The sequence below is a fragment of the Achromobacter sp. 1012554356 genome, assembly GCF_059760815.1.
The window spans coordinates 57138-111040 of record NZ_JCBANC010000017.1 but is presented as its reverse complement, the minus strand read 5'-3'; the positions used below and the strand labels follow the sequence as shown (position 1 = coordinate 111040).

The window sequence follows — 53903 nt, the reverse complement described above, 5'->3', positions numbered from 1 at the left end:
CGCGCGGACGGCGCCGTTACCCGATAGTCCAGATCCAGCGTGATGTCGGCTGCAAACATGTAGCCCCATCCGTGGACCGCGCGTATCGGCAGCGTCATCTGATTGGCCGCGGCCTTGCGGCGCAGGCGGCTGATCATCACGTCCACGAAGCGGCGGCGCGTGATGCCGCTGTCGGCTTCGTCCGCGCCATCGGCCAGAAAGGCGTCGCGGCTGATCTTGCGGTCGGGCGACTTCACCAGCCGCGACAGGAAGTCGCGTTCACCGGTTGTCAGACCCAGCGTCCTGCCCTTGGGGCTGATGAGCGTCCATCCCTTGTTCGCCAGCCGCCAGCCTTCCTGGGCCGGTTCTTCCGATGCGCCCGAATCCGCGCCCGCTCCCGGGTCCATCCCGTCCAGACCGACCGCGCGCCTTACCAGCGCCTGCAGCACCGCCGCAAGCTCCAGGCCGGTCACGTCCGGCGGCAGACAGGCGTCAGCGCCGCAGAGCAACGTGCGGATGCGGCTTTCCGAATCGGTGAATGGGGCGATGGCTACGAGGCCCAGGCTGCGGTCGATGGCGCGCAGGCGCACGGCGGCGTTATGCACATCGGGAAGCGGGGCTTCCAGAACGACCAGCGGACTGGGCCGGCGGGAGTATCGGTCGTAGACATCCACGAGATCGTGGCAGCGGCGGACGTTGAATCCCAGATGTGAAAGGGACTCGACGAGTCTGGCATGCCTGGCGTCGTCGCGGCCAAGAAAAATGACATCCAGCGTGTTGTTCATTGATGCTTCCAATGAGGCGTCGCGGTAGGGCGCTGGCGCCTTGAAAAAGCCGGACGTCTGGCAGAGCCATGCCGTTGCCGGCCGTTGCGGCGCTTTTCTTTCCAGAGCACGCCTGTGTTGCATTTAAACACGGGCGTGTTTTTTTGTGAAGATACGTTTCTATGGTTTCGGACGGTAACAGTCATCCACGAGGAAATGACCTCGTATCGATTGAAACAGCGTTTGATACCCGATTTGCGTCAGAAAAATATTATGTATTACCGATACATTATTTTCTCTTTCGGCCGATTCGATGCCCATAAACTCATGCGGCTTTTTTTGCTGTCGGTTTTGCTGCAGCGCCGCGTGACGGCGGCGGGCGAAACGCGGGGCAATACGCTGCAAACCGATGAAAGATATGACTTTTATGGGGCGGTTTGTGGCGGTAAGCGACGGCGCGCAGCAGCACGCGTGCAAGGCCAGGGGGGCCATGCGGCGATTTAAGGATTAGCCCGGAAATTGGGGGCTAATCCCTTTGTTTGGCCGTGGATTTGAAATGCTTTAATCAAATAAAACCATACAAATTAATGTCTCGAGTTGATCGATTGGACACGTTTAGCCATCGTCTGCGCAACGCAAGAGTGCTTCAGGGGTGGACTCAAAAGGACTTGGCGGTCGCAAGCAACCTGTCGCAAAGCGCCATCGGCAACTACGAAAGCGGCCAGCGCCAGCAGCCTTCGAGCGAGGCGCTCATCAAGCTGACGCGCGCCCTGCGCGTCAATCCCCTGTGGCTCAGTACGGGCGAAGGTCCCATGCTCGACACGCCGTCCGGCCATGTTGCTGCGGGCAGGCTGGGCGAAATCCCCGACCCGCCCGCCTGGCCCTTCGAAACCATCTCCTACGCGGCCTACGCCCGTCTCACCCACCAGGAAAAGCGGCAGATCGAGCTGGTGCTGGGCGCCTACATCAAGGCACGCGGCGAATAGTTCCCATCGGTTGCGCGGGAACCTGCGGGCGCAGCCGGACATCGGCGGGGACGTTGGCCCCGGTGCCGCGGGGATCGGTGCGCAGGCGGCTGCGCAGGCGCTCCACCGGATCCGCGATCAGGTAGTTCAGCACCGCCGAGACCCCGATGCAGCCGGTGATCGCCATGGCGGCGAACAGCATGGGCTGGTGCTCCTGCACGTCGTGCATGAGCCAGCTGAACGCCATGATCACCAGCATGTGGCAGATGTACAGCGGATAGCTGAGTTCACCAATTGCCTTGTCCAGCTTGTGGCGTGACTGGAACAGGAACGCCAGCGGCAGCAGCGCGGCGAACAAGAGGACGGCCAGGCCATCGCGCACGGTGGGATTGATGCCGATCGAGAAGTGCGCAACCGCATACAGGAACAGGATGCCGGTGCCCAGCTCGGGCAGGCGCTTGACGCGCTGCGTCCAGGCCTTCATGCGCGGCAGCAGCACCTGGTGCGACAGCGAGCCGATCAGGAACAGCGCCAACTCTGTCGGGAAGAAGCGGTAGGTCCAGGGATCCGAGCGGCCGACGCCGGTCCAGATCAGGATCGCGCGCAGGGCAAGCGAGGCGGCCAGCAACGCCAGCAGACGGCGCGGCGAGCGCAGGACGAAGGGCGCCACCAGGTAGAAGCTCATCTCGACGCCGAGGGTCCAGGCTTGCGGCACCAGCAGGCCCTTGTACAGCGGCACGTCGCTGTTGGCGAAGCTGCCGGTGAAGGCGAGGGCCGAATCGCGGATGCCGAAGAACATCAGCCAGTCCTGGCCGAAGATGAAGAGGTTGGAGAGGAACAGGAAGACTTCGGCGCTGAAGGGCAGCGCTTCGTAGATGCGGAAGAACGAGCCGCCGCTCACGATGTGGGCCGTCAGCGTCAGCGCCGCCACCGCCAGATAGATCGGGAACAGCCGCAGGAAGCGGTTGGCGTAGAACTTGCCGGTGGCGCCCTGGTAGTTGTCCGTCGCCGTCAGCACGTATGAAATGAGGAAGCCGGAAATCACGTAGAAAAGCTGCACGGCAAGCCTGCCGCCGACAAGCTGATCGGCATAGCCTCCGCCCAGGTGGTCCAGCACCACTGACAACGCCAGTAAGGTTCTTAAGAAGCCCATCGCGCATCTCCCCGGTCGATATTGTTCTCAGGCCCGATGGGCCGGACACTGCGCATGCGGTTGTCGCGGGCTCCGCTCCTCTTTCCCTGTATTACTTTTTAGGCCGGAGTCATCAACTGTCATTGATTCTGCTCGCGGCGACTTACCCCCGCCATGCGGCATTCGATGCAGAACCCGAGATCATCGGAGCTAGAACCTCCGGCTCAATCGTGCATCTTTTGGATACGGCTGACGGACGGAGAAAATCGCGTGACGCGCCACAGGCCGGTTACATTACGACGATACGCATCAATTGGAGGCTCGCTCATGCCCAACTTCCTGTCCACGCCCAGCAGGGTGCTCTGCCTGGGACTGTTGACCGCGGCGCTGGCCGGATGCGCCGGCATGACCGGCGGGGCGCGTCCCGAAGGCGCCGCTGCCGCCAGCGCCGCCACCAGCAAGGACTCGCTGGCGCAGACGAGCTGGGAACTGGTCCGCTGGTCGCAACCCGGCGGCGCGCTGCGCGACATTCCGCACGGCGACAACGGCGAACCCATCCGCCTGACCTTCCTCGCGCAGGGCAAGCAATACCAGGTCAACGGATTCTCCGGCTGCAACCGTTACACGGGCACGTACAAGCTTGAGCGCAACAAGCTTGTCATCGACGCGCCCGCCACCACGCGCATGGCCTGCGTGCCGCCCGAGCGTGCAAAGCTGGAAGCCGATTACCTGCGCGCGCTGCGCGCCATCGACACGTTCACGCTGGATAGCGGCGGCGCGCCGCGTCACCTGACGTTCAATCTGCGTGGCGGCGACGTGCTGGAGTTCGAGCGTCGCCAGGATCCCCCGACACCCTGAATTCGCTTGGCTGAACGTTTCAAGGACCCGCATGCGCTTACCCCTTTTCCTGCGCCGCCTGGCGCCCGGCCTGCTGTGCGCCGGTCTCGTTGCCTGCTCGTCGCCGCCGACCGCGGCCGATGGCCAGGATCCGCGGTACCAGCCGACCTCCGCCTCCGACATTCTGGTGCAGACGAACTGGGATCTGGTGCGCTGGGTGCTGCCGGGCGGTGCGCTGCGCCCCGTGCCGCATCCGTCGGCATCGCAGCGCGCCATCTCAGTGACCTTCATCCATGACCAGGGCTCACCGCGCATGCTGGGGTTTTCCGGCTGCAATTCATTCAACACGCCGTACACCTTTGCCAACGGGATCCTGATCGTGCGCGGCAATCCGGTGTCGACCGAGATCGCCTGCGCGCCGCAAGCCATGGCGATCGAGCGCGAGTTCCTGGCGGCGCTTACCGGCATCACCGCCAGTTCGCTCGACTACGCCAACAATCCGCAGCGCATGGCCTGGAAGCTCAGCACGGGCGACACCCTGGAATTCACGCGCAGGCCGGACTCGCTGGCGGGCGGCCAAGGCGGAACCAAGCTGATCTACGTCGATGCGACGCGTGTGCCGTGCGACACCGGCGCGGGCCGCGCCCTGTGCTTCCTGGTGCGCGACGACCCCTACCAGCCCTGGCAGGTTTGGCATGGCCAGATCACCGGCTTCAATTACCAGTCCGGTGTGCGCTACCGGCTGCGCGTGGTCGAGATTGACGATCCGAATCCCGTCGCCGCCGCGCCGCGGCACTGGGTGCTGGACGCGGTGGTCGAACAGCAGGTCGTCGTCACCCGCTGAGGGTGGCGGCACGCAGGCTGGGGGCGGCGCTGGACGCCCTGCAATGGCCTCTGCGCCGGCGCCCACCGCCCAGCGATTATGATTACGGGCTTCGCCGCCCGTTTTTATTGCTTTGCCATGACTTCCGTCGTCAATATCGCCGCTTACAAATTCGTTTCGCTGGATGCCCTGCCCGAGCTGCGCGAGCGCCTGCTCGCCGAGGCCGGCGCCGCCGGGCTCAAGGGCACGATCCTGCTGGCCGGTGAAGGCATCAACCTGTTTCTCGCGGGGGCGGCCGGCGGCATCGACACCTTCCTGCTGGGCCTGCGCGCCGATGCGCGGTTCGCGGACCTGGAGGTCAAGTTCAGCCACAGCAACGACGTGCCGTTCCGCAAGCTGCTGGTCAAGATCAAGCGCGAGATCATCCGCATGAACCACCCCGCCATCCGGCCGGCGGCAGGCCGTGCGCCCGGGGTCGACGCGCACACGCTGGCGCGCTGGCTTGATGCGGGCGTCGACGACGATGGCCGGCCCGTGGTCATGCTGGACACGCGCAATGCCTTCGAGGTGGACGAGGGTACGTTCAAGAACGCCATCGACTGGCGCATCGACCGCTTCACGCAGTTTCCCGCCGCGGTGGAAGCGAACCGCGCGCAGCTCGCGGGCAAGACTGTCGTCAGCTTCTGTACGGGCGGCATCCGCTGCGAGAAGGCCGCCATCTTCATGAACGAGGCCGGCATCGAAAACGTCTACCAGCTCGACGGCGGCATTCTCAAATATTTCGAGGAAACGGGCGGGCCCGGCTACGAAGGCAAGTGCTTCGTGTTCGACGAGCGCGTCTCGCTGGATCCGGCGCTGGCGCCCAGCCACGCCTGACCGGATTCATCGCTGCAACAAAAAAAGCCCGCATTCGCGGGCGCTTTGCATTGGCAACGACGCGGATCAGCGTACGCGCATGCCGGGCTTGGCGCCGGGGAACGGCTCCAGCACGTAGATGCCGGCGTCGACGGCTTCGTCCGCATGGCTGGCGGCCAGCACCATGCCTTCGGACACGCCGAACTTCATCTTGCGCGGCGCCAGGTTGGCGACCATGACGGTCAGCTTGCCGACCAGGTCTTCCGGCTTGTAGGCCGACTTGATGCCCGAGAACACGTTGCGGTGGCGGCCTTCGCCCACGTCCAGCGTCAGGCGCAGCAGCTTGGTCGAGCCTTCGACGTGCTCGCAGTTGACGATCTGCGCGATGCGCAGGTCGACGCGCGCGAAGTCGTCGATGGAGATGGTCTCGGCCAGCGGCTCGCCGCCGGGCACCACGACGGGCGCGGCGGGCGGCTCGAACAGGTCTTCCAGCATCTGCGGTTCCACGCGCTGCATCAGGTGCTTGAACGGCGCCACGCGCTGCGGCAGGACCGAGGCGTCGGCCCAGGTGAAGGGCGCCTGCGCGCCGAACAATTCCAGGGCGACGCGTTCGGCGAGCTGGGGCAGCACCGGCGCCAGCATCACCGACAGGGCCTTGAAGCCAGCCAGCGAGCGCGAGCAGATGTCCTGCAGCGCGGCTTTCTGCGCGTCGTCGGCGGTGGCGATGCCCTTGGCCAGCACCCACGGCTGCGCGGTGTCGAACGCCTGGTTGATGCGGTCGGCGTAAGCCATGATCTCGCGGATGGCGCGGTTGTACTCGCGGGCCTCGAACGCGGCGCGGATGGACTCGGCCTGCTCGGCGTATTCCGCGGACAACGCGCTGGTGTCGCCCGAATAGCCGAGGACGCCGTCGAAGTGCTTGGTGATGAAGCTGGCGGCGCGGCTGGCGATGTTGACGTACTTGCCGACCAGGTCGCTGTTCACGCGGGCAATGAAGTCCTCGGGGTTGAAGTCCATGTCTTCGACGCGCGCGTTCAGCTTGGCGGCGATGTAGTAGCGCATCCATTCGGCATTCATGCCGAGCTCCAGGTAGCGCAGCGGCGAAATGCCGGTGCCGCGGCTCTTGGACATCTTTTCGCCGCTGACGGTGATGAAGCCGTGCACGTTGACCGCGTCCGGCGTCTTGCGGCCGGCGAATTTCAGCATGGCGGGCCAGAACAGGGCGTGGAAGTAAACGATGTCCTTGCCGATGAAGTGGACCTGTTCCGTGTCGCCGTTGGGGTCGAGCAGGGCGTTGAAGTCCATGCCCTTGACCTCGCAATACGACTTGAGCGAGGCCAGGTAGCCGACCGGCGCGTCCAGCCAGACGTAGAAATACTTGCCCGGGGCGTCCGGGATCTCGATGCCGAAATACGGCGCGTCGCGGGAGATGTCCCAGTCACCCAGCTTGGCCTCGCCGTCTTCGCCGCCCAGCCACTCGCGCGTCTTGGCAAGCATTTCGGGTTGCAGGTGCTTGACGCCTGCCTTGTTGGAACCCGTGGTCCACTGCTGCAGGAATTCCACGCAGCGCGGGTCGGACAGCTTGAAGAAGAAGTGGTCGGACGACTTCAGGACGGGCGTCGCGCCCGTCAGCGCGGAGTACGGATTGATCAGCTCGGTGGGCGCGTAGACGGCGCCGCAAACCTCGCAGGAATCGCCGTACTGGTCCTTGGCATGGCACTTGGGGCACTCGCCCTTGATGTAGCGGTCGGCCAGGAACATGCCCTTGACCGGATCGTAGAACTGCTCGATGGAGCGCGTTTCGATCAGGTCCTGCGCCTTCAGCGCGCGGTAGATGTCCTGCGACAGTGCGACGTTTTCCGCCGAATCGGTGGAATGCCAGTGGTCGAAACGGATGTGAAAGCCGTTCAGGTATTGCGGACGCTCGGCCGCGTAGCGCGCAACCAGCGCCTGCGGCGTGATGCCTTCCTTTTCGGCCTTCAGCATGATCGGCGCGCCGTGCGCGTCGTCGGCGCCCACAAAGTGCACCGTGTGGCCCGCCATTCGCATCGAACGAACCCAGATATCGGCCTGGATGTACTCCATGATGTGGCCGATGTGGAAGGATCCGTTGGCGTAGGGCAGCGCAGTGGTGACAAAGAGGGTGCGAGACATGGTTGTCGACTGAGGTTGAGGGGAAAAGGAGAGTTGGCGGCCATTTTAGGGCAAGCGCGAGCGCCTGCCCCTGACGTGGCGCCGGAAAGCGCACAACCCGCCCATCGCATTGATGCGAATCAGGCGGGTTGAGAGGGGAGCGGCCGGGGCGTTTGGTGCGATTTCAGCGCAACACGCATCGGCCGGCTTGCGCGGGATTTACGCGCAAGCCAGGTTGAAAGCCGCCGTCAGCGGATTTCGCGGGCCTCGACGTCAATCACGTCGCCACGCGGTTGCGTGGCGAACGGGGCAGTGGCGGACTGGAAGGGTCCAGGGCGGGCGCCTTGGCGCTGGCTCCAATAGGCGCGAACGCCGAAGGGCTTGCCGCGGACCTTGGCGACCACATAAAGGATCGCCACGGCGAATGCCGTGGAAAGCATGAACACCAGCGCCATCGCCATGCCGATCAAGGCCAGGGCGGCGAATAGGACGGCACGAAAGAAGCGGATAAGTGTGTTGGTCATGAATGTCGGATGCAAAACGCAGCGAAAGGTTCCCGTGTATCCGCTATCCTTTAGGGGATGGCGGCCCGCAGACGCCGCGCTGCCTACGGAACCATAGTGACATGAGTATAACGATAGAAAACATCCGCGCCGCACTGCGCGCCGCGCAAGACCCGAATACCGGTTTGGATTTGGGTGTTTCTGTAAAAGATCGTGACATTCAACTGGCCGGCGGCCGCGTCGCGTTGACGCTGGAGCTGGGCTATCCCGCCGACGCCGTCCGCGAGCAGATCCGCGACATCGCCGTACGCGCGCTTGCGCAAGCCGGCGCGCCCGATGCGCAAGTCACCGTCACCTGGAAGGTTGCCGCGCACGCGGTGCAGAAAGGCCTGAAGCCGCTGCCCAACGTGCGCAACATTATTGCGGTCGCTTCCGGCAAGGGCGGCGTGGGCAAGAGCACCACCGCCGTGAACCTGGCCCTGGCGCTGGCCGCCGAAGGCGCAACGGTCGGCCTGCTGGACGCCGACATCTACGGCCCCAGCGTGCCGACCATGCTGGGCATCTCCGGCCGTCCCGAAAGCCGGGACAACAAAAGCATGGAGCCGCTGACCGGCCACGGCCTGCAGGCCAATTCCATCGGCTTTCTGATCGACGCCGATTCGCCCGCCATCTGGCGCGGCCCGATGGTGACGCAGGCGCTGGAACAACTGCTGCGCCAGACCAATTGGCGCGATCTGGATTACCTGATCGTCGACATGCCGCCCGGCACGGGCGACGTGGCGCTGACGCTGGCACAGAAGGTGCCGGTTGTCGGTGCGGTCATCGTTACCACGCCGCAGGACGTGGCGCTGCTGGATGCGCGCAAAGGCCTGCGAATGTTCCAGAAGGTGGACGTGCCGATTCTGGGCGTGGTCGAGAACATGGCCATCCACATCTGCTCGCAGTGCGGTCACGCCGAGCACATCTTCGGTGAAGGCGGGGGCCAGCGCATGGCCGAGCAATACCAGACGCCGTGGCTGGGCAGCCTGCCGCTGACCCTTGCGATTCGCGAGCAGACCGACGCCGGCACGCCGACGGTCGTGTCGGACGCGGGCAGCGAAGCCGCGTCGCTGTACCGCGCGATCGCTCGAAAGCTGGCCGCGGGCGTTGCGGCGCTTCCGCGCGACATGGCCGGAAAGTTTCCCTCCATCGTCGTTCAACAACCGACCTGACGCATGCGGTGGGCTGCCCGAGCCTTATTGGCAGGACTTTGCATGATGGCGGGCGAGGCGTTGGCCAAGCGCCCGGAGGTCATTGTCGACCCCGGGGGCGTGCCCCCGGCCGCGCTCCAGGCGATCACCCAGGCGGTCGATGCGATCGCGCGTCTGGCCGAAGACCAGGACGGCGGTGAAATCAACCGCCTGCGCCGGCGCGCGCGCGACGCGACGCTGGCGGCGCTGGCCACGCAGGGGTATTTCTCACCCAAGGTCACGCTCGAGGCCGGCACCGATATCGGCGGGGAAACCTGGGACATCGCGATCGTCCCGGGCAAGCGTACTACCGTCGAAACCGTGAACCTGGAATTCTCGGGCCGCATCACGCGCCCGGAGTACGCGCAGCGTGTGCAGAGGCTGCGCGACAACTGGAGCCTGAGAAAGGGGCAGCCCTTCATCAACAGCGACTGGAACCGCGCCAAGGCCACGCTGCTGGACGACGTCTCCACGCGCGATTTTCTGCTGGCGCGCATGACGTCCTCGCGCGCGGACATCGACGCCGACAACGCGGCCGCGCATCTGCACGTCACCATCGACAGCGGACCGCAGGTGCGCATGGGCGAGCTCAACACGCAGGGTTTGAAGCGCGTGCCGGAAACCTTGATCGACCGCTACGTGCGCTACAACGTGGGCGCCGCGTTCGACCAGAACCGGCTGGACCAGTGGCAGCAGGACCTGCAATCGACCGCATTTTTCCGTGGTGCGTTCGTTTCGCTGCAGGAGCCGCCCAGCGCGAACGATCAGCCCACCGATCCCATTTCTGACCGCGCCCGCGGACCCGGATCCGAGGACGCCGCGGCAGCGGCGCCAGCGGGCGATCCCACCGTGTCGGGCGGCATGCCCCCGCCGCCGGCGCAGTTCGATTCGGACGGCGAGATCACGCTGCCGGTGCAGGTGCGCGTGGTCGAGGCGCCGCCCAAGCGGTTTTCCGCGTCGATCGGCGTGGACGACGAGGCCGGCGTGCGGGTGGAATCCGTGTATCGCCAGAACGTGGTGTTCGGCCAGCCGGTCACCATGGAAACCGGCTTCGGCGTGGACCGGCTGCGTCAGCGTGCCTTCATGGACATCCTTCTGCCTCCCTCCGAGCGCGGCTACCGCGATTCCGTCGGTATCCTGGCGGATCGCTCCGACATCCAGGGGCTGGAAGTGACCCGCTACGCGCTGGGCGCCACGCGCACGCAAGAGCGCAAGGGCGCGGGCGACAGCCGCGTCGAATACGAAACGCGCTATGGCGTGCTGCTGGCGCAAGACCACGTCAAGATCGACGGCGGCGACAGCTACACGCTGCCCACCATCACCACCACGGCCGAATGGCTGCGGCGCGACGTGGACAACAAATACGATCCGCGCGAGGGCAACCTGATTTCGGTGGGCGGCGGTGTCGGCGTGACGCTGGACACCGGCGAGCCCTACACGCGTCTGCGGCTGCGCGGCCAGAAATGGTGGCCGGTCGGCAAGTGGGACGTGCTGACGATCCGTGGCGAGGTCGGCCGCGTCTGGTCCAACGGCGACGTGCAGGTCCCGGACGACTTCGGCTTCCGGACGGGCGGCGCGCGGTCGATCCGCGGCTATCGCTACCAAAGTATCGGCGTGCACCGCGACAACGCCGTGGTGGGCGCGCCCACGCTGCTCGTGGGCAGCATCGAGTACGACCATTATTTTGACGAGCGCTGGGGCATGGGCGTATTCGTGGACGCGGGCGATGCCGCCGAATCCTTCGGCGACATGAAGATGTCCGTGGGCTACGGTGTCGGCGCGCGCGTGCGCACGCCCGCCGGGCCGCTGTTCCTGGACGTGGCTTACGGCCAGCGCGAACGCGACCTGCGCCTGCATTTCTCGCTGGGGATCGCGTTTTGAAGTTCGTGCGTAAATTCCTGCGCCATGTGCTGGTGTGGTGGCTGCCTGGGCTTGCCATGCTGGCCGCGTTGGCGGCCGGTTTCATCTTCTGGCTGGTGGCCTCGCAGAGCGGCACCCGCCTGTTGCTCACCACCGCCGCGCAGCAGCTCGAGGGCCAGGCGCTGGACGTGAACGGCTCGCTGCTGCGCGGCGTGACCGTGGGGCGGCTGGAGCTGACGGCCGGCGGCACGCACGTCGACATCCACGACCTGGACCTGTCCGTGCGCTGGAGCGCCCTCGGCGATCGGCTGCTGCACGTGCGCAACCTGTCGGCCGGCGCGGTCCGCGTGGACATGGCGTCCTCGCCCGAGACGCCGCCCGCCGAGGAAAGCAGCGAACCCTTCACGCTCCCCGAGCTGCCGGTGGCCATCGCCGTGGACCGGCTGGCGCTGGGCGACTTCCAGTTCACCCAGGACGGCGAGCCTCTGCCCGTCACGTTGAATGATCTGAACGCCACCTTTGCCGCCAGCCAGCAGGGCGCGCAACTGCGCATCGCCAGCCTGCGCGTCGGGCACGCGGTGGGCGAGGCCGACGTGACCGGCCAGGCCGATCTGCAGGGGCTGGCCGACCCCTGGCCCTTCGCGGCGCGTCTGGACGTGACGGCGCGGGGCGCGGGGCCAGATTCCCCGCTTTGCCAGGCCGACCGGCTGAGCGGCGTGTTCGGTCCAGTGGCGGGGCAGGCGCCCGTCAAGGACAAGGCTGAAGAATCGGCCAAGCAACCCGCTGCGTCCAAGGCACAGGAAGCGGCCAATCGCGCCGACCGGCGCAAGATCGAAGCCGCCGGCAAGGGCGCAAATACCTCCAAGCCAGCGGAGGCGGCCAAGGGCCGCGCCGACGCCGCGGTGGCCTCCAAGGGGAAGGCAGAGCCTGCCCCCAGCGCGGCCGCGCCGATGGGGCCGCCCGTGCCCGCGTGCCTGGTCGTGCTGCACGCCGACGCCGCGGGATCGCTTGACGGCATCCAGGCCAAGATCGACGGCACCGGATCCAATCTCGTGCTCGACGTGGTGGCCGATCTGGCGCCGCGCACGGCGCTGGTGCTGCGCAGCGCCCGGGCGCGCGCACAGTTGCCGGACAAGTCCACGCTGGCCGCGCAGTTCGACCTGCAGCCAGGCGACGCACCCGGCCGCGACCGCATCGTCGGCTCGCTGGACGCGCAGCGCCTGGACCTGGCGCCCTGGACGGGCAACGCCATTCCGCCAGCACTGCTGACCGTGCGCGCCGACGTGCAGGCCGATATCGAAAACCTGAGCGCGCTGCGGCATGCCGCCGTCAACCTGCGCTTTGAAGAGGGCAGCCGCTGGAACCGCCAGCCGCTGAGCGGGAATCTGAAGGCGCAGGTGGATGTGGCTGCGGCAGCCGGTGCTGCGGCAGCCGATGCCGCGGCGCCGGCCGGGACGGCTGCGGCTGACCCAATGGCGGACCCGCTTGCCGGCTTGCGCATCCACGGCCTGGACGTGGACCTGCGGTTGGGCCGCAACCGCGTTCGCGCGACGGGCGAACTGGGCGCCGCGAGCGGCGCCATCACGCTCGATGCCCAGGCGCCGCAACTGGATGCCTTCTGGCCCGACGTGCCCGGCGGCGCCGACGTGAAAGCCCGCATCGACGGCACGGTGGCGGCGCATCGCGGCGAGATCTCCGGCAGTTACACGCCGCCCCGGCCCCGGCCGGGGATCATCGGGCAGTCCCGCGCGCAGGCCAATCTGACCTTCAACGGCGGGTGGGGCAGGGGACCTGCGGGCCAGCCGGACGCGACGCTGGTGGGCTGGCGCGGCACGTTCTCGCGGCTGAGCGCTGACACAGCCGGATTTGCCGTCTCCCTGGATCGCCCGGTCACGCTGTCCTTCCTGCCTTCTGCGGTTGCGCCGCAATGGCAATGGCAAGTCGGCCAGACCGCCGTGAGCCTGATCCTGCCGGGCAAGGAGCGCCTTTCCGTGGCGCACCAGGGCTCGCGCGGCGGCGGCAAGCGCTGGGAAACCGCTGGGCAGTCGGACAATCTGGTCATCACGGCCGCCGTGGCGCGCCAGGTGGTCGGCGCGTTCGATCCGGAAGCCGCGGCCAAGCTGGGCCGCAACGCCGGCCGCGTGAACGCGATGGTGCCGGACGGCCAGCGCCGCATCGCGCTGGACCTGCTGTGGGACTTGAAATTCGATGGACGCCTGGCCGGCCGGGCCCGGATCGCGCGCCGGGCGGGCGACCTGCTGATTCCGGGCGATCCGCCGGTCCCGCTGGGCGTGAAGGCGCTGGTCGTCGACGTGACCGCCACGCCCACGTCGGCCAACGCCAGCCGGCTGGACGCCCGCCTGGACCTGGCGACGGAAAAGATGGGGTCGATCAACGGCACCGGCACGGCGGTCTTGCTGGTCGACGCACAAGGCGGCATGTCGCTGGATTCGCGTCAGCCGCTTCGGGCGCGACTCAATGCGGACATCGCCGACCTGGCGTGGGTCGGCCTGTTCGTGGGCGACGCCATGGAAGTGGGCGGCACGCTCAAGGCCAATATCGACGTCCAGGGCACGCTCGCCGGCCAATGGGGCGCCACCGGCGCGATCCAGGGCGACAAACTGCGGCTGGTGCGCATCGACGATGGCGTGCGGCTGATCGACGGCACGCTGTCCGCCCGCCTGGACGGCCAGCGGCTGATTCTGGACAGCCTTCGCTTTCCGGCGTCGCTGCGCGTCATGCCCGCCGAATGGCGCACCAAGGAATGGATCACGACCAACGCGGGCGCCAAGGGCGGTTTCGCCGAAGCCAAGGGCGACTGGAACATCGTGGACGGCGGCGGCGCGATCAAGCTGACGCTGTTCCGCTTTCCCGCCCTGCAGCGCTCGGACCGCTACGCCATGGTGTCCGGCACGGTCGAGGTGCGGGCAGCCATGCCGCGCCTGGAAATCGTGGGCAACCTGAGCGCCGACGCCGGCTGGTTCAGCCTGGAGATCCTGCAGGGCGTGCCGACGCTGGATGACGACGTGCGCGTGATCCGCGCGGGCGACGATCCCAACAAGGTCTCGACGCCGCTGCAGACCAGCATGGACCTGAGATTCGACATGGGACCGCGCTTCTACATTACGGGCATGGGGCTGGACGCGGGCCTGCTCGGCGCCATCCAGATCCGCCTGAACGACGGCCGGCTGACGGGCTGGGGCCAGTTGCGCACGCGCGGCGGCGGCATCGAGGCCTATGGCCAGCGGCTGCGCCTGAGCCGCGGGACCCTGACCTTCCAGGGCCGGCTGGACAATCCCATCCTGGACATCGAGGCGCTGCGCACGGGCGAACTGGTCGAGGCCGGCGTGCGGGTAGTGGGCACGGCCCAGCGTCCGCGCATTGACCTGGTGTCCTATCCGGAAGTCAGCGACGTCGAAAAGCTGTCGTGGCTGCTGCTGGGCCGCGGGCCGGACGAAAGCGGCGGCGACGCGGCCCTGCTCGTGTCGATCGGCACCGCGCTGCTGGGCGGCGGGCAGCCGTTCTACAAGCAGTTCGGCCTGGACGATGTGGCGGTGCGCACCGGCAACATGGGCAGCTCGGGCAGCATCCTGCCTGACCGCACGGTGGCCGGTAACGTCAACCGTGATATCGGCAGCGACCTGTCCACGCAGTTCCTGGTGGCCAGCAAGAACTTCGCCAATGGCATCACGCTGAGCGTCGAGCAGGCGCTCTCCGGCAGCGATACCGTTGGCCGCGCCAGTTACCGGCTGGCCCGTGGTCTGTCCCTGGATTTGAAGGGCGGGTCGGTCAACGGGATCTCGCTGGTGTACCGCACCCTCTTTGGCAATTGAGCCGGCGCCCGGCTTGAGGCGGGACAAGTGTGTCTCGCCGGGCCGGGGGGCGGGTCCGGCGCGCTCGGGATAAAATGACGCCCATTCAAATCCCTAGCACCACACCCACCATGAGCATCAAAAGCGACCGCTGGATCCGCCGCCAGGCCGAAGCCGGCATGATCGAACCCTTCGAACCGGGGCAGGTCCGTACGGCCAATGGCGGGCGCATCGTCAGCTACGGCACCAGCAGCTACGGCTACGACGTGCGTTGCGCCGACGAATTCAAGATCTTCACCAACATCAATTCGACGATCGTCGATCCCAAGAACTTCGACGAAGGCTCGTTCGTGGATTTCAAGGGCGACGTCTGCATCATTCCGCCGAATTCCTTCGCCCTGGCGCGCACGGTCGAATACTTCCGCATCCCGCGCAGCGTGCTGACGGTCTGCCTGGGCAAGAGCACGTACGCGCGCTGCGGCATCATCGTCAACGTGACTCCGCTGGAACCCGAATGGGAAGGCCACGTCACGCTGGAATTCTCCAACACCACGCCGCTGCCCGCCAAGATCTACGCCGGCGAAGGCTGCGCGCAGATGCTGTTCCTGGAAAGCGACGAGGTCTGCGAGACCTCGTACCGCGACCGTGGCGGCAAGTACCAGGGCCAACGCGGCGTCACGCTACCGCGCACCTGATTCCTCAGCCGGCTTGCGCTGGACGCGGGTCGTCGTGCAGGTCGACGGGCACGTAGTCGCGCACGTAGTCAATATCCCACTCGCCTTCGCCGGTCGGCACAAAGCCGTGCCGGCGATAGAAGCGGTTCGAATCGCTGCCGCGCAACGCGCTCAATGTCACCTTCGCGCGGCGGCGGTCGGCGTCCCGCAAGATCCGGCGCAGCACCTGGCCGCCCAAGCCTCGCCCCTGCGCAGAGGGATGCACGTACAGATGATCCAGCCGCAACCCGTCGCCGTCCGGCCGCAAGCAATAGAACCCGACGCGCTCGCCGCATGCTTCGATATGCCAGGTGCACTCGGGACGGAAGGTGCCGCGCAGCCGCTCGCGCGCCCGGTCCGGGTCAAAGCGGCCCAGCCGTTCCAGGCTGTCGCGCATGGCGGCGATCCGCAGTGCCAAAAGCGCTTCGAAATCGGACTCGGCCGCAGGCGTGAAACGCAGCGGTGCAGCATCTTTCGAGGCGTCGCTGGCGGCCTCTTTGGCGATATCGTTGGCCGTTTCAGCAGCGGCTCCACGGGCAGTTCCAGGCGCCAGCTCGTCATAACCCCGGCCAAGAAACTGCAGGATGCAGATGCCGTGCCCGTACGGATCGGCCAGGTGCGCAATGCGGCCCCAGTCGTGCGTGGCGGGCGGGTCCTCCAGACGCGCGCCGGCGGCGACCGCCCTGGCCACCGCCTGGTCCACGTCGTCCACCACCACGTCCAGATGCACCGGGGTCCAATGCCGCGCGTAGTCGCGGGGCTGGCGCACGGCGCCAGCAGCCGGGGTGCCGGACGCCTTTTCGAGCAGATAGATGGGGGCGTCGGCGCCCAGCAGTTCGGCCCCTGTCGAACCCAGGCGGCGGTTCAGCGTCAGACCAAAGGCCGACTGGTAGAAACCGATAGCGTGTTCGAGATCGGGGACATCGATATTGACCAGGATTCTCATGGGGGCATTTTGATGGTGGAGCGCCAGCGGACAGAGGGGCGAACCCCGTTGTTATGCGGCCTGCGCTAAAGAACCTCATGCCGCGTCCGTAAAAAGATTACATGTGTTTGCCGATTTGGCGACGTCATTTCTGCAAGCGTTAGCAAGGCCCAATCCGTGCGTTACCCCCATATTCCCTGGCTGCCCCTGTTGTTCTATCCCGCGTTGCCGGTGGCCGCCGCGGTCGGGCTGCTGTTCTGGCGGGAATGGCCGCCCGCGCTCAGCCTGATCGTGCCGTTTGTGCCGTGGGTGATGGCGCTGATTGGATCGGCCATCTGCCTGATGTATCAACGCTCGCAAACGATGGCGCTGATGCTGTGCGTGCTGGCCGTCACGGCGGCGTGGCCGACGCTGGCGCGTGAGGTGCCGTGGGCCATGGGCCCCGTGCTGGCCTGGTGGTCGCTCGTGTACACCATCAATGCCTTGTGGTCCGAACGATCCAGCATGCTGATCGACGTGGTGCTGCGCATCGGCTTGATGGCTGCGGGCGTGGCGGTGATCGCGCTAGTCGGCAAGGACGGCGTGGGCGACATCTTCAGCACCATCGCGCTGCAGGGCATGCTGGCGCGCCTGGGCGTGGCGGCCGAGGCGCTGATCGCGCTGCTGGGCACGGGCCTGACGTTGACGCTACTGCTGTTGCGCTACGGACGCCCGCAGCAGGCGGGCCAGTGGCTGGGCTTTGTGTGCATGGCGTGGGCGCTGCCGCGCGGCGCGGCGCATCCGCTTGAATTGGCGCTGATGTCCGCCGCGGCGCTGACGGCCCTGTGCATCTCGTTGGCGCATGAAGGCTTTCACATGGCATTCCGTGACGAGCTCACGGGTCTGCCCGGCCGCCGCGCGCTGAACGAACGGCTGCAGCGCATGGGCCGCGTCTATACGCTGGCGATGGCCGACGTGGACCATTTCAAGGCATTCAACGACACGCACGGCCATGACGTGGGCGACCAGGTGCTGCGCATGGTCGCCTCGCAGTTGCGGCGCGTGCCGGGCGGCGGCCAAGCCTACCGCTATGGCGGCGAGGAATTCACGCTGGTGTTTCCGGGCAAGACCGCGGCCGAGGCCATGCCGCACCTGGAAACGGTGCGGCGCGCGATCGAGGCCTACCAGATGCGCCTGCGCGACAAACCGGCCCGGCCCAAGGCGGACCAGATCGGCCAGCGCCGCCGTGGCGGACGGGGCGCGCGTGGCGCCCGGCCCCTGCGCGTGACGGTCAGCATTGGCGTGGCCGAACGCAGCGATTCCCTGCGCGCTCCGGACGCCGTCATCAAGGCGGCCGACCAGGCGCTCTACAAGGCCAAGGACGGCGGACGCAATCAGGTGTGGGCTTTTGGTGCGCGCCGCCGCGCGGGCGCTGCCTGACGCCAGGGCCTACCGGTCGGGCAGCGTCATCGCCATCAGCGCTTCGTCGTACAGCTTGCCGTTGACGAGCAGCGCCTCGCGCTCGTGGCCATACACGGTGAATCCCAGGCTGGCGTAAAGCGCCGACGCCGCGACGTTGTTGGCGGTTACGCTCAACTGCACCTGCCGGATCCCTCGCATCGTCCGCGCGTGGTCGATCGCCGCGCGCATCAGCAGCCGGCCCAAGCCCCGGCCGCGCTCGGCGGGCGCCACATACATGCTCCAGATGTGAGCCTTGTGCCGTACCTTCAGTTTGCGCTGGCGCCCCACGCCCACGATGCCGGCCAGCGCGTCGCCCAAAAACACGCCATACATCGCGCCGTCGTTAGCCGGCGAAATCCATTCTCGGATGTCCGCCAATGTCAGCGTGTGTTCCTCTTCGTAACTCGATCCGAAGGACTCCGGCGTTTCCACCAGCGCGTTCAAGCGCAATTGCCGCAGGGGCGCGGCGTCGGCAGCGATCAGTCGTCGGACGACAGGCTCGTTCATGGCGGCTTTGAGAGTGTTGGGATTAGGTAACGTTTGAGGAGTATAGGGGGATGGCCTTGCCTATAATGGCCCCAACGCCGCTTGCGGTTTTCAACAAGGAGCCACTGATGTTCGGTTTCCTCAAGACAAACCAGGATGCGACGCGCCACGAAGTACAGGAAGAATTCGTGGCTCGTGTCGCGGGTGCCGCGCAGGACTTCGTGGAGGCGGCCGGTTCAACCGGCGCCGTACTGGACTACTCCCCGTCCAGCGTCCATGCGCTTGATGATGCACTGGAGGCCGCCCATCTGGGCACGCTGCCTCTGACCCCCATGCAAACCGTCGGTGCTGCCGCCTATCTCTATGAAGTGGGCCGGCGCGCGCACGGCGGCCTGTACGAGGTCTGCGACGACGAAGACCCCGTGGTCCTCGTCTGCGGAGAACCCGGGTCCGAAGTGTGTTTTGGCGCGATCGCCAAGGTCGAACGGCGCATCCGCTACGGGGCCGCCGAGGCCATCCCCGCCTACTTTGACCTCTTCATGACAGCCCTGCAGACGGGCGAAGCCCAGACCATCCGCTAGGCCGATCTGAGGCTTCTGGGGATTTCCCTTAGGGCTGTACGAAAAACAGCCCTACAATTCCGCAATTCCCGCCGGCCGGCGGGTGCTCGTGCCGTCTGTCATCAGACGGTTTTTTACTCGCAGTACATTCGCGCCGCGATACGCGTCCGATCCGCCATGCCCCCAGGAGCGCCTGCATGAAATTCCGCTTCCCCATCTTCATCATCGACGAGGACTACCGTTCCGAGAACGCGTCCGGTTTGGGTATCCGTGCCTTGTCCGCAGCAATCGAGGCCGAGGGCGTCGAGGTGATCGGGGTAACCAGTTACGGCGACCTGAGCTCGTTCGCGCAGCAGCAAAGCCGCGCCAGCGCCTTCATCCTGTCGATCGACGATGAAGAGTTCGACGTGGACTCGCCCGAGGACGTGGCCGGCGCGATCAAGAACCTGCGCGCCTTCATCGGCGAGCTGCGCTTCCGCAACGCGGACATCCCGATCTACCTGTACGGCGAAACGCGCACGTCGGAACACATTCCGAACGACATCCTGCGCGAGCTGCACGGCTTCATCCACATGTTCGAGGACACGCCGGAGTTCGTGGCGCGCCACATCATCCGCGAGGCCCGCAGCTACGTCGACAGCCTGCCGCCGCCGTTCTTCCGCGAGCTGGTGAAGTACGCGCAGGACGGTTCGTATTCGTGGCACTGCCCGGGACACTCGGGCGGCGTGGCGTTCCTGAAAAGCCCGGTCGGCCGGATGTTCCACCAGTTCTTCGGTGAAAACATGCTGCGCGCCGACGTCTGCAACGCCGTGGACGAACTGGGCCAGCTGCTGGACCACACCGGCCCGGTCGCCGAATCCGAACTGAACGCCGCGCGCATCTTCCACGCGGACCATTGCTTTTTCGTGACCAACGGCACGTCGACCTCGAACAAGGTCGTGTGGCACGCCAACGTCGCCGCCGGCGACGTCGTGGTGGTGGACCGCAACTGTCACAAGTCGATCCTGCACGCCATCACGATGACGGGCGCGATTCCCGTGTTCCTGCGCCCCACGCGCAACCACCTGGGCATCATCGGTCCGATCCCGCTGGAAGAGTTCCACCCGGACAACATCCGCAAGAAGATCGAAGCCAACCCCTTCGCGCGCGAAGCAGTGAACAAGAATCCGCGCATCCTGACGCTGACGCAGAGCACGTACGACGGCGTCATCTACAACGTCGAAATGATCAAGCAGCAGCTCGGCAGCTATGTCGACACGCTGCACTTTGACGAAGCCTGGCTGCCGCACGCGTCGTTCCACGAGTTCTACCAGGACATGCACGCAATCGGCCAGGACCGCCCGCGCAGCCAGGACGCCATGGTGTTTGCCACGCACTCCACGCACAAGCTGCTGGCCGGCATTTCGCAGGCCTCGCAGATCATCGTGCAAGAGTCCGAGACCCGCAAACTCGACCGCAATGTCTTCAACGAGGCGTATCTGATGCACACGTCCACGTCGCCGCAGTACGCGATCATCGCGTCCTGCGACGTGGCCGCGGCCATGATGGAGCCCCCGGGGGGCACCGCGCTGGTCGAGGAAAGCATCCGCGAAGCCCTGGACTTCCGCCGCGCCATGCGCAAGGTGGAATCCGAGTTCGGCAAGAACGACTGGTGGTTCAAGGTCTGGGGTCCGAACCGCCTGGTGTCCGAAGGCATCGGCAATCGCGACGAATGGATCCTCGAGGCCAACGACCACTGGCACGGCTTCGGCGAAATGGCCGAAGGCTTCAACATGCTGGACCCCATCAAGGCCACGGTCATCACGCCGGGGCTGGACATGTCGGGCAGCTTCGGTGAAACCGGCATTCCCGCCGCGCTGGTCTCCAAGTACCTGACCGAGCACGGCGTGGTGGTCGAGAAGACCGGCCTGTACTCGTTCTTCATCCTGTTCACCATCGGCATCACCAAGGGCCGCTGGAACACGCTGTTGACCGCCCTGCAGCAGTTCAAGGACGACTACGACCGCAATCAGCCGCTGTGGCGCATCCTGCCGGAGTTCTGCCGCGACCATCGCCGCTACGAGCGCATGGGCCTGCGCGACCTCTGCCAGCAAATCCACGAGGCCTACCGCGAGCGCGACGTCGCCCGCCTGACGACCGAGATGTACCTGAGCGACATGGTGCCCGCGCTGAAGCCGTCGGACGCCTTTGCCCGCATGGCGCACCGCGAAGTCGAGCGTGTCGACATCGACAAGCTGGAAGGCCGCGTCACGGGTGTGCTGCTGACGCCGTATCCTCCGGGCATTCCGCTGCTGATCCCGGGCGAACGCTTCAACCGCACCATCGTGCAGTACCTGCAATTCGCGCGCGAGTTCAACGAACGCTTCCCGGGCTTTGAAACCTACATCCACGGCCTGGCCGACGAAGTGGGTCCGGATGGCGAGAAGCGTTACTACGTTGATTGCCTGATCGAAGAGTAAGCACGGGCGGGCCGGAAATCTTGATGTTCGATGTTGCAGTGCTTGGCGCGGGCGCCGCCGGAATGATGTGTGCGGCGGTCGCCGGCCAGCGCGGCCTGCGCGTGGTGCTGGTCGACCACGCGCAGCGCCTGGCCGAGAAGATCCGCATCTCGGGCGGCGGGCGCTGCAACTTCACGAACATCGGCGCCGGGCCCGCCAATTTTCTGTCCGACAATCCCCATTTCTGCCGGTCGGCACTGTCGGCCTACACGCCGCAGGACTTCCTGGCGCTCATGAAGCGCCACCGCATCGCCTGGCACGAGAAGCATCGCGGCCAGCTGTTCTGCGATGACTCCAGCGAAAACATCATCGACATGCTGCGCGCCGAGTGCGACGCGGGCAATGTGCAATGGCGCATGGGCTGTTCGGTGGCCGAGGTCGCGCACGGGGCCGAAGGTTTCGAACTGCGCACCAGCCAGGGCGTCATCCGGGCCGCCAAGCTGGTCATCGCGACCGGCGGCATGGCGATTCCGCAACTGGGCGCCACCGACTTCGGCCTGAAGATCGCCCGCCAGTTCGGCCTGAAGGTCGTCGAGCCGCGCCCCGCGCTGGTGCCGCTGACCTTCGACCCGGCGCAGTGGCAGCCGCTGTCTGAGCTGTCTGGCGTGGCGCTGGAAGTGAACCTGCAGACCGGGCAGGGCAAGGCGCGCGGCGAATTCCTGGAAGACCTGCTGTTCACGCATCGCGGGCTGTCAGGGCCGGCGATCCTGCAAATCTCCAGCTACTGGAAGCCGGGCGAGCCCATCGTGATCGACCTGGCGCCGGGCCGCGACCTGGCGCAGGAACTGCTGGCGTCCAAGTCCGGCAATCGCCAGCAGTTGCACACCGTGCTGGGCGGGCTATGGCCCAAGCGGCTGGCCGACCGCTGGCTGCAGCTGGCCGAGCAGGGCGGAAAGCCGGGCCTGGCCGCGCTGCGCCTGGCCGACGCGCCGGACAAGACGCTGCGCGGGCTGGCGCAGGACATCCATCAGTGGACGCTCGTGCCCAGCGGCACGGCGGGCTACAAGAAGGCCGAAGTCATGCGTGGCGGCGTGGATACGCGCGGCCTGGATCAGAAGTCCATGCAGGCCAAGGCCGCGCCGGGCCTGTACTTCATCGGCGAGGCCGTTGACGTCACGGGGTGGCTGGGCGGCTACAACTTCCAGTGGGCGTGGGCCTCGGGCGTGGCCTGCGGGCAAGCGCTGTAGGCCGCCGGCCGTTTTCGTCCGCACATCCGCAATGTCCTGAAGTCGTCCGCCTGGGCACATTTCGGCCAATCCGGCATTGTGATATCAAATAAAAATACATATCATTTATGTTTTGATCTTTATCAAGCCTGTCCCGCCAGGGACGGATCAGCCGGAGACTCGCATGGCCTACACCCTTCCGCCCCTGCCGTACGCCTATGACGCGCTGGAACCCCACATCGACGCGATGACGATGGAGATCCACTACACCAAGCATCACCAGACCTACGTCAACGGCCTGAACACCGCGCTGGAAGGCGCCGGCATCGCGACGGACGAACCCGTGGAAGCGCTCGTCTCCCGCATCAAGGAGTTGCCCGAAGCCGTGCGCGGCGCCGTGCGCAACCACGGCGGCGGCCACGCCAATCACAGCCTGTTCTGGTCCGTCATGTCGCCGCAGGGCGGCGGCGAGCCGGATGGCGCGCTGGCCGCGGCCATCGACGCCGAGCTGGGCGGGCTGCCTGCCTTCAAGGAAGCCTTCACCAAGGCGGCGCTGACCCGCTTCGGCAGCGGCTGGGCCTGGCTGAGCGTGACGCCGGCCGGCAAGCTGGTGGTCGAGAGCAGCGCCAACCAGGACAGCCCGCTGATGGAAGGCAACACGCCGATCCTGGGCCTGGATGTCTGGGAACACGCTTATTATCTGAAGTACCAGAACCGCCGGCCGGAATACATCGGCGCTTTCTACAACGTGGTGAACTGGCCCGAGGTCTCGCGCCGCTACGCTGCGGCAAAGGGCTGAGCGAATCTCCCGAAAGGAGCGCAGCCGCATATGAATACCTTCAGCCGTCATCGCGTGCGGCCGGCGGCCACCAGCATCAGCGTCTGGACGCTGGCCGTGATGGTGTCCTGCCTGGCCCTGTACCAGCTCTGGGTCTACCTGGACGTGCGGGCGCCGCACGTGGCCGACGCGCTGCTGGGCGGTCTTGTTGCGGCCGCGGCCACCGCGCTCGGCACCCTGCCCATTCTCTTTGCCCGCACCATTCCGCAGAAGGCGCAGGACAGCATGTTCGGCTTTGGCGCCGGCGTCATGCTGGCCGCCAGCGCGTTTTCGCTGGTCGCGCCGGGCATCGCCGCGGGCGAGGAGCTGGGCTACGGTCCCTGGGGCGCCGGTCTGACGGTCGGCGCCGCCTTGCTATTGGGCGCAGCCGTGCTGCTGCTGATGGACCGGGTCCTGCCGCACGAGCATTTCATCAAGGGCAGGGAAGGGATGGAGGCGCACCGCCTGCGCCGCACTTGGCTGTTCGTGTTCGCGATCATGCTGCACAACCTGCCCGAGGGCCTGGCGATCGGCGTGGGCTACGCGGCGGGAGATCCCGTGCGCGGCACGGCGCTGGCCACCGGCATTGCAATCCAGGACATTCCCGAGGGGCTGGTTGTGGCGGTGGCCCTGCTGGCGGCCGGCTACAAGCGCACGTTTGCCGTGGCGTTGGGCATGCTGTCGGGGCTGATCGAGCCCGTGGGCGCCGTGCTGGGCGCTGCCGTCGTCGGCTGGTCGGCGCCGCTCCTGCCGTGGGGTCTGGGCTTTGCCGCGGGCGCCATGCTGTTTGTCATCAGCCACGAAATCATTCCGGAATCGCACCGCAAGGGGCACGAGGTCTACGCCACCTGCGGCCTGATGATCGGTTTCGTGCTGATGATGCTGCTGGATACCGCGCTGGGATAGCGCCGCCAGGCATGCAACAGGCCTAGGCTTACCCCGGGCTTTCGTTGTATGCTTTCGGCGCTGTCACGCATGCTGCGGGAGAGAGCGGCCGAAGGCGTCAAGCCCGGCCGCCGCCGAAGGCGCAATTCGCCCAGAATCGCTCAGGTAACCGATACCGCGCAGGCTTGTCCCGTCCCGCATTTGCCGCCATTGCCGGCCATGCGGACGTGGCAAAACAGCACTCTGGAGAGACCTGGCGCCGCACCCAAAACAGGGACACTGCGAGCAGCCCAGGCGCCGAAGGTGCAAACCCGCCACGCGGGGCAACTCTCAGGCAAAAGGACAGAGGGGCGGAAGATTCAGCCGTTGCGCGGGCGCCGTCCGTCCGCAACCAGCGGCATTCCGTAACCCTGGCATCGCTGCCGTCCCGGAGTTCCCCCGCATGTCCGCATCCCTCAAACGCACCCCGCTCGCCGAAGAACACATCGCCGCCGGCGCCCGCATGGTCGATTTCGGCGGCTGGGACATGCCGCTGGCCTACGGCTCGCAGCTCGAAGAGCACCATGTCGTGCGCCAGGACGCCGGCATGTTCGACGTCTCGCACATGCTCAACGTCGATGTGACGGGCCCCGATGCCTTCGCCTTCCTGCAGCGCCTGGTCGCCAACGACGTCGCCAAGCTGACGGTGCCGGGCAAGGCGCTCTACAGCTGCATGCTGAACCCGCAGGGCGGCGTCATCGACGACCTCATCATCTATTTCTTCGCTGCCGACGAATGGCGCGTGGTGGTCAACGCCGGCACGGCCGACAAGGACGTGGCCTGGATGCAGCGCGTCAAGCAGGCAGGCGCGTTCGACGTGACCATTGCCCCGCGCCGCGATCTGGCCATGGTGGCCGTGCAGGGCCCCAACGCCCGCGCCAAGGTCTGGGCTGCCCGCCCGGCCTGGCAAGCCGCCAGCGAACCGCTGACCCCCTTCGTTGCCGCCCGCGTGGGCGGCGACACGCTGGTCGCCCGCACGGGCTACACCGGCGAAGACGGTTTCGAAATCGTCCTGCCCGCCTCCGAAGTCGTGCAACTGTGGCGCGACCTGATCGCCCAGGGCGTGCGTCCGGCGGGCCTGGGCGCGCGCGACACCCTGCGCCTGGAAGCCGGTATGAACCTGTACGGCCAGGACATGGACGAACTGACGCAGCCCGGCGAAGCCGGCCTGACCTGGACCGTGTCCGGCAAGAACGCCGAGCGCCGCTTTATCGGCCGCGACGCGATCGAGCAGTTCGCCAAGCCCGCCACCTTCATTGGCCTGAAGCTGCAGGAACGCGGCGTCATGCGCGCGCACATGGCCGTGCGCACCGCGCAAGGGGTGGGCGAACTGACCAGCGGCACCATGTCGCCCACGCTGGGCGTGTCGATCGGCTTTGCCCGCCTGCCGCAAGGCGTGGTTGCGGGCGATACGGTCGAGGTCGACATCCGCGGCAAGTGGGTGCCCGCCGTGGCGTGCAAGCTGCCTTTCGTGCGTAACGGCAAAGCCGTAGAACACTCGTAAACTCGAAGCTTCGCGCGTGCGCCGGCCCGTTCTGGGCAACGGCCGCCCGCGCGAGGCGCGCAACACCATTCATCTACCCGCATTCCCTCAGGAGTTCCCATGAGTCTGCCCACCGATCGCAAGTACACCGAGTCCCATGAATGGGTCAAAGCCGAGGGCGACGTGTTCGTCGTCGGCATCACCGACACCGCCCAGGAACAACTGGGCGATCTGGTCTTTGTTGGCGACGTGAACGTCGGCGCCAAGCTGAGCGCGGGCGAGACCGCCGGCGTGGTCGAGTCGGTCAAGGCCGCCTCGGACATCTACGCGCCCGTGTCCGGCGAAATCGTTGCCTTCAACGAAGAACTGGAAAGCAACCCCAACCTGATCAACGAATCGGCCTTCACCGCCTGGATCTTCAAGATCAAGCCGGACAACGCCGCCGACGCCGACAAGCTGCTGGACGCCGCCGGCTACGAAGCCGTCGCCAACGGCTGATGCCGCACGCGGGGAGGGCGGGCCGCTGCGCGGCGCCGCCTCCTCCGCCAGACGCAATACCGTCCGTTCGCAGGACGACACCCGCTACCCCGAGATCCCCCCATGTCGCGCGCCCTAGACACCCATACCGACTTCATCCCCCGCCACATCGGCCCCTCCGACGCCGACCAGGCCGCCATGCTTGCCGTGATCGGCAGCGATAGCCTGGACGCCCTGATCGAAGAAGTCGTGCCTCCCAAGATCCGCAGCAAGGAGCCGCTGGCGCTACCCGCGTCGCGCAGCGAAGCCGACGTGCTGGCCGAACTGAAGCAGGTGGCGGGCCGCAACAAGGTCTACCGCAGCTACATCGGGCAGGGGTACTACGGCACGCAGACGCCGAACGTGGTGTTGCGCAACATTCTTGAGAATCCCGCCTGGTACACGGCCTACACGCCCTACCAGCCCGAGATCTCGCAGGGCCGCCTCGAAGCCCTGCTCAATTACCAGACCATGGTCGCCGACCTGACCGGGCTGGACATCTCCAACGCCTCGCTGCTTGACGAAAGCACCGCCGCCGCCGAAGCGATGACGCTCGCGCGCCGCAGCGCCAAGTCCAAGAGCCCGGTGTTCTTCATCTCGCGCCACGTGCATCCGCAGACCATCGAAGTCGTGCGCACGCGCGCCGAGGGCCTGGACATCGAGATCCGCATCGGCGACGAAGCCGAAGGCCTGCCCGAGTGCTTTGGCGTGCTGCTGCAGTACCCGCACAGCACGGGTTCGGTGTCCGACTACCGCAAGCTGGCCGAAGCCGCCCACGCGCAAGGCGCGGTGGTCGCATGCGCGACCGACTTGCTGGCGCTGGCCGTGCTGGCCGCGCCGGGCGAGTGGGGCGCCGACATCGCCGTCGGTTCGGCCCAGCGCTTTGGCGTGCCGTTCGGCTTCGGCGGCCCGCACGCCGGCTTCATGGCCTGCAAGGACGCATTCAAGCGCAACATGGCCGGCCGTCTGGTCGGCGTGTCCAAGGACGCGCAAGGCAATCCCGCGCTGCGCCTGGCGCTGCAGACGCGCGAACAGCACATCCGCCGCGAGAAGGCCACCTCCAACATCTGCACCGCGCAGGTGCTGCTGGCCGTGATGGCCGGCATGTACGCGGTGTGGCACGGCCCCGCCGGCATCCGCCGCATCGCCGAGCGCGTGCAGCGCGCCACCGCCATCCTGCGCGCCGAGCTCATCAAGCTGGACGTCAAGGTCGCCAACGACACGTTCTTCGACACGCTGCTGGTGGAAACCGGCGCCGCGACGCCCGCCATTCTGACGGCCGCCGACTGCGCGCACATCAACCTGCGCCGCGTCGATGGCGCCCGCCTGGCCATCTCGCTGGACGAAACCGTCACCGCGGCCGACCTGCAAGCGCTGGTCAACGTCTTCGCCTCGGGCCTTGAACGCGATGACGTCGAACTGGACATCGACGCGCTCGACGCCGCGGCCCCCTGCGGCATTCCCGCCGCGGTCGCGCGCGAAAGCGCCATCCTGAAGCATCCCATCTTCTCCAGCATCCAGTCCGAAACCGACATGCTGCGCTACCTGCGCAAGCTGGCCGACAAGGATCTGGCGCTGGACCGCACGATGATCCCGCTGGGCTCGTGCACCATGAAGCTCAACGCCACGGCCGAGATGATCCCCATCACCTGGCCGGAATTCGCACTGATCCACCCGTTCGCGCCGGCCTCGCAAAGCCAGGGCTACGTGGAACTGATCGATCGTCTGTCCGCCGCGCTGTGCGAAATCACCGGCTACGACAACATCAGCCTGCAGCCCAACTCGGGCGCGCAGGGCGAATACGCGGGCCTGCTCGCCATTCGCGGTTACCACCAGGCCAACGGCCAGCATCAGCGCAACATCTGCCTGATCCCGTCTTCGGCGCACGGCACCAACCCCGCCTCGGCGCAGCTCGCCGGCATGGACGTGGTGGTGGTGGCGTCCGACGCCAACGGCAACGTGGACCTCGCGGACCTGCGCGCCAAGATCGAACAGGTCGGCGACAAGCTGGCCGCGCTGATGATCACGTACCCGTCGACGCACGGCGTGTTCGAAGAAGCCGTCACCGAAATCTGCGATCTGGTCCATCAGGCCGGCGGCCAGGTGTACCTGGACGGCGCCAACATGAACGCGATGGTTGGCGTGGCCAAGCCCGGCAAGTTCGGCTCGGACGTGTCCCACCTGAACCTGCACAAGACGTTCTGCATCCCGCACGGCGGCGGCGGACCCGGCGTGGGCCCCGTGGCGGTGCGCTCGCACCTGGCGCCTTACCTGCCGGGCGTTGTGAACGAGCAGGGCAAGCTGCCCGGCGACGCCAAGGTCGGCCCGGTCTCGGCCGCGCCTTTCGGCTCGGCCGGCATCCTGCCGATCCCGTTCGTGTACATCGCGCTGATGGGCGCGGACGGCCTGCGCCGCGCCACCGAAGTCGCCATCCTGAACGCCAACTACATTGCCACCCGCCTGCGCGGCCACTACGAGGTCCTGTACGCGGGCCGCAACGGCCGCGTGGCGCACGAGTGCATCCTGGACGTGCGTCCGCTCAAGGAAACCAGCGGCATCAGCGCCGAAGACATCGCCAAGCGCCTGATGGACTACGGCTTCCACGCGCCCACCATGAGCTTCCCGGTCGCGGGTACGCTGATGGTCGAACCCACGGAATCCGAAGGCGTGGCCGAGCTGGACCGCTTCATCGACGCGATGATCGCCATCCGCGAAGAGATCGCCCAGGTCGAACGCGGCGAACGCGACCGTGACGACAACGTCCTGAAGAATGCGCCGCATACCGCGCAGATGCTGCTGGCCGAGGAATGGCTGCACGACTACCCGCGCCAGCAGGCCGCCTACCCGGTGGCGACCCTGCGCGACGGCAAGTACTGGCCGCCGGTCGCCCGCGTGGACAACGCCTACGGCGACCGCAACCTGGTCTGCGCGTGCCTGCCGATCGAAGCGTACGCGTAAGGTTGCGGTTGGAAGGTGTCTGACACCCTAGGGAGATGCGCTTCAGCTTGTCGCAGCGTTTCAGCGGGTGTCAGACACCTTGGCATTGGAAGGTGTCTGACACCCTAGGGAGATGCGCTTCAGCTTGTCGCAGCGTCTCAGCGGGTGTCAGACACCTTGGCAACGGTTGGAAGGTGTCTGACACCCTCGGGAGACGCGCTTCAGTTTGTCGCAGCGTTTCAGCGGGTGTCAGACACCTTGGTAGTGGAAAGTGTCTGACACCATGTCAGCACCATGAAAAAAGCCCCCGACCTGTACAGGCGGGGGCTTTTTCTTGGGGCCGGTGTCAAGCCGGCCGCGCATTACTTCGCAGGCGCCTTCGCCGCGGCGCTGAAGTCTTCGGCGATGCTGATGAACGTGTTGAGCAGGATCTGCAGGTTGTCCTTGCCCAGGCCGCCTTCGGCGTTCATGTCCATCTGCAGCACGGCCTGGTTCTTGTCATCCAGGTAGGCGCGGCTCCAGCGGTATTCCTGGTTCCAGGCGTTGATGGCCTTGAGCGTCATCGGCTTCTTGGTGGCGTACGTGGCGGTCGCGACCAGATCCAGGCACTTTTCCGTGAAGTCATTGCACAGGAACTCCAGGCGCAGGTCGGTGGCGCCGGTGGTGCCCGGGTTCAGGACCAGCACGGGGCCGTCGGTGCCGTCGCTGCGGGTGACCGTGTAGCCCATGTCGTCCAGCATGCTGGCGACGTCGTCCAGGTTGAAGTCCTGCATGACGCCCGCGACCGGCGCGGGGGCGGCGGGTTCGGCGTCCGGATCCATGCCGATGCCGGACAGCTCGTCGTCATCGTCCATCGCGCCCATGCCGGTCGCGCCCAAGAGGCCGCTGAACAATTCCTCGGCAGGAATCTTCTGGCCGTTCAGGTCGCCCATGCCGTCGGCAAAGGTGAACTTGCCGACGATGTTGTCGCCGTCGTTCTTGCCGACATTCATCATTTCGGCCATGCCGGCCATCTGGCGGATGTTTTCGTCGGCGTCGGCCGCCGCTTTCTCGGCGGGCACGCCTTCGGTCTTGATGGCGTACTGCACCATCAGGTCCTTCACCATGGGCTTGGAGATCACCAGCGAGGCGTCGATCTTCTTGATCGCCTGCACCGCGATTTCCTGCGGGGTCAGGTCCTTGGCATTGGCCGGGTTGGCCAGGTCAAGCGTGAAGGTCAGCTTGCTTTCGCCCTTGGCCGTCTTCCAGCTCAGCGGATCGATGCTGAACGACGGATTGCCCGCCAGCAGCTTGCCGGCGTTATCCAGCAGGACGTCGAACTGCTCGTCCTTCAGGCCTTCGTCGCTTGCGCCCAGCATGTACTGGCGCATGAGCTGGTGGTACGTGTCCGAGAGCTGCTTGACGGCCTGGCCATCCAGCCGGGCCAGCTTGATCACGGCTTGGCCGTTGCCCAGCACCACGTCGTTCACAGTCAGGTCGCCCGTCTGGTACGCGGCCTGCACGTTGATGGCCTTGTCGTCCTCGGACAGCTTCACACCGTAGCTGAAGTTGTCCAGCGCAACCTTCATGTTGTCCGTCGGGCGCAGCACGTCCACGCGCTTGATCTTCAGGTCCGAATTGCCCATCGAGATGCCGAACTTGCCCATGCGGCTGTCGACGTCCATGGTCAGGCCCGCGATGGTCATCTTGACGGGGTCGCGGCTCTTGGTGCCGTCGACGGCCAGCTTGTCCATCACGCCGTGCGCGGTGACGGCCTGCGTGTCACGGTCGAAGGTGCCTTCCATCCGCATGCCGCTGAAGTCGAGCGCATTGCCGTCATGCGTGACGACGATCGGTGCGATTGCGGCGGTGGACGTGGCGTTGCCGCTGTAGCTGACGATGGCGTCGCCCATCAGCGGGGAGACGTCCTTGGTCAGTTCGAAGACGGGCTTGATGTTGTCCGTCTTGGCGATCTCGGTGTGGATGAACGCCAGCTTCGGCGCAATGGCGCCGCGCGACAGGGCGCTCTTGGGGAAGGGGCCGTGCTCGATGTTCGCGTCGAACTCGATCATGCCGGCGGGCAGGTCGTCCAGGCCCTTGTCGTTCTTGACGAGCGACACGCCATAACGCGCCTGCGTCGAGAACAGGCCGCGCTCGTACTTGAGCTGATCGATGCGCAGGCCGAACAGCGGCGTGATCTTGGCGAGTTTTTCGTTGGCCTGTGCCAGATGACGCTGCGCGTCCTCTTCGATGCGCTTGCCGGTGTACCACGTGGCCCCGACCCAGCTTCCCGCTCCCACTATGACCACGCCCAGGGTGATCGCTACGCTCTTTTTCATCGTTCTGCTTGTATCGTTGATTGTCGAGTCATATCCGGCAGCGGCTTATGGCGCCACGCTCGTCCGTGCGAGCGGAACCGTCCGGGATACACGTATTCATCGGCCTGTCAGGCCCGCGGCGGAGTATACCGAGACGCGTGTCCCGCTGAACGCGCGCGCAGTTACCGAAGATTTCAAAATGAAAGCCGGCGCTCGAGGCGCCGGCTTTTGTCGACAAAAGGCCTGGCCTCAAAGCGGATCAAGCGGATAGATCGGACGGCGCACGTGCTTGAACTCGACCTGGCTGTAATCGGAAGTCGTGACGCCCACGCCGGTACATTCGATGATCTCGGTCGCCATGTCCGAGAAGCCCGCGCGCCAGTGGATGCGGCTCTTCAGGACCACGTAGCGCTTTTGCAGGGGGTCGATGCCGGCCGACAGCAGGCAGTTGATGTCGAAGGGTTCCTGGTGGCGCGAGACCACCACGATCTCCACGCGGCCGGTGTCGATCACCACAGTCAGGCCGGTGTCGTTGCGCACGCCGCGGTACATCGGGCCGCGGTTCAGATAGACGCCGTCGAACACCAGTTTGACGCGGCCGGTGACTTCAAGCGGGTTGCTGGGCTGCTTGATGGCCGGCATGGGCAGCTTGCCGCCCAGCTTGAGCGTGATGGTGTTGCCCACGCCCGCGGCGGCGGCTTCCTTTGCGGCCTGCGGGTCGCAGATCGCGTAGAAGACCACGTTGTCCAATTCCTGGCGCAGCACTTCGGCCAGCACGGCCGTCGTGTCCATCGTGCCGCCCGAGCCCGTGTTGTCGTAATGGTCCAGCAGCACGACCGGGCCTTGTTCGATGGCCTTGGCGCGCGCGATGGTGGGCGCCAGCGGTTCCGAATGAAACACCCAGTCGGCGCGGCCGTTCCACGCGCGGTCCAGCAATTCGTCGCGATGCTGCTCGGCGGCGGCCAGGTTGCCGTCCGTACAGACGACGGCGCTCAGGCCGGCTTCGCGAATGTCCGCATGGGGAAATCCCACGAAGACGGACGCCGCCAGCACACCGCTGGCCTCAAGTTCCTTGCACCGCTCCTGCAGCGGTTTGTTGGGCGCGGCGTGCGTGCCCTGGCACATGATGTGCGGCAGCATGGGCTTGTTGGCCCACGTCATCACCGGCCTGATCTCGCCTTTTAACGTGCGGACGATGACGTTTGCGGCGCGCACGCCCGCATCGCGGATATCCACGTGCGGATAGGTGTGAAAGCCGCTGATGACGGTGGCGTTGCGCACGATGTCATCGTAGATATTGGCGTGCATGTCCAGCGTCACGGCAACGGGCGTCGTGGGATCGATCTCGCGCAGGCGGCGCAGCAGGTCGCCCTCGGCGTCCTCCACGCCCTCGGCCACCATCGCGCCGTGCAGGTCCAGCAGGATGGCGTCGAAGCCGCCGCGCTTGACCTCGTCCAGGATCAGCGTGCACAGGCGTTCGTGCGTCTGCGCGCTGGTGGGGCCGCTGGGCCACGACTCGGCCGCCACCGGCAGCACGATCTCCGCGCCCTCGCGGCGGGCGACCTCGATGTAGCCACCCAGGCCGCTGTCGGTGTTTTCGTAGGCCTTGATGGCGCGGTCGCCGGCCAGGATCTCGGGACTGCCGCGAAAGAAACGTTCAAGAGGGGTGGGCACGGGCGAAAACGTATTCGTCTCGTGCTTGATCATTGCCAGAAGCCAACGCATGGGGAATTCCTGTGGGTTGCCGTGGAAATTCAGTGTGCCGCGGGCGGCTGGGGCCAGGGGCGCTGTGCGGGGCGCATCCGTTCCCAGGCGCGCGCCACGCGCAGCACGCCCAGGTCGTCAAAGCGCGCGCCCGCGATCTGCAGGCCGATGGGCAGGCCCGCCTTCGTGTAGCCGCAATTGACCGAGGCCGCCGGCTGCTCGCTCATGTTGAAGGGCAGCGTGAACCCGATGTGGTGCATCGTCGTGGCGACCTCGTTGGTGGGCGAGGGCCATTCGGCGTTGTAGGCCACGACGGGCGCGACCGGCGACAGCACGTAGTCATACGGCGCGCAGGCCGCGACGGTGCGCGCCCGCACGTTCAGCGTTTCGTAGTAGCTGCGGAAGACGTCTTCGCCGCTATGCCCGCCGCCGCTCTCGGCCCAGGCGCGGATGAAGGGCAGGATCTTCGCGCGGCGTTCCTCGGACAGCGCGCCAAGGTCGATGGCCGAGCGCGTGCGCCAGAACTGATCGACGCCGTCGAGCATGCCGGGCGTCATCCAGGGTTGCATGGGCGTGACGATGGCGCCTGCCGCCTCGAAGGCGCGCGCGGCGGCTTCCACCGCATCGCGGGTCTCGGGATCCAGCGGCAGACCGCAGCCCGCGTCCAGCAGCAGCCCGATGCGCAGGCCGCGCACGTCGTGCTCCAGGTTCAGCCAGTCGATCTCCTGGAACGGCAGGCTCATGTGGTCGCGCGCGTCGGGCTGCGACAGCACGCCCATCATCAGCGCCGTGTCGGTGATGGTGCGCGTCATCGGGCCGGCGCAGCGGCCCATGAAGGGCGGATCGATGGGAATGCGGCCCAGGCTGGGCTTGAGCGTGGCGATGCCGCACCAGGCGGCCGGCAGGCGGACCGAGCCGCCGATGTCGGTGCCGATGTGCAGCGGGCCATAGCCGGCTGCTGCCGCGGCGCCGGCGCCGGCGCTGGAGCCGCCGGGGTTCTTGGTCAGGTCCCACGGATTGCGCGTCAGTTCGTGAAAGCTCGACAGCCCGGACGACAGCATGCCGTAGTCGGGCATCGTGGTCTTGCCCAGCAGCACGGCGCCCGACTCGCGCATGCGCGCGGCGGGCGGGGCGTCGGCGGCCGCCGGGGTGAGATCTGTGGCCGCAGTGCCCAGCGGCACGGGCACGCCGCGCGTGGCGATGTTTTCCTTGATGGTGGCGGGCACGCCATCCAGCGTATACCCGCCGCAGGCCTGCGGTTCGCCCTTCATCCAGCGGGCCTCGGATGCGCGGGCCATGGCCAGCGCGCCTTCCGGATCCAGCGCGTAGGTCGCTTTCAGCCGGGGCTCCCAGCGCTCGATATGGTCCAGCACCGACCGTGTCGCCTCGACGGGCGACAGGGTCTTGCTGCGATATGCCTCGAGGAGTTCCTGGGCGGACATTTCATGCGGTTGCGGCATCTCGGTTCCAGTGGGTCGGAAAGGGCGTCAGGCGGCCGGGGAGGTGGCCGGGGATGAAGCCGGCAACAAGCCGGGCGCAATGGGCCGGAAATTGCGGAAGTCCCAGTCGCGGCCGGGGGCGGCGTCGATCAGGGCCCGGGTGTAGGCGTGGCGCGGCTCGGTCAGCACAGTTTCGGCGGACCCAGTTTCGACCACCTGGCCGCGTTGCATCACCATGATGGTGTCGCAGATCTGCGCGGCCACGCGCAGATCGTGGGTGATGAACAGCACGCCTACGCCCGTGCGCTCGCGCACCTGTTCCAGCAGCTCCAGCACCTGCGCCTGCACGGACACGTCCAGCGCCGAGACGGCCTCGTCGGCCACGAGGATTTCGGGGTCCATGACCAGCGCGCGCGCGATGCAGATGCGCTGGCGCTGGCCGCCCGAAAACTGGTGCGGATAACGCCGCATGGCATCGGGGCTCAGGCCCACCACGCTGAGCGTCTCGCTGGCGCGTTTGAGCGCCTGTTCACGGCCCACGCCAAAGTTCAGCAGGCCCTCGATGATGGATTCGCCCACCGTGCGGCGCGGGTTCAATGACCGGTACGGATCCTGGAACACGATCTGGATGCGGCGGCGCACCGGGCGCAGCGCCGAGCCGGACAGCGTGCTCAAGTCTTCGCCGCCCATCATCATGTGGCCAGCGGTGGGTTCGATGAGCCGCACGATGCAGCGCGCGACCGTCGATTTTCCCGATCCGGATTCACCGACGATGCCCAGGATCTCGCCCTTGCGCAGCGTCAGGTTGACGTCCGTGGCGGCGACGACGTGCTGCGCCGCCTTGCGCGAAAACAGCGAGCCCTTGCCGCCGTAGGTGCGGCCCAGCCCCTTGACGTGCAGCACCGGCGTGCCGGTTGGGGGTTCGCGGCGCGACGGCACGAGGCTGGGCACCGACGACACCAGGCGGCGAGTGTAGGACTGCTTGGGCTCGGCCAGGATCTCGTGGCGCGTGCCGCTTTCGATCAGGTCGCCGCGGTTCATGACGACGATGCGGTCCGCGATCTCGGCCACCACGCCAAAGTCGTGCGTGATGAACAGCACGGCCGTCTGGTGCTTGACCTGCAGCTCCTTGATGAGCGCCAGGATCTGCTTCTGCGTGGTGACATCCAGCGCCGTGGTGGGCTCGTCGGCGATCAGCAGCTTGGGTTCCAGAATCAGAGCCATCGCGATGACGATGCGCTGGCGCTGGCCGCCCGAGAGCTGGTGCGGATAAGCGTCGTAGATGCGTTCGATGTCGGGCAGGTGCACGGACTGGAACATGTCCAGCACCTTAGTGCGGCGCTCGGCGGCCGACATGTTCTTGCGGTGCAGCCGCAGCACCTCGTCGACCTGCTTGCCCACCGTATGCACCGGGTTCAGCGCGGTCATGGGTTCTTGAAAGACCATGGCCATGCGCGTGGCCCGCAGCTCGCGCAGGCGCCGCTGCGTGGCCGTGGCGACGTCTTCGCCCTCGACGCGGATGGAGCCCGCGCTGATGTTCAGGATGCCTTGCGGCAACAGGCCCATGACGGCCAGCGACGTGACGGACTTGCCCGAACCGGACTCGCCCACCACGCACACCGTTTCGCCGGCGTGTACGTCCAGGCTCAGGTTGCGCACGACGCGGTTGCCCGCGCCGCCGACTTCGACCGACAGGTTGCGGATGGCCAGGATGGCGGACGAGGTATCGCCCGCGGGGGGATTGGGGGAATAGTTCATCGGCATCAGATCCTGCGCACCATTTTCGGGTCCAGCGCGTCGCGCAAGGCGTCGCCCAGGATGTTCACGCTGAGCACGGTCAGCGACAGGAACAGTCCGGGGAACAGGATCAGGCCGGGCAGCATGCGGAAGTACATGCGGCCTTCGGACATGATGTTGCCCCAGGACGCGATCTCGGGCGGGATGCCCGCGCCCAGGAAGCTGAGGATGGCCTCGGTCAGCATGGCGGACGCGAAGACATAGGTTCCCTGCACGGTCAGCGGCGCGATGGTGCTGGGCACCATGTGACGCCACAGCAGCAGCGGCAGCGGCGTGCCCAGCGCCAGCGCGGCCTCCACGTAGGGTTCGCCCCGCACGCTCAGGATCTGGCCGCGCACCAGCCGCACCACCCGCGGGATTTCCGGAATGGTGATGGCCACGAGCACGGTCGTGATGCTGGCGCCGGTGACCGACACCAGCGCGATCGCCAGCAGGATGCCGGGAATCGCCATGATGGCGTCCATCGTGCGCATGATGGGGCCGTCCAGCGACCGGAACCAGCCGGCGATGACGCCAATGACCAGCCCGAGGGCCACGCTGACCACGGCGGCGCCCAGGCCCGCGATCAGCGAGATGCGCGCGCCGTAGGCCACGCGCGACCACACGTCGCGGCCGAACGCGTCGGTGCCCAGGAAATAGTCCGTGAAGGGCTGCTTGAGCCGTGCGCCCGGGTTGAGGAGAGTGGGATCGACCGTGCCCAGCAGCGGCGCGAAGAGGGCGATGAAGACGATCGCCGCCAGCACCACCAGCGCCAGCATGACGGGCCAGCTCTTGAGTCCCTGGCGGATCTGCCGCCAGGCGGTGATGTGGGGCGTGCCGCCTCCGGGGAGGTCGGCGGCCGCCTGTGCGGCGGCATCGGTTGGCGTTTGCATGCTCATGGCGTCAGTACCGGATACGCGGGTCGAACACCGTGTAGGCGCAATCGACAACCAGATTGATGAACACGTAGACGAACGCGAAGAAAAGCGTCAGGCCCTGGATGACCGGGTAGTCGCGCGCCAGCACGGCTTCCACCACCAGCCGGCCGAGGCCCGGGATGTTGAACACCGATTCGGTGACGACGACGCCGCTGATCAAGAGCGCGATGCCCACGCCCACGACGGTGGCGATGGGTACGGCGGCATTGCGCAGCGCGTGGCCAAGCAGCACGCCGGTTTCGCCCAGGCCCTTGGAGCGAGCGGTGCGGATGAAGTCCTCGCCCATGACCTCGATGACGCTGGTGCGCGTGATGCGCGCGATGAGCGCCACGTACACGGTGGACAGCGCGAGCGAGGGCAGGATGAGCCGATGCAGGAACAGCCAGAATCCCTTCTCAAGCGGCGTATAGCCCTGCACGTTGAACCAGCCGAGCTTGATGGCGAAGGCCCAGATCAGCAGGTAGCCGGTGACGAACACCGGCACCGAGAACCCCAGCACCGAAAAGCCCATGACGGCGCGGTCCAGCAGCTTGCCCTGGCGCCATGCGGCCAGCACGCCCAGCGGAATGGCGACGAGCAGCGTGAAGACCAGCGTGAGCACTGCCAGGCTGAGCGAAGGCTCAAGGCGCTGCGCGATGAGTTTCGTGACCGGCACGCCGGACATGAGCGAGGTGCCCAGGTCGCCCTGCAGGAGCTTGCCGCCCCAGATGAAGAACTGTTTGACCACCGGCTGGTCCAGGCCCATCGTCTGCCGTATCTGGACGATACGTTCGGGCGTGGCGCCATCGCCCGCCATGATGATGGCCGGATCCCCGGGACTGAAACGCAATATCGCAAAGACCACCACCGCGACCATCACCAGAACCGGGATGGTCGCGAGGAGCCGGCGTGAGACAAATGCCAGCATGTAATTCCCCCAGTACTAATTAGGCCTGCGCGGACTGCATGCTGCGGCGCGCAGGCCCGGAGCCCATCAAGGGGCCTTTTTGACGTTCCAGAACGCGAAGACCGGCGCGTGCACCAAACCCGACAGCTTGGTCGAGTAGACGGTGGGCACGGACATCTGGCCCAGCGGCACGTACAGGCCTTCGTCGATGCCGATGCGCTGCACTTCCTCGGAGATCTTCTTCTGCTCGGCCGGATCCGACGTCAACGCCATCTTGGTGCGCAGTTCCTCGATTTGCGGGAACTCGGGCCAGCCGAACCACGCGTTGTCGCCGTTGGCGGCCGCGGGGGCGGAACGCACGGGGTCCATCACGTCGGTGGCGTACCAGTTGGTGTTGTGGACGTTCCAGCCGCCTTCGGCCGGCGCGGCCTTCGAGGCGCGGCGCGTGGCCACGCTTTGCCAGTCCATCGCCGCCAGGTTGACGTTGAAGCCCGCCTTGCGCAGCGCCGCGGCCATCACGACGGGTTGCGCGGACAGCGTGCCCACGTCGGTGGCGTGCATGACGAGGATGGGCGTGTTGTCGTAACCCGCTTCCTTGAGCAGCGCCTTGGCCTTCTCGATGTTCGACGGCACGACCATGTCCTTGCCGATATCGCTTTCCAGCGGCGTGCCGCAGCCCCACAGCGAGGCGCAGGTCTTCCAGTACTTGGGATTGCCGACCAGCGCCTTCATCACGTCTTCCTGGCCGATCGCGTACATGGCGGCCTGGCGGATCTTCTTGTTGTTGAAGGGCGGGTACTTGAAGTTGAAGCGGTACATCGTGAAGTAGCCGACCGGGCTGAGCGACTCTTCCTTCAGGTCCGGGTTGCCTTCGATCATTGGCAGCAGGTCGTACGGGAATTGCTCGACGAAGTCGATTTCGCCGCCGAGCAGCGCGTTGGCGGTGGTCAGCGCGTCGGGCATCACGTCCCATTCGACCTTGTCGACATGGACGACCTTGCCGCCGGCCAGACCGCTGACGGGTTCCTTGCGCGGCACGTAGTCGGCGTTCTTGACGTACACGGTCTTCACGCCCGGCTTGAACTCGGCGACCTTGAACGGGCCGGAGCCTGTCATGTCGGTGATGGGCTTGCCAATGGCCTGTTCGGCGATGCGCTTGGGCATCATGAACGGCGCGGTGCCAGTGGGCTTGGACAGGGCGCGCAGCGCCAGGTCCGTGGGTTCCTTCATGACGATGCGAAAGCTCTTGTCGTCGATGACTTCGATCTTGTCGGTGAACTTCAGCAGGGTGCGGCCCATGCCGTCGCCGCCGGCCCAGCGCTTGATCGACGCCACGCAATCCTCGGCAGTCACCGGCTGGCCGTCATGCCATTTCTGGCCCGGGCGCAGCGTCATGGTGTAAGTCTTGCCGTCCGGCGAGACTTCCCACTTCTCAAGCATCTGCGGCTGGACCTTGTTGTCGGCATCGGTGGCCAGCAAGGTGTCGTAGATCATGTAACCGTGCCACGTCGTGATGTAGGCGGTGGTGGCGTGCGGATCGGTGAGGCGCAGCGGCGAGTGCATCACCGTCTTGATGACGGTCTCGGCATAGGCGCCATGCGCCATGGCGAGCGTGACGCCGGCGAGCGCGGCCGCTCGGACAAACTTGAGCATGTATTTCCCCTTGAAGCGTAGTGAGCGGCGCGTGGGCCGCTACGTCGTTGACGCGCCGCGGTGAAGCGGCGCGCGAGGGTCAGGCTGTCGCTGCGGTCCGGCCGTCAAACACCGGCCCGCAAGGCGCCATTCTGATGCCGGGACGCAACCGTGTCCATGGTTGTTTTGCCGCATCCATCAGCATGGAGCCGGGCGCCGCGCAGACCAGAATCGTGTGCGCGATGGGCGTGAAATCGGCGCGAAAGTGCGCCGAACTCTTGACCACCAGAATCGCGGCGCGCGTGGGCTCAACGCCGGCAAACCGGAACATCTCCTGGTCGGCCATCTGCACCTTGTTCGAGGCCAGGATGATGCGCACGCCGCCGATGCGAAGGCACGCGCTGGGGCCCAGATCCATGTGAAAGCCGCGATAGAACGCGCCATGCGTATCGAAGCGTCCTTCCGAAGTTTTCTCGACGATGAACTCGGTGTCCAGCGGTTCGTCGTGGGGAATACCCGAGTGTCCACCCAGTGCAATCCGCACCGTGTTGCCTGCACCGGCTCGATGGGCGGCCAGCGCGGCGGCGGGGTCAACAATCAGACCAATGGCCGTATCGCGCGCATCGTGGCGGATCAGGGCGCGCAGCACGCCGGTGGTGTCGGAACTGCCGCCCGCGCCGGGGTTGTCCTGCGCATCGGCGATGACCACCGGCTTGGATGCATCGCGTGCCAGCCGCAACGCTTCCTGCACGGCTTCGTCCGGCGTGTAGAGCTTGCCGCCGAAGTCCTGTTCGGCATTCATGACCGCGCGCGTCATCTCGTCTGCGGCGGCGTCCGCTTCAGCCTGCGTCATGCCGTAAGCCCAGACCGTGGGCGCGCATTCGGGAAAGTCCGCTGCCGGAAACCCGGTCGCAAAGGAAACGCTGGCCGCGCCACGCGCCTCAAGATCGCCCACCAGCTGATACAGGCTGCGCGCCGGCTCGATGTCGGTGGACTGCCAGCACAGAGGAATCAAAAACGGCAGGCTGCGCAGGGCCGCATAATGACGCGGCATGCCGCCCAGCCGCTGCGCCAGCAGGCCGGCGGCGCGCTGCCCGGTCTCGGCCATGTCGATGTGGGGATAGGTGCGATAACAGACCAATGCGTCGGCATGGCGCACCATCGCGCGGGTCACGTTGGCGTGCAGGTCCAGGCTGGCAACGATCGGCACGTTGGGACCCACCAGTTCGCGCACACGCTTGAGCAGTTCGCCCTCGCCATCATCCAGATGCTCGGTGACCATGGCGCCGTGCAGATCCAGATACACGCCATCCAGCGGCATGGCCTGCGACAACCCTTGCAAAATCATCGCGCTGATACGCTCGAACGCATCCCGGGTCACATGCCCCGAAGGACTCGCCGCGGCCCACGTCGTGGGAATCAACGCATGCTGCCCCATGGCCTCGATAAATCCCGCCACCGGAATATTGGCGCCCGCCACCGCCTCGAACATTGCGGGGCCACTGACCAGCTTCGGCCACCCCCCACCCTTGTCCGCAAAATCTTCCCACGCCGCGCGCGATGGCGCGAACGTATTCGTCTCATGCTGAAAGCCGCCGATCCCGATGCGCATCAGGTTTCCCCTTGTCGTACAGATATTCGGTAGGCGCGGCGAGGCGCCGCGCAGTGTCAATGCTTCAAGCCACGCCCCTCAATCCCGAGGCAAGAACGACGCGCCCCAATTCATGCACGCCCTCCCCAAGCGGGGTCGCGCGGATCCGGGCCCCCTGGGGGGAGGCGCTACGCGCCTCGGGGGGGCGTCACTTCGCGACGGGCATCGTGAATTCGGCGCCCTTGGCGATGCTGTCGGGCCAGCGTTGCATCACGCTCTTGTAGCGCGAGTAAAAACGGATGCCTTCCTCGCCGTACGCATGGTGGTCGCCGAACAGCGAGCGCTTCCAGCCGCCGAACGAATGCCACGCCATGGGCACGGGGATCGGCACGTTGATGCCCACCATGCCGACCTTGATCTGGCGGGCGAACGCGCGCGCCACGCCGCCGTCGGACGTAAAGCACGCCACGCCGTTGCCGAACTCATGCGCATTGATGAGTTCCACCGCGCTGGCGAAATCCGGCACGCGCACGATGCACAGCACCGGTCCGAAAATCTCTTCGCGGTAGATGTTCATGGCGGGCTTCACGTTATCGAACAGCGTGCCGCCCAGGAAAAATCCTTTCTCGTTGCCCGGCACCTTCAGGTCGCGGCCGTCCACCACCAGATCGGCGCCGCTGGCGATGCCGTCCTCGATGTAGCCCATTACCTTCTTGCGGTGCTGCGCGGTCACCAGCGGACCCATTTCGGCGTCGGATTGCATGCCGTCCTTGACCACCAGCGCCTTCACGCGCGGCGTCAGGCGTTCGACAACCTTGTCGGCCACGTCGCCCACCGCCACGGCCACCGAGATGGCCATGCAGCGCTCGCCCGCGGAACCATAGGCCGCGCCCATCAGCGCGTCGGTCACCTGATCCAGGTCCGCATCGGGCATGACCACCAGGTGGTTCTTGGCGCCGCCCAGCGCCTGCACGCGCTTGCCGCGCTTGGTGCCTTCGGCGTAGATGTATTCGGCGATCGGCGTGGAGCCGACGAAGGACAGGGCCTCGACGTCGGGGTGCGAGATCAGCGCGTCAACCGCCAGCTTGTCGCCGTGGACGACGTTGAAGACGCCGGGGGGCAGACCCGCTTCGGTGAGCAGTTCCGCGAGGCGCACGGACGCGGACGGATCGCGTTCCGACGGCTTGAGCACGAAGGTGTTGCCGCAAGCGATGGCGACGGGGAACATCCAGCACGGCACCATCATCGGGAAGTTGAACGGCGTGATGCCGGCCACGACGCCCAGCGCCTGGCGCATGCTCCAGTTGTCGATGCCGCCGCCGATCTGGTCGGAATACTGGCCCTTGAGCAGTTGCGGAATGCCGCAAGCGAACTCGACGATCTCGATGCCGCGCATCACTTCGCCCTTGGCGTCCGAGAACACCTTGCCGTGTTCGCGCGTGATCAATTCGGCCAGTTCGTCCTGGTGCTGGTCCAGCAGCGCCTTGAAGTTGAAGAGGATGCGGGCGCGCTTGAGCGCCGGCGTCTCGGACCAAGCCGGAAAGGCCGCCTTGGCGGCGGCCACGGCCAGCCCCACGTCGTCGTTGGACGCCAGCGGGATCGACGAGGCGATTTCGCCGGTGGCCGGGTTGAAGCCGTCGGTGTAGCGGCTGTTGCCGCCCTCGTAGGGTTGGCCGTTGATGAAATGGGGAATCTTCTTCATGGATGCAAGGCTCGGTGATTCGTCAAAAATGCGGCAGGGCGGCCTGGGGCCGCCCATGTGCGGTTGTCGCGCCGCGCGCCGTGCGGGCGCGCGGATAAGGAAGGATCAGGCAACCTCTTTCAGGATCTTGCCGATCTGTTCGAAGATCTGGCCGATCTGTGCTTCGTCGATGATGAGCGGCGGCGAGACGGCGATGATGTCGCCGGTATACCGCACCATCAGGCCGCTGTCGAAGCAGCGCTGGAAGACTTCGGCGGCGCGTGCGCCGGGGGCGCCCGCGCGCGGCGCCAGTTCAATGCCGGACACCAGTCCCAGGTTGCGCACGTCGATGACGTTGGGCGCGCCCTTCAGGCTGTGCGCGGCTTCCTGGAACGCACCCGACAGCTTGCGGGCGCGGCCAAAGAGGTCTTCGCGTCGGTAGATGTCCAGCGTGGCCAGGATGGCGGCGGCGGCCAGCGGGTGCGCCGAATACGTGTAGCCGTGGAAGAACTCGATGCCGCCCGCCGGTCCGTTGACGATGGCGTCGTGCACTTCGCGCTTGACGGCCACGGCGCCGGCGGGAACGGCGGCATTGCTGACGCCCTTGGCCATGGCGATGATGTCCGGCGTCACGCCAAAGAATTCGGAGGCCGTGGCGGCGCCCAGGCGGCCGTAGGCGGTGATGACTTCATCGAAAATCAGCAGGATGCCGTGCTTGGCGGTGATCTCGCGCAGTTTTTCCAGATACCCCTTGGGCGGAATCAGCACGCCGGTGGAGCCGGCCATGGGCTCGACGATCACGGCGGCGATGGTCGACGCATCGTGCAGGGCGATGATGCGCTCCAGCTCTTCGGCCAGGTGCGCGCCCCACGCGGGCTGGCCCTTCGAGTAGGCGTTCTGTTCAATGTTGTGGGTGTGGGGCAGGTGGTCCACGGCGGGCAGCAGGGCGCCCGAGAACGTCTTGCGGTTGGCCGAGATGCCGCCCACCGAGATGCCGCCAAAGCCCACACCGTGATAGCCGCGCTCGCGGCCGATCAGGCGGGTGCGCTGGCCTTCGCCGCGCGCGCGGTGGTAGGCCAGGGCGATCTTCAACGTGGTGTCGACCGATTCGGAGCCCGAGTTTGTGAAGAACACGCGGTCCATTCCCTGCGGCATCAGGCCCGCGACGGCGGTCGCGGCCTCGAAGGCCAGCGGGTGGCCCAGCTGGAAGCCCGGGGCGTAATCCATGACGCCTGCCTGGCGGGCGATGGCCTCGACAATCTCTTCGCGGCCGTGGCCGGCATTGACGCACCACAGGCCCGCCGTGCCGTCCAGGATCTGGCGGCCGTCCGTGGACGTGTAGTACATGCCTTTGGCCTTGGCCAGCATGCGCGGTTGGGCCTTGAACTGCTTGTTGGCCGTAAAGGGCATCCAGAGATGGGACAGGTCGGGCAACTGGGCGGGGGCGTTCATGGTGACTCCAGAAGGGGGACAACCGCAGCCGCCGCGAAACGCGCGCGGGCAGCGGGATTCGGACGATTCTGGAACGTCCCGCAGGGAATGAAAATATACAATCCGCGCATTTGCCGCTAACTGTATAGTTGAGATCGTCGCAACTGTACAGTTAGTCCGTGATCGACTTCCAACCCGTCCGCGGCCGCGGCGCCGCGCCCACCCTTGTCGAACAGCTCGTCGCGGCCATCCTGCGCGCCGTGGAGGCGCAGACGCTGCGTCCGGGTATGTCCCTACCCTCGGTCCGCGAGTTCGCGCGCCAGTACGGCGTCAGCACCTTCACCGTGGCCAGCGCCTATAGCCGGCTGGTGTCGCAGGGGTGGCTGGCGGCGCGGCCCGGCGCGGGCTACCGGGTGGCATCGCCCGACGCGCCCGCCCGCCGGGCCGAACCCCTGTCCTGGGAGCCGCCGCGGCTGAACGCCGGATGGCTGTTGTCGGACATCTTTGCCGACCACTCCATCCCCATCAAATCGGGGTGCGGGTGGCTGCCCGGCGAATGGCTGAACGAAGAAGGCCTTCACATGGCGCTGCGCCACATGGGGCGCGTGCCCGCGATGCGGATCGCCAACTATGGCCATCCGTACGGCTATGCGCCGCTGCGCGAGACCATCGCGGCCAGCCTAAGCGCGCAGGGCATGGAGGTCGAAGCGTCGCAGGTGCTGCTGACGCAGGGCGTGACCCACGGGCTGGACACCGTGATCCGCACGCTGCTGCGGCCGGGCGACACGGTGGTCGTCGAGCAGCCGGCCTACGCCAACCTTCTGCAGTTGCTGCGCCTGGCAGGTCTACGCGTCATCGCGGTGCCGCGCACGGTCGATGGCCTGGACTGCGACGCGCTCGAGCGGGTGGCGGCCCAGCACCGGCCGCGCGCGCTCTTCATCAATACCGCCTTGCAGAACCCATCGGGCGCCAGCATCACCATGGCCAACGCGTTCCGCATCCTGCAGGCGGCGGAGCGGCACGGGCTGTGGGTGGTGGAAGACGACATCTCGCGCGAACTGGCGCCGGGCGTGACGCCGATGCTGGCGGCGCTGGATGGGGCGCGCCGGGTCGTCTACCTGGGCGGCTATTCGAAGGTCATCAGTCCGTCGGTGCGGGTGGGCTACGTGGTGGCGCACCGCGATCTGGTGCGCGACATCGCGCGCACCAAGATGGCGGTGGGGCTGACAACGCCCGAGATCATGGAGCGGATCGTGCACCAGGTCATCCGCGAGGGCCGCTACCGCGCCCACATTGCCCGCACGCGCGAGCGGCTGGCGCAGGCGCACACCGAAGTGGCCGAGCAGATGCGCCAGCACGGATTCGACATTTATGGAAAGCCGCAGGGTGGCCTGTTCCTGTGGGCTCGGGTGGCGGGGCAGTGGCGTGAGCGCGGCGCCAATGGGCTGGCGGAGCTGGCGCTCAAGGACGGTATCTGGCTGGCGCCCGGTTCCTACTTTGACGCGGACGAGGCCGACACGGCGTGGGTGCGGTTTAACGTGGCGTATTCGGCGGCGCCCGCGCTGTGGCGCTTCATGCGCAACGCGGGGGCGGCGTAGTCAAGACCGATGGGTCACGTCCGATGCCTCAGGCGCGTTCGTACGTGACGAAGTCGTAGTCGTAGCCGTTCTCGGCAGGCTGCGGCTGGCGCGCCGTTTCCTTCCACTGGAACGACGGCAAAAGCGGAAAGAACGCGTCGCCCTCGACGTCCGCATGGACCTCGGTGGCCAGCACGCGCCGGGCCAGCGGCAGGGCCTGCGCGTAGATCTGCGCGCCGCCGATCACGAAGGCTTCGTCGATGTCGCCGCAGGCGGCCACGGCAGCCTCCAGCGTGGGCGCCAGGATGGCGCCGGCGGCGCTGAAATCGGGATTGCGGCTGATGACGATATTGCTGCGGCCGGGCAGGGGACGGCCCAGCGAGTCCCACGTCTTGCGGCCCATGATGATGGGATGGCCCAGTGTGCTGCGCTTGAAATGCGCCAGGTCACCCGGCAGTTTCCAGGGCAGGGCGTTGTCGCGGCCAATGGCGCGGTTGGTGGAATAGGCGACGATCAGGGTAAGGCTGGCGGGCATGCGTGCTTGCAAGGGTAAGGGTTGAGCCGGAACGACCCCGTAAGCGTAGCAAATTGCGAGAGACCGCCCCGCCTGTCAGGTTGCCGCGTGTTCCAGGAATTCGGTGGCCGGCATGGGCTTGCCCAGCAGAAAGCCCTGCAGCGAGTCGCAGCCCAGCCCGGTCAGGAATTTCTGCTGCGCGGCGGTCTCGACGCCTTCGGCCACGATGCGCAGGTTGAGCTGCTGCGCGAGCGCCACGATGGCCGACACGATGGCCGCATCCTCGTTGTCGTTGTCCAGCTGATTCACGAAGCCGCGATCGATCTTCAGTTCGGTCGCGGGCAGCCGCTTGAGATAAAGCAGACTGGAATAGCCGGTGCCGAAGTCGTCGATGGAAATCGTGACGCCCAGCTCGGACAGGCGCTTGAGCACCGTCAGGCTGGCTTCCGCGTCGCGCATGGCGGTCGACTCGGTCACTTCGATCGTCAGGCAGGCGGGCGGGACGGCATGCCGCGCCAACGCGGAGCGCACCGTCTCGACCAGGCTGGCATGCGAAAACTGCAGCGCCGAGATGTTGACGGCGATGGTCCAGTGGCCTTGGCCGACGTCGATCCATTCGCGCATCTGGCGGCAGGCCTCGTTGATGACCCAATCGCCGATGGACAGGATCAGGCCGGTCTTTTCCGCGGTGGGAATGAACTGGTCCGGGCCGACCAGGCCGCGCGTCGGGTGGTTCCAGCGCAGCAGCGCCTCGGCGCCCATGATGGGGCCGGCCGGCGCTTCGTACTTCGGCTGGTAATGCAGGACGAACTGGCCGCGCTCCTGCGCCAGCCGCAGGTCGTGCAGCAGCTCGATCTGCTCGTGCGCGTCCGCGTTCATGGACGGTTCGAAAAAGCTGTAGCCCGTGCCGCCCAGCCGCTTGGCGTGGTACATCGCCGCGTCCGCATTGGTCAGCAAGGCGTGGGTGTCACGGCCGTCGTTCGGATAGACGGCAATGCCCACGCTGGACGTCACCAGCACTTCGTGGCCGTAGACCGTGACGGGGCGCGCGATGGCGTCGATCAGCCGGTCCGCCACGTTGGCCGCGTCGGTGGGTTCCAGCACCTCGCTCAGCACGATGAACTCGTCACCGCCCAGGCGGGCGACGGTGTCCTGCGTGCGCAACGCCAGGCGGATGCGCTGCGCCAGGTCGATCAGGAGCGCGTCGCCGGTGTGGTGTCCGTACGCGTCGTTGACGGCCTTGAAGCCGTCCAGGTCAAAGAACAGCACCGCGAAATAGCCTCGGCGGCGGCTGGCGCTTTCGATGGCCTGTTCCATCCGGTCTTCCAGCAGGATGCGGTTGGGCAACTTGGTCAGCGTGTCGTGCAGCGCCAGTTGCACCAGCTCTTCATTGGCTTCGGCCAGCGACGAGGCCAGCGCCGACGTGCGCGCCTCAAGTCGGTTGTCCAGCACGGCCACCACCAGCGCGATCGCCAGCACGCTCAGCGTGACCGCGGTCACGGCGATCGCGAGCCAGCCCGCCGAGATGCCGGCGTCGGCCGCCATGCAGATGCTGCCCGCCGGAAAACTCGCGGCTTCCATGCCCGTATAGTGCATGCCCACGATCGCCAGCCCCATGACCCCAGCGGCCAACGGGCGCGACAGCGCCACACGCGGCGCGTCCTGCCGCAGCCGGTAGGTGATCCACAGCGCAGCGCCGGACGCGGCAATCGCGATCACCACGGATAGCGAGAACCAAGCCGGGTCGTAGTCGATGCCCGGCGACATGCGCATCGCGGCCATGCCGATGTAGTGCATCGCCGCGATGCCCGATCCCATCAGCAGCGCGCCCGCGGTCAGCCGGCCCCACGGCAGTTCGTCCTTGCAGACCATCCACAGCGCGAAGGCCGAGCAACCGATGGCGATGGCCAGGGACAGCACGGTCAGGGGCAGGTCGTAGCCCATGGGAATGGGCAGGCTGAACGCCAGCATGCCCACGAAGTGCATCGACCAGATCCCGATGCCCATCGCGAACGCGCCGCCCGCCAGCCAGAACTTCGCGGCAGGCAGGCCGCTCGACGCCTTCACGCGGTTGGCCATGCCCAACGCCGTATACGACGCCAGGATGGCGACCCCTAAGGATACGAGGACGAGCGAAGGGTTATAAGTTCCAACGAGCATTTGTGGGGTCCTGTCCTAAGCGCATACAGCCGCGGCGCGGGGCACGATATTCAATTCAATTGGTAGTCAACAGTTGCAGTCCGGTCGCAAGGAGGATCCTGCTCTCGTCGCTGGCTTTTCTCACACTCTATTTATAGGGATGGGGAATTGGGCGCGGCAACGCCAGCGGTCGGCACGGTTCGGGCGCTCGGCGTGGCGCGTCCAGAGGGCCGGTCGAAAGCAACGGGGCGCGCGGCATGCTGGACGCGCGTCCGTGGCTAAGGGATGGGTTATACCGAAATCGCGCTTCCAGAAGCTCACCAATCTTCACCTGCGGCGGGGCGTGCGAGGAATCGGACGCCGGACGGCGTCCGGCGTGTTGCTGATCTGCCCTGAAAAGCGGGCGCCGGCGCGGCCGGCGGAAGGGTCAGACGGCCATCGCGGCCGTCAGGGGCGCGTGGTGCGTGTAACCCGACAACGAAAAGTCGCCGGGCTCGACCTTCTCGAGCCACTCGGGTTCGTAGCGGCCGGTCACGGCGAAATCGGGAATGCGGTCCGACAATACGAGACGGGGCGATTCATACGGCGTTCGCGTCAATTGCTCGCGCAGCATCGGCAGGTGATTCTCATAGATATGCGCATCGCCGATGAAATAGGTGAACCAGCGCGGGGTGTAGCCGGTCAGGCGCCCGACCAGATGCAGCAGCGCCGCGCCTTCGGTCAGGTTGAACGGCGTGCCCAGGCCCACGTCATTGGAGCGGATGTACAGGCAAAGCGAGATCTCGCGCGTCGTCGCGTTGGGCAGGAACTGATAGAGCAGGTGGCAAGGCGGCAGCGCCATTTCCTCGATCTGCGCCCAGTTCCAGCCGTGGAACAGGATTCGCCGGTCGCCCGGACGTTCGTGAATGGTGTCCAGGCATTGCCGCAACTGGTCGACCGCCTTGTACAGCAGCACCTTCGGCTCACCGCCTTCTTCAAGGTCGGCCACCTTGGCGTAGCCGCGCGACAGCGCGTCCTCGATCTGCCCGGGGCGGCTGGCATCCAGCATCTTGTAGGCCGGCCATTGGCGCCACTGCACGCCGTAGACCGGTCCCAGATCGTCGGGACCTTCGCGGTAGGGGTTGGCCAGCCACTGCGCGTTTTCGTTGGCGTTCTGGTCCCAGACCTTGCAGCCAAGCTCGCGGAATTCCGCCGCGCTGCGCGAGGCGCGCAGGAATCCCACCATTTCGCCAATGGCCGACTTGAACGCCAGCTTCTTGGTGGTGACGGCGGGAAAGCCCTGCTGCAGGTCGAACCGCAGCGAAGCGCCCGGCATGCTGAGGGTGCGGATGCCGGTCCGGTTTTCCTGCCACGAGCCGGTGTCGAGGATGGATTGAACGAGGTCCAGGTATTGTTTCATGACGATCCTTGTGCCTGCGGTCCCAGTCCGGGAAGCAAGCGCGCCGCCGCGGACGTGCCGCGGCGGCGCCTATATATGGTGAATGCCGAATTACACCACGGCCGCGCGGGCGGCTCAGGCGGTAGCGGCGGCTTCCTGTGTGTCGACGATGTCGACCGAGAACGTCATTTCGGCGGTTTTTTCCAGCATGGCCGACGCCGAGCAGTATTTCTCGTGAGAAAGCTGCACGGCGCGTTCGACGGCCGCGCGTGGCAAATTGGCGCCGGTGACGGTGAACGCGAAGTGAATCTTCGTGAAGACCTTGGGATCGGTGCCGGCGCGCTCGGCCTGCAGCTTGACGCTGCAACCCGTGACCGCATGGCGGCCGCGCTTGAGGATCAGCACCACGTCATAGGCCGTGCAGCCGCCCGTGCCGGCCAGCAGCATTTCCATGGGGCGGGGCGCCAGGTTGTGGCCGCCGCCGTCCACGGCGCCGTCCATCACGGCCACGTGGCCGCTACCCGTGCTGGCGGTGAAGAGCATGCCGGTGGGGCCGCCCCAGTCGATCGTGCATTCCATTTCAGTGAGTCCTTGAGCTTGAGCGCAGTCAATGGCTGATGATACCCGTTGCGTACAATCCCGGGCAGGAGAACCCCACCCCGCATCAGGGGTGCAGCGCGTCCGCTTTGCCTAGGAGTTGCCATGTCCACCACGTTGTCCAAATCCGGCCCCGTTTCCCTGCGGCGCCGCCACGGTCCCCTGGATGCCCTGCTGGCCGAGACCGACCGTGCGTTGCGCGTGCTCTCGGGCAACGCCAGCGCTGGCCGGGCCTACCCCGCCACCGCACAGGAATCGCCGCAAGCCCTGTCCGCCCAGGAAAAGCGCCACGCGGCCGGCCTCATGCGGGTCAACCACGTCGGCGAGGTCTGCGCCCAGGCGCTCTACCGTGGCCAGGCGTCGGTGTGCAAGGAACCCGCCCCGCGCGCGCTGCTGCTCAATGCCGCCGCCGAAGAAGTCGACCACTTGGTGTGGTGCCACGAGCGCCTGAACGAACTGGGCAGCCGGCCCAGCCTGCTCAATCCCGTCTGGTACGCGGGTTCGTTCGCCCTGGGCGTGATGGCCAGCGTGGCCGGCGTGCCGCGCAATCTGGGCTTCATGGCTGAAACCGAAAAACAGGTCGAGGCCCATCTGGACGAACACCTGCGCACCTTGCCGGTGCAGGACGAACGCTCGCGCCAGATCGTCAAAAAGATGAAAGACGACGAGGCCCAGCATCGCGCCAGCGCCGAGCAGGCGGGCGGCGTACCGCTGCCCGCGCCCGTGAAACTGGCCATGCGCGCCATGTCCAAGGTGATGACAACCACCGCGTATTGGATCTGAGCGGTGGACTGAAACCGCGTCTGCAAGAAATGTTGCAATGCGCAAATTTGGCCGCCTCGTGGTGCGTGATGCACTGTTTTGGTGCGAAGGCCAGGGTGGGATTACCCGCTGTCATACAGGGTTATTCCGCAAGGGGAAAACCCGTTCGGCAAAAACCCCGTTTTTGGCCAGGGCATTGACTGGCGCGGGTTTCCAGAGGGCGGGCGGGATTCTTGCAGCGAAAAAGCAACGCGACGGGCCGCTCAAAAAATAGATCAAAAAAAATCTTGCAACGCACAAAAAACGTAGGTACTATTCAGTCATTGGATGTTGAAACGCAGACGGCGCGGTGAAAACCCCGGAAGCGCAGCGAGCTGAAGTCCCGCTCCCAACATGCCACGGTTGTCTCCTCCACCCTCCTCCTTTGGTGGATTTAGCCCGAGATCTCACGATCTCGGGCTTTTTTTTGCCCCGAATCGTTGCGTCCCTATTTGTAAGCGATGACGGCAAAAGCCTGCGCAGCGCGACGCCGCGCGGTCCCCCGGGCCTTCGTGTTTTCCCTTGCATATTTCGCGTGCCCAGAGGCGGAACGCTCTACAATCCCCACATGAAACCAGCACTGCCAGGCGCTCTCGCGCCAGCGCGTTCCAGACACATGCGCGGCGGACGGATAGCCCGCCTGCGCGCGTTACGTTCTGTGCCTCGGAATTGCACTTCCTTATCCCTCCCATATATGGGCGTTACACCTGCCTCCGATAATGGCGGGCCTGTCTCGATAGACCAACCAGAGGTGATCCAGTGACCTGGCTGTATATATGCGTGGTCGCGTTCATGGTGGGGGGACTCATCGTGGCGTCCGAGCGCTGGCATGGCGCTTTTACCGGCGATAGCGACCTCAACAAGCCCCAAGCCAATCATTCCCGCGCGACGCCTCGCGTCGGCGGTCTGGCGGTGCTTGCCGGAACGCTGGCTGGCCTGCTGGTCCTCGGACCCAGCAACATGACCCTTACCTGGCTGTGGCCCGCGCTCTTCGTCGCGGCGTTGCCCGTTTTCGTGGCCGGCCTGCTTGAAGACATTACCAAGGACATCGGCGCCAGCAAGCGTTTGCTGGCCGCTTTTCTGTCCGCGGCCATCGCGTGGTGGCTGCTGGGCGGCGTCAGCCGCGTTGGCATGGCCCCTGTGGATTACGTGCTCTCGTTCTGGCCGGTGTCGCTGCTGTTCACCATGTTCGCGGTGGGCGGCTGTACCCATGCCCTGAATATCGTTGACGGCATGAACGGCCTGGCCGGCATGGTCGCCACCCTGATGGCGGTGTCGATCAGCCTCGTTGCCCTGCAGGTCGGCGACGTGCCGATCTTCTTGGTGGCCGCGGCGCTGGCGTCTGCAACGTTGGGCTTCCTGGTGTGGAACTTCCCGTTCGGACGCGTATTCCTGGGCGATGGCGGCGCGTACTTCCTGGGCTTCATGCTGGCCGAACTGGCCGTGCTGCTGGTCGTGCGCAACCCGTCCGTGTCGCCGTTCTACGCCTTGGCGGTCCTGTTCTACCCCGTATTCGAAACCGGTTTCTCGATCTGGCGCCGCCGCTTCAAGCGTGGCGTGCCGGTCGACCAGCCCGATGCGCTGCACTTGCACCAGCTTGTGTTCCGCCGGCTGGTCCGCGTTACCTTCAGCCGCGGCCGGCGCCATGCCGTTCCCGCGCTTTGCAATGCGCTGGCGTCCCCGTACATGTGGGTCCTGGCGCTGATCGGGCTGGTGCCGGCCACGATCTGGTGGGACAACGCCTGGGCCCTGAGCGCCAGCCTCGTTGTCTTTGCCAGCGTCTATATCTGGCTGTACGCGCGCCTGGTCTCCTGGCGCCGCCCGGGCTGGCTGTTGTTGCCATCCGTGCTGCGAACCACCGATTAGTTTGAGTGCCCCGGCGATCGCCGCCGGGGGCTCGGTATCCATCACCAGTTCATCTTTAAAATGCCGTACACGTTCTACGGTGAAGGGAGAGTTATGTTGCGAATCCAGGATGTGAAACTCGCTGTCGTCGGCCTAGGCTACGTCGGGCTGCCCCTGGCCGTTGAATTCGGCAAGAAGCGCGCCGTCATTGGCTTTGACATCAACACGCGCCGCATCGACGCGCTGAAGGCGGGTCACGACCATACGCTGGAAGTCAGCGACGCCGAGCTGGCCGAAGCCAAGCAGTTGAGCTACACCGC

42 protein-coding genes, 1 pseudogene and 2 riboswitches (1 of these 45 only partly in view) are annotated in these 53903 nt (G+C 66.4%); of the genes and pseudogenes, 23 read left to right on the top strand and 20 right to left on the bottom strand.

Features of this window, described 5'->3' with window-relative positions; translation table 11 throughout:
- The coding region (locus tag AC6LJW_RS11255) for a response regulator transcription factor (RefSeq protein ID WP_498087260.1) at positions 1-764 on the bottom strand (764 nt) is incomplete at its 3' end.
- Positions 765-878: 114 nt separating this feature from the next.
- Here AC6LJW_RS11255 and AC6LJW_RS11250 point away from each other — a divergent pair.
- Together AC6LJW_RS11250 and AC6LJW_RS11245 are read left to right on the top strand one after the other, a co-directional pair.
- On the top strand, positions 879-1247 hold the full coding sequence (locus AC6LJW_RS11250; RefSeq protein WP_498087259.1) for a hypothetical protein: 369 nt from the start codon (positions 879-881) through the stop codon (positions 1245-1247).
- Positions 1248-1330: 83 nt separating this feature from the next.
- Complete coding sequence (locus AC6LJW_RS11245; RefSeq protein ID WP_082578749.1) at positions 1331-1729, top strand: helix-turn-helix domain-containing protein; 399 nt, start codon at positions 1331-1333, stop codon at positions 1727-1729.
- Here AC6LJW_RS11245 and AC6LJW_RS11240 read toward each other — a convergent pair.
- Positions 1710-2861 carry an acyltransferase family protein gene (locus AC6LJW_RS11240; RefSeq protein WP_498087258.1) on the bottom strand — a complete coding sequence of 384 codons (1152 nt, stop codon included), beginning with the start codon at positions 2859-2861 and terminating at the stop codon, positions 1710-1712. The two genes, AC6LJW_RS11245 and AC6LJW_RS11240, sit on opposite strands and share 20 nt — an antisense overlap.
- Before the next feature lie 306 nt (positions 2862-3167).
- Here AC6LJW_RS11240 and AC6LJW_RS11235 point away from each other — a divergent pair, with 306 nt between their 5' ends.
- The 3 genes from AC6LJW_RS11235 (at position 3168) to AC6LJW_RS11225 (ending at position 5376) form a co-directional block, all read left to right on the top strand.
- Positions 3168-3698, top strand: coding sequence for an META domain-containing protein (locus AC6LJW_RS11235; protein ID WP_498087257.1), 531 nt, complete (start codon positions 3168-3170; stop codon positions 3696-3698).
- A 31-nt stretch (positions 3699-3729) separates the two neighbouring features.
- Entirely contained in the window at positions 3730-4521 is a 792-nt protein-coding gene (locus AC6LJW_RS11230) for a DUF4377 domain-containing protein (protein WP_498087256.1), read from the top strand.
- Positions 4522-4638: 117 nt separating this feature from the next.
- The gene (locus AC6LJW_RS11225; protein ID WP_056566287.1) at positions 4639-5376 is read left to right on the top strand and encodes a sulfurtransferase; all 738 of its coding nucleotides are present in this window, start codon (positions 4639-4641) and stop codon (positions 5374-5376) included.
- Positions 5377-5442: 66 nt separating this feature from the next.
- Here AC6LJW_RS11225 and metG read toward each other — a convergent pair.
- Positions 5443-7536, bottom strand: a pseudogene (metG, locus tag AC6LJW_RS11220) (methionine--tRNA ligase); the annotation flags it as partial.
- A 200-nt stretch (positions 7537-7736) separates the two neighbouring features.
- Positions 7737-8012 (bottom strand): hypothetical protein, encoded by a 276-nt coding sequence (locus tag AC6LJW_RS11215; RefSeq protein ID WP_056325207.1) that lies wholly within the window; start codon positions 8010-8012, stop codon positions 7737-7739.
- Between the two features lie 101 nt (positions 8013-8113).
- Here AC6LJW_RS11215 and apbC point away from each other — a divergent pair, with 101 nt between their 5' ends.
- The 4 genes from apbC to dcd all read left to right on the top strand — a co-directional run bounded on the left by apbC (position 8114) and on the right by dcd (position 15587).
- Positions 8114-9202, top strand: coding sequence for an iron-sulfur cluster carrier protein ApbC (apbC, locus tag AC6LJW_RS11210; protein ID WP_056559086.1), 1089 nt, complete (start codon positions 8114-8116; stop codon positions 9200-9202).
- Between the two features lie 3 nt (positions 9203-9205).
- Positions 9206-11101 (top strand): autotransporter assembly complex protein TamA, encoded by a 1896-nt coding sequence (locus tag AC6LJW_RS11205; RefSeq protein WP_498087255.1) that lies wholly within the window; start codon positions 9206-9208, stop codon positions 11099-11101.
- The gene (locus AC6LJW_RS11200) at positions 11098-14913 is read left to right on the top strand and encodes a translocation/assembly module TamB domain-containing protein (RefSeq protein ID WP_498087254.1); all 3816 of its coding nucleotides are present in this window, start codon (positions 11098-11100) and stop codon (positions 14911-14913) included. The genes AC6LJW_RS11205 and AC6LJW_RS11200 overlap by 4 nt, the downstream gene beginning before the upstream one ends.
- Before the next feature lie 110 nt (positions 14914-15023).
- Complete coding sequence (gene dcd / locus AC6LJW_RS11195) at positions 15024-15587, top strand: dCTP deaminase (protein WP_008166733.1); 564 nt, start codon at positions 15024-15026, stop codon at positions 15585-15587.
- Positions 15588-15591: 4 nt separating this feature from the next.
- Here dcd and AC6LJW_RS11190 read toward each other — a convergent pair whose 3' ends face one another.
- Positions 15592-16551 (bottom strand): GNAT family N-acetyltransferase, encoded by a 960-nt coding sequence (locus AC6LJW_RS11190; RefSeq protein ID WP_498087253.1) that lies wholly within the window; start codon positions 16549-16551, stop codon positions 15592-15594.
- Positions 16552-16707: 156 nt separating this feature from the next.
- Between AC6LJW_RS11190 and AC6LJW_RS11185 the strand changes: the two genes are divergently transcribed.
- Positions 16708-17949 carry a GGDEF domain-containing protein gene (locus tag AC6LJW_RS11185; RefSeq protein WP_498087252.1) on the top strand — a complete coding sequence of 414 codons (1242 nt, stop codon included), beginning with the start codon at positions 16708-16710 and terminating at the stop codon, positions 17947-17949.
- 9 nt (positions 17950-17958) lie between these two features.
- Here AC6LJW_RS11185 and AC6LJW_RS11180 read toward each other — a convergent pair whose 3' ends face one another.
- Positions 17959-18477, bottom strand: coding sequence for a GNAT family N-acetyltransferase (locus AC6LJW_RS11180; RefSeq protein ID WP_056559076.1), 519 nt, complete (start codon positions 18475-18477; stop codon positions 17959-17961).
- A gap of 107 nt (positions 18478-18584) precedes the next feature.
- On the opposite strand from AC6LJW_RS11180, the gene AC6LJW_RS11175 reads away from it, so the two are divergent.
- From AC6LJW_RS11175 to gcvP, 8 genes are all read left to right on the top strand, one after another.
- The gene (locus tag AC6LJW_RS11175; protein WP_056566280.1) at positions 18585-19037 is read left to right on the top strand and encodes a hypothetical protein; all 453 of its coding nucleotides are present in this window, start codon (positions 18585-18587) and stop codon (positions 19035-19037) included.
- Positions 19038-19213: 176 nt separating this feature from the next.
- On the top strand, positions 19214-21475 hold the full coding sequence (locus AC6LJW_RS11170; protein WP_056559073.1) for an arginine/lysine/ornithine decarboxylase: 2262 nt from the start codon (positions 19214-19216) through the stop codon (positions 21473-21475).
- Between the two features lie 23 nt (positions 21476-21498).
- Positions 21499-22701 carry a BaiN/RdsA family NAD(P)/FAD-dependent oxidoreductase gene (locus AC6LJW_RS11165; protein ID WP_427987838.1) on the top strand — a complete coding sequence of 401 codons (1203 nt, stop codon included), beginning with the start codon at positions 21499-21501 and terminating at the stop codon, positions 22699-22701.
- A gap of 163 nt (positions 22702-22864) precedes the next feature.
- Positions 22865-23479, top strand: a complete 615-nt coding sequence (locus AC6LJW_RS11160; RefSeq protein WP_056559067.1) for a superoxide dismutase — start codon at positions 22865-22867, stop codon at positions 23477-23479.
- Between the two features lie 30 nt (positions 23480-23509).
- Positions 23510-24403: a ZIP family metal transporter gene (locus tag AC6LJW_RS11155; protein ID WP_056559064.1), complete on the top strand. Its 894-nt coding sequence runs from the start codon at positions 23510-23512 to the stop codon at positions 24401-24403.
- 65 nt (positions 24404-24468) lie between these two features.
- A riboswitch (glycine riboswitch) is annotated at positions 24469-24570 on the top strand.
- Between the two features lie 45 nt (positions 24571-24615).
- Positions 24616-24738: riboswitch (glycine riboswitch) on the top strand.
- A gap of 86 nt (positions 24739-24824) precedes the next feature.
- Complete coding sequence (gcvT, locus tag AC6LJW_RS11150; protein ID WP_427987356.1) at positions 24825-25925, top strand: glycine cleavage system aminomethyltransferase GcvT; 1101 nt, start codon at positions 24825-24827, stop codon at positions 25923-25925.
- Between the two features lie 99 nt (positions 25926-26024).
- Positions 26025-26402, top strand: coding sequence for a glycine cleavage system protein GcvH (gene gcvH, locus AC6LJW_RS11145; protein ID WP_056559057.1), 378 nt, complete (start codon positions 26025-26027; stop codon positions 26400-26402).
- 102 nt (positions 26403-26504) lie between these two features.
- Complete coding sequence (gene gcvP / locus AC6LJW_RS11140; protein ID WP_498087251.1) at positions 26505-29378, top strand: aminomethyl-transferring glycine dehydrogenase; 2874 nt, start codon at positions 26505-26507, stop codon at positions 29376-29378.
- A 341-nt stretch (positions 29379-29719) separates the two neighbouring features.
- On the opposite strand, the gene AC6LJW_RS11135 is transcribed toward gcvP, so the two are convergent.
- The 10 genes from AC6LJW_RS11135 to aptA all read right to left on the bottom strand — a co-directional run bounded on the left by AC6LJW_RS11135 (position 29720) and on the right by aptA (position 44753).
- On the bottom strand, positions 29720-31675 hold the full coding sequence (locus AC6LJW_RS11135; protein WP_498087250.1) for a DUF945 family protein: 1956 nt from the start codon (positions 31673-31675) through the stop codon (positions 29720-29722).
- A gap of 228 nt (positions 31676-31903) precedes the next feature.
- Positions 31904-33379 carry a M81 family metallopeptidase gene (locus AC6LJW_RS11130; RefSeq protein WP_498087249.1) on the bottom strand — a complete coding sequence of 492 codons (1476 nt, stop codon included), beginning with the start codon at positions 33377-33379 and terminating at the stop codon, positions 31904-31906.
- Positions 33380-33408: 29 nt separating this feature from the next.
- The gene (locus AC6LJW_RS11125) at positions 33409-34818 is read right to left on the bottom strand and encodes an amidase (protein WP_427987693.1); all 1410 of its coding nucleotides are present in this window, start codon (positions 34816-34818) and stop codon (positions 33409-33411) included.
- Positions 34819-34845: 27 nt separating this feature from the next.
- The gene (locus AC6LJW_RS11120) at positions 34846-36555 is read right to left on the bottom strand and encodes an ABC transporter ATP-binding protein (protein WP_056559042.1); all 1710 of its coding nucleotides are present in this window, start codon (positions 36553-36555) and stop codon (positions 34846-34848) included.
- Positions 36556-36560: 5 nt separating this feature from the next.
- On the bottom strand, positions 36561-37466 hold the full coding sequence (locus tag AC6LJW_RS11115; protein WP_056559039.1) for an ABC transporter permease: 906 nt from the start codon (positions 37464-37466) through the stop codon (positions 36561-36563).
- Between the two features lie 10 nt (positions 37467-37476).
- Positions 37477-38418: an ABC transporter permease gene (locus tag AC6LJW_RS11110; RefSeq protein ID WP_056559037.1), complete on the bottom strand. Its 942-nt coding sequence runs from the start codon at positions 38416-38418 to the stop codon at positions 37477-37479.
- Between the two features lie 66 nt (positions 38419-38484).
- On the bottom strand, positions 38485-40050 hold the full coding sequence (locus tag AC6LJW_RS11105; protein ID WP_056559034.1) for an ABC transporter substrate-binding protein: 1566 nt from the start codon (positions 40048-40050) through the stop codon (positions 38485-38487).
- Positions 40051-40129: 79 nt separating this feature from the next.
- Positions 40130-41641, bottom strand: coding sequence for a M81 family metallopeptidase (locus AC6LJW_RS11100; protein WP_056559031.1), 1512 nt, complete (start codon positions 41639-41641; stop codon positions 40130-40132).
- Between the two features lie 187 nt (positions 41642-41828).
- Positions 41829-43322, bottom strand: a complete 1494-nt coding sequence (locus tag AC6LJW_RS11095) for a CoA-acylating methylmalonate-semialdehyde dehydrogenase (protein ID WP_056559028.1) — start codon at positions 43320-43322, stop codon at positions 41829-41831.
- Positions 43323-43427: 105 nt separating this feature from the next.
- Positions 43428-44753: an omega-aminotransferase AptA gene (gene aptA / locus AC6LJW_RS11090; RefSeq protein WP_056559025.1), complete on the bottom strand. Its 1326-nt coding sequence runs from the start codon at positions 44751-44753 to the stop codon at positions 43428-43430.
- 158 nt (positions 44754-44911) lie between these two features.
- Here aptA and AC6LJW_RS11085 point away from each other — a divergent pair, with 158 nt between their 5' ends.
- Complete coding sequence (locus AC6LJW_RS11085; RefSeq protein ID WP_498087248.1) at positions 44912-46330, top strand: aminotransferase-like domain-containing protein; 1419 nt, start codon at positions 44912-44914, stop codon at positions 46328-46330.
- A 28-nt stretch (positions 46331-46358) separates the two neighbouring features.
- Here the strand turns inward: AC6LJW_RS11085 and AC6LJW_RS11080 are convergent, their stop codons facing one another.
- From AC6LJW_RS11080 to AC6LJW_RS11065, 4 genes are all read right to left on the bottom strand, one after another.
- Complete coding sequence (locus AC6LJW_RS11080) at positions 46359-46844, bottom strand: dihydrofolate reductase (protein ID WP_498087247.1); 486 nt, start codon at positions 46842-46844, stop codon at positions 46359-46361.
- A gap of 75 nt (positions 46845-46919) precedes the next feature.
- Positions 46920-48983 (bottom strand): bifunctional diguanylate cyclase/phosphodiesterase, encoded by a 2064-nt coding sequence (locus AC6LJW_RS11075; protein ID WP_056559015.1) that lies wholly within the window; start codon positions 48981-48983, stop codon positions 46920-46922.
- Positions 48984-49389: 406 nt separating this feature from the next.
- On the bottom strand, positions 49390-50361 hold the full coding sequence (locus AC6LJW_RS11070; protein WP_056559009.1) for a thymidylate synthase: 972 nt from the start codon (positions 50359-50361) through the stop codon (positions 49390-49392).
- A gap of 114 nt (positions 50362-50475) precedes the next feature.
- A complete protein-coding gene (locus tag AC6LJW_RS11065) occupies positions 50476-50919 on the bottom strand; it encodes an OsmC family protein (protein WP_056559005.1) in 444 nt (147 codons plus the stop codon).
- A gap of 123 nt (positions 50920-51042) precedes the next feature.
- On the opposite strand from AC6LJW_RS11065, the gene coq7 reads away from it, so the two are divergent.
- The 4 genes from coq7 to tviB all read left to right on the top strand — a co-directional run.
- Complete coding sequence (gene coq7 / locus AC6LJW_RS11060; protein WP_498087246.1) at positions 51043-51720, top strand: 2-polyprenyl-3-methyl-6-methoxy-1,4-benzoquinone monooxygenase; 678 nt, start codon at positions 51043-51045, stop codon at positions 51718-51720.
- Between the two features lie 37 nt (positions 51721-51757).
- Positions 51758-51973, top strand: a complete 216-nt coding sequence (locus AC6LJW_RS11055; RefSeq protein WP_156395055.1) for a hypothetical protein — start codon at positions 51758-51760, stop codon at positions 51971-51973.
- Positions 51974-52497: 524 nt separating this feature from the next.
- Positions 52498-53604, top strand: coding sequence for an MraY family glycosyltransferase (locus AC6LJW_RS11050; RefSeq protein WP_056325286.1), 1107 nt, complete (start codon positions 52498-52500; stop codon positions 53602-53604).
- A 93-nt stretch (positions 53605-53697) separates the two neighbouring features.
- A protein-coding gene (tviB, locus tag AC6LJW_RS11045) for a Vi polysaccharide biosynthesis UDP-N-acetylglucosamine C-6 dehydrogenase TviB (protein WP_156395054.1) crosses the window boundary here: on the top strand, positions 53698-53903 show its 5' portion. Its footprint extends 1072 nt past the window's final position; only the first 206 of its 1278 coding nucleotides appear in the window; its start codon is at positions 53698-53700; its stop codon lies off the right edge, out of view.

Coding starts and splice junctions, on each gene's coding strand:
- AC6LJW_RS11245 (WP_082578749.1), top strand. CDS start 1,331: ATGTCTCGAGTTGATCGATTGGACACGTTTAGCCATCGTCTGCGCAAC.
- AC6LJW_RS11240 (WP_498087258.1), bottom strand. CDS start 2,861: ATGGGCTTCTTAAGAACCTTACTGGCGTTGTCAGTGGTGCTGGACCAC.
- AC6LJW_RS11235 (WP_498087257.1), top strand. CDS start 3,168: ATGCCCAACTTCCTGTCCACGCCCAGCAGGGTGCTCTGCCTGGGACTG.
- AC6LJW_RS11230 (WP_498087256.1), top strand. CDS start 3,730: ATGCGCTTACCCCTTTTCCTGCGCCGCCTGGCGCCCGGCCTGCTGTGC.
- AC6LJW_RS11225 (WP_056566287.1), top strand. CDS start 4,639: ATGACTTCCGTCGTCAATATCGCCGCTTACAAATTCGTTTCGCTGGAT.
- AC6LJW_RS11215 (WP_056325207.1), bottom strand. CDS start 8,012: ATGACCAACACACTTATCCGCTTCTTTCGTGCCGTCCTATTCGCCGCC.
- apbC (WP_056559086.1), top strand. CDS start 8,114: ATGAGTATAACGATAGAAAACATCCGCGCCGCACTGCGCGCCGCGCAA.
- AC6LJW_RS11205 (WP_498087255.1), top strand. CDS start 9,206: ATGCGGTGGGCTGCCCGAGCCTTATTGGCAGGACTTTGCATGATGGCG.
- dcd (WP_008166733.1), top strand. CDS start 15,024: ATGAGCATCAAAAGCGACCGCTGGATCCGCCGCCAGGCCGAAGCCGGC.
- AC6LJW_RS11190 (WP_498087253.1), bottom strand. CDS start 16,551: ATGAGAATCCTGGTCAATATCGATGTCCCCGATCTCGAACACGCTATC.
- AC6LJW_RS11180 (WP_056559076.1), bottom strand. CDS start 18,477: ATGAACGAGCCTGTCGTCCGACGACTGATCGCTGCCGACGCCGCGCCC.
- AC6LJW_RS11175 (WP_056566280.1), top strand. CDS start 18,585: ATGTTCGGTTTCCTCAAGACAAACCAGGATGCGACGCGCCACGAAGTA.
- AC6LJW_RS11170 (WP_056559073.1), top strand. CDS start 19,214: ATGAAATTCCGCTTCCCCATCTTCATCATCGACGAGGACTACCGTTCC.
- AC6LJW_RS11165 (WP_427987838.1), top strand. CDS start 21,499: ATGTTCGATGTTGCAGTGCTTGGCGCGGGCGCCGCCGGAATGATGTGT.
- AC6LJW_RS11160 (WP_056559067.1), top strand. CDS start 22,865: ATGGCCTACACCCTTCCGCCCCTGCCGTACGCCTATGACGCGCTGGAA.
- AC6LJW_RS11155 (WP_056559064.1), top strand. CDS start 23,510: ATGAATACCTTCAGCCGTCATCGCGTGCGGCCGGCGGCCACCAGCATC.
- gcvT (WP_427987356.1), top strand. CDS start 24,825: ATGTCCGCATCCCTCAAACGCACCCCGCTCGCCGAAGAACACATCGCC.
- gcvH (WP_056559057.1), top strand. CDS start 26,025: ATGAGTCTGCCCACCGATCGCAAGTACACCGAGTCCCATGAATGGGTC.
- gcvP (WP_498087251.1), top strand. CDS start 26,505: ATGTCGCGCGCCCTAGACACCCATACCGACTTCATCCCCCGCCACATC.
- AC6LJW_RS11135 (WP_498087250.1), bottom strand. CDS start 31,675: ATGAAAAAGAGCGTAGCGATCACCCTGGGCGTGGTCATAGTGGGAGCG.
- AC6LJW_RS11130 (WP_498087249.1), bottom strand. CDS start 33,379: ATGCGTTGGCTTCTGGCAATGATCAAGCACGAGACGAATACGTTTTCG.
- AC6LJW_RS11125 (WP_427987693.1), bottom strand. CDS start 34,818: ATGCCGCAACCGCATGAAATGTCCGCCCAGGAACTCCTCGAGGCATAT.
- AC6LJW_RS11120 (WP_056559042.1), bottom strand. CDS start 36,555: ATGAACTATTCCCCCAATCCCCCCGCGGGCGATACCTCGTCCGCCATC.
- AC6LJW_RS11115 (WP_056559039.1), bottom strand. CDS start 37,466: ATGCAAACGCCAACCGATGCCGCCGCACAGGCGGCCGCCGACCTCCCC.
- AC6LJW_RS11110 (WP_056559037.1), bottom strand. CDS start 38,418: ATGCTGGCATTTGTCTCACGCCGGCTCCTCGCGACCATCCCGGTTCTG.
- AC6LJW_RS11105 (WP_056559034.1), bottom strand. CDS start 40,050: ATGCTCAAGTTTGTCCGAGCGGCCGCGCTCGCCGGCGTCACGCTCGCC.
- AC6LJW_RS11100 (WP_056559031.1), bottom strand. CDS start 41,641: ATGCGCATCGGGATCGGCGGCTTTCAGCATGAGACGAATACGTTCGCG.
- AC6LJW_RS11095 (WP_056559028.1), bottom strand. CDS start 43,322: ATGAAGAAGATTCCCCATTTCATCAACGGCCAACCCTACGAGGGCGGC.
- aptA (WP_056559025.1), bottom strand. CDS start 44,753: ATGAACGCCCCCGCCCAGTTGCCCGACCTGTCCCATCTCTGGATGCCC.
- AC6LJW_RS11080 (WP_498087247.1), bottom strand. CDS start 46,844: ATGCCCGCCAGCCTTACCCTGATCGTCGCCTATTCCACCAACCGCGCC.
- AC6LJW_RS11075 (WP_056559015.1), bottom strand. CDS start 48,983: ATGCTCGTTGGAACTTATAACCCTTCGCTCGTCCTCGTATCCTTAGGG.
- AC6LJW_RS11070 (WP_056559009.1), bottom strand. CDS start 50,361: ATGAAACAATACCTGGACCTCGTTCAATCCATCCTCGACACCGGCTCG.
- AC6LJW_RS11065 (WP_056559005.1), bottom strand. CDS start 50,919: ATGGAATGCACGATCGACTGGGGCGGCCCCACCGGCATGCTCTTCACC.
- coq7 (WP_498087246.1), top strand. CDS start 51,043: ATGTCCACCACGTTGTCCAAATCCGGCCCCGTTTCCCTGCGGCGCCGC.
- AC6LJW_RS11055 (WP_156395055.1), top strand. CDS start 51,758: ATGCGCAAATTTGGCCGCCTCGTGGTGCGTGATGCACTGTTTTGGTGC.